This window comes from Bradyrhizobium sp. ERR14, assembly GCF_014198235.1.
GTDB lineage: Bacteria > Pseudomonadota > Alphaproteobacteria > Rhizobiales > Xanthobacteraceae > Bradyrhizobium.
The window spans coordinates 213,057-270,727 of the sequence record NZ_JACIHD010000008.1 but is presented as its reverse complement, the minus strand read 5'-3'; the positions used below and the strand labels follow the sequence as shown (position 1 = coordinate 270,727).

General features: G+C 59.2%; 41 protein-coding genes. 31 read left to right on the top strand and 10 right to left on the bottom strand.

The genetic code is table 11. The annotated features are described in order from the left end of the window. Positions 1–83 precede the first annotated feature (83 nt). The 3 genes from GGD62_RS23540 to GGD62_RS23530 all read left to right on the top strand — a co-directional run bounded on the left by GGD62_RS23540 (position 84) and on the right by GGD62_RS23530 (position 2,691). Positions 84–305 (top strand): hypothetical protein, encoded by a 222-nt coding sequence (locus GGD62_RS23540; RefSeq protein ID WP_245283133.1) that lies wholly within the window; start codon positions 84–86, stop codon positions 303–305. A gap of 105 nt (positions 306–410) precedes the next feature. Continuing rightward, positions 411–1,628, top strand: coding sequence for a serine/threonine protein kinase (locus tag GGD62_RS23535; protein WP_183710430.1), 1,218 nt, complete (start codon positions 411–413; stop codon positions 1,626–1,628). Next, positions 1,615–2,691, top strand: a complete 1,077-nt coding sequence (locus GGD62_RS23530) for a nucleotidyltransferase family protein (RefSeq protein ID WP_246800256.1) — start codon at positions 1,615–1,617, stop codon at positions 2,689–2,691. The genes GGD62_RS23535 and GGD62_RS23530 overlap by 14 nt, the downstream gene beginning before the upstream one ends. A gap of 125 nt (positions 2,692–2,816) precedes the next feature. Here GGD62_RS23530 and GGD62_RS23525 read toward each other — a convergent pair whose 3' ends face one another. Beyond that, positions 2,817–3,200: an H-NS family nucleoid-associated regulatory protein gene (locus tag GGD62_RS23525; protein ID WP_018316113.1), complete on the bottom strand. Its 384-nt coding sequence runs from the start codon at positions 3,198–3,200 to the stop codon at positions 2,817–2,819. A 696-nt stretch (positions 3,201–3,896) separates the two neighbouring features. On the opposite strand from GGD62_RS23525, the gene GGD62_RS23520 reads away from it, so the two are divergent. After that, positions 3,897–4,265, top strand: coding sequence for an H-NS family nucleoid-associated regulatory protein (locus tag GGD62_RS23520; protein WP_018316114.1), 369 nt, complete (start codon positions 3,897–3,899; stop codon positions 4,263–4,265). 55 nt (positions 4,266–4,320) lie between these two features. Here the strand turns inward: GGD62_RS23520 and GGD62_RS23515 are convergent, their stop codons facing one another. The 3 genes from GGD62_RS23515 to GGD62_RS23505 all read right to left on the bottom strand — a co-directional run bounded on the left by GGD62_RS23515 (position 4,321) and on the right by GGD62_RS23505 (position 10,324). Continuing rightward, positions 4,321–5,790: an exopolysaccharide biosynthesis polyprenyl glycosylphosphotransferase gene (locus tag GGD62_RS23515; RefSeq protein ID WP_026201608.1), complete on the bottom strand. Its 1,470-nt coding sequence runs from the start codon at positions 5,788–5,790 to the stop codon at positions 4,321–4,323. A gap of 108 nt (positions 5,791–5,898) precedes the next feature. Further along, complete coding sequence (locus tag GGD62_RS23510) at positions 5,899–7,911, bottom strand: hypothetical protein (RefSeq protein ID WP_183710428.1); 2,013 nt, start codon at positions 7,909–7,911, stop codon at positions 5,899–5,901. 73 nt (positions 7,912–7,984) lie between these two features. Continuing rightward, the gene (locus tag GGD62_RS23505; RefSeq protein WP_183236130.1) at positions 7,985–10,324 is read right to left on the bottom strand and encodes an AAA family ATPase; all 2,340 of its coding nucleotides are present in this window, start codon (positions 10,322–10,324) and stop codon (positions 7,985–7,987) included. A 349-nt stretch (positions 10,325–10,673) separates the two neighbouring features. On the opposite strand from GGD62_RS23505, the gene rfbC reads away from it, so the two are divergent. The 9 genes from rfbC (at position 10,674) to GGD62_RS23460 (ending at position 26,258) form a co-directional block, all read left to right on the top strand. Next, positions 10,674–11,231 (top strand): dTDP-4-dehydrorhamnose 3,5-epimerase, encoded by a 558-nt coding sequence (rfbC, locus tag GGD62_RS23500; RefSeq protein ID WP_018316118.1) that lies wholly within the window; start codon positions 10,674–10,676, stop codon positions 11,229–11,231. A 14-nt stretch (positions 11,232–11,245) separates the two neighbouring features. Further along, on the top strand, positions 11,246–12,304 hold the full coding sequence (gene rfbB, locus GGD62_RS23495; protein ID WP_183235978.1) for a dTDP-glucose 4,6-dehydratase: 1,059 nt from the start codon (positions 11,246–11,248) through the stop codon (positions 12,302–12,304). 7 nt (positions 12,305–12,311) lie between these two features. After that, the gene (gene rfbD, locus GGD62_RS23490; RefSeq protein WP_183235977.1) at positions 12,312–13,301 is read left to right on the top strand and encodes a dTDP-4-dehydrorhamnose reductase; all 990 of its coding nucleotides are present in this window, start codon (positions 12,312–12,314) and stop codon (positions 13,299–13,301) included. Then, complete coding sequence (rfbA, locus tag GGD62_RS23485) at positions 13,210–14,097, top strand: glucose-1-phosphate thymidylyltransferase RfbA (protein WP_183235976.1); 888 nt, start codon at positions 13,210–13,212, stop codon at positions 14,095–14,097. The genes rfbD and rfbA overlap by 92 nt, the downstream gene beginning before the upstream one ends. A gap of 612 nt (positions 14,098–14,709) precedes the next feature. Further along, positions 14,710–21,108 carry a DUF4082 domain-containing protein gene (locus GGD62_RS23480; protein ID WP_312014281.1) on the top strand — a complete coding sequence of 2,133 codons (6,399 nt, stop codon included), beginning with the start codon at positions 14,710–14,712 and terminating at the stop codon, positions 21,106–21,108. An 11-nt stretch (positions 21,109–21,119) separates the two neighbouring features. Beyond that, positions 21,120–21,440 (top strand): hypothetical protein, encoded by a 321-nt coding sequence (locus GGD62_RS23475; protein ID WP_183710426.1) that lies wholly within the window; start codon positions 21,120–21,122, stop codon positions 21,438–21,440. A gap of 1 nt (position 21,441) precedes the next feature. Continuing rightward, on the top strand, positions 21,442–23,637 hold the full coding sequence (locus GGD62_RS23470; RefSeq protein ID WP_409333961.1) for a peptidase domain-containing ABC transporter: 2,196 nt from the start codon (positions 21,442–21,444) through the stop codon (positions 23,635–23,637). Continuing rightward, positions 23,634–25,061: an HlyD family type I secretion periplasmic adaptor subunit gene (locus GGD62_RS23465; protein WP_246800254.1), complete on the top strand. Its 1,428-nt coding sequence runs from the start codon at positions 23,634–23,636 to the stop codon at positions 25,059–25,061. Before GGD62_RS23470 ends, GGD62_RS23465 begins: the two co-directional genes overlap by 4 nt. 18 nt (positions 25,062–25,079) lie before the next feature. Then, complete coding sequence (locus GGD62_RS23460; protein WP_246800252.1) at positions 25,080–26,258, top strand: hypothetical protein; 1,179 nt, start codon at positions 25,080–25,082, stop codon at positions 26,256–26,258. Positions 26,259–26,274: 16 nt separating this feature from the next. On the opposite strand, the gene GGD62_RS23455 is transcribed toward GGD62_RS23460, so the two are convergent. Then, a complete protein-coding gene (locus tag GGD62_RS23455; RefSeq protein WP_183235975.1) occupies positions 26,275–27,162 on the bottom strand; it encodes a glycosyltransferase family 2 protein in 888 nt (295 codons plus the stop codon). A gap of 194 nt (positions 27,163–27,356) precedes the next feature. Here GGD62_RS23455 and GGD62_RS23450 point away from each other — a divergent pair, with 194 nt between their 5' ends. The 11 genes from GGD62_RS23450 (at position 27,357) to GGD62_RS23400 (ending at position 39,370) form a co-directional block, all read left to right on the top strand. After that, the gene (locus tag GGD62_RS23450; protein WP_179731110.1) at positions 27,357–28,151 is read left to right on the top strand and encodes a WecB/TagA/CpsF family glycosyltransferase; all 795 of its coding nucleotides are present in this window, start codon (positions 27,357–27,359) and stop codon (positions 28,149–28,151) included. A gap of 3 nt (positions 28,152–28,154) precedes the next feature. Beyond that, positions 28,155–29,279 carry a non-hydrolyzing UDP-N-acetylglucosamine 2-epimerase gene (gene wecB / locus GGD62_RS23445; RefSeq protein ID WP_183235973.1) on the top strand — a complete coding sequence of 375 codons (1,125 nt, stop codon included), beginning with the start codon at positions 28,155–28,157 and terminating at the stop codon, positions 29,277–29,279. After that, complete coding sequence (wecC, locus tag GGD62_RS23440; RefSeq protein WP_038948907.1) at positions 29,272–30,534, top strand: UDP-N-acetyl-D-mannosamine dehydrogenase; 1,263 nt, start codon at positions 29,272–29,274, stop codon at positions 30,532–30,534. The genes wecB and wecC overlap by 8 nt, the downstream gene beginning before the upstream one ends. Before the next feature lie 40 nt (positions 30,535–30,574). Beyond that, positions 30,575–31,639, top strand: coding sequence for a Gfo/Idh/MocA family protein (locus GGD62_RS23435; protein ID WP_183710523.1), 1,065 nt, complete (start codon positions 30,575–30,577; stop codon positions 31,637–31,639). Between the two features lie 52 nt (positions 31,640–31,691). Beyond that, positions 31,692–33,167, top strand: a complete 1,476-nt coding sequence (locus tag GGD62_RS23430; RefSeq protein ID WP_183710424.1) for an oligosaccharide flippase family protein — start codon at positions 31,692–31,694, stop codon at positions 33,165–33,167. 35 nt (positions 33,168–33,202) lie between these two features. After that, complete coding sequence (locus GGD62_RS23425) at positions 33,203–33,697, top strand: acyltransferase (RefSeq protein ID WP_179731103.1); 495 nt, start codon at positions 33,203–33,205, stop codon at positions 33,695–33,697. Positions 33,698–33,818: 121 nt separating this feature from the next. After that, the gene (locus GGD62_RS23420) at positions 33,819–34,997 is read left to right on the top strand and encodes a DegT/DnrJ/EryC1/StrS aminotransferase family protein (RefSeq protein WP_183710422.1); all 1,179 of its coding nucleotides are present in this window, start codon (positions 33,819–33,821) and stop codon (positions 34,995–34,997) included. After that, a complete protein-coding gene (locus tag GGD62_RS23415; protein WP_083859315.1) occupies positions 34,994–35,995 on the top strand; it encodes an NAD-dependent epimerase/dehydratase family protein in 1,002 nt (333 codons plus the stop codon). The genes GGD62_RS23420 and GGD62_RS23415 overlap by 4 nt, the downstream gene beginning before the upstream one ends. Next, complete coding sequence (locus GGD62_RS23410) at positions 35,935–37,131, top strand: DegT/DnrJ/EryC1/StrS aminotransferase family protein (protein WP_210286305.1); 1,197 nt, start codon at positions 35,935–35,937, stop codon at positions 37,129–37,131. Before GGD62_RS23415 ends, GGD62_RS23410 begins: the two co-directional genes overlap by 61 nt. After that, entirely contained in the window at positions 37,128–38,618 is a 1,491-nt protein-coding gene (locus GGD62_RS23405) for a bifunctional 2-polyprenyl-6-hydroxyphenol methylase/3-demethylubiquinol 3-O-methyltransferase UbiG (protein ID WP_179731095.1), read from the top strand. Before GGD62_RS23410 ends, GGD62_RS23405 begins: the two co-directional genes overlap by 4 nt. After that, positions 38,615–39,370, top strand: coding sequence for a bifunctional 2-polyprenyl-6-hydroxyphenol methylase/3-demethylubiquinol 3-O-methyltransferase UbiG (locus tag GGD62_RS23400; protein WP_246783308.1), 756 nt, complete (start codon positions 38,615–38,617; stop codon positions 39,368–39,370). Before GGD62_RS23405 ends, GGD62_RS23400 begins: the two co-directional genes overlap by 4 nt. Positions 39,371–39,426: 56 nt before the next feature. Here GGD62_RS23400 and GGD62_RS23395 read toward each other — a convergent pair whose 3' ends face one another. Continuing rightward, positions 39,427–40,722, bottom strand: coding sequence for a glycosyltransferase family 4 protein (locus tag GGD62_RS23395; protein WP_246783307.1), 1,296 nt, complete (start codon positions 40,720–40,722; stop codon positions 39,427–39,429). Positions 40,723–41,156: 434 nt separating this feature from the next. Here GGD62_RS23395 and GGD62_RS23390 point away from each other — a divergent pair, with 434 nt between their 5' ends. Then, the gene (locus tag GGD62_RS23390) at positions 41,157–42,134 is read left to right on the top strand and encodes a glycosyltransferase (protein ID WP_183710420.1); all 978 of its coding nucleotides are present in this window, start codon (positions 41,157–41,159) and stop codon (positions 42,132–42,134) included. Positions 42,135–42,210: 76 nt separating this feature from the next. Here the strand turns inward: GGD62_RS23390 and GGD62_RS23385 are convergent, their stop codons facing one another. Together GGD62_RS23385 and GGD62_RS23380 are read right to left on the bottom strand one after the other, a co-directional pair. Further along, the gene (locus tag GGD62_RS23385; protein WP_183710418.1) at positions 42,211–43,482 is read right to left on the bottom strand and encodes a hypothetical protein; all 1,272 of its coding nucleotides are present in this window, start codon (positions 43,480–43,482) and stop codon (positions 42,211–42,213) included. Beyond that, positions 43,479–44,270, bottom strand: a complete 792-nt coding sequence (locus tag GGD62_RS23380; protein ID WP_183710416.1) for an FkbM family methyltransferase — start codon at positions 44,268–44,270, stop codon at positions 43,479–43,481. Before GGD62_RS23380 ends, GGD62_RS23385 begins: the two co-directional genes overlap by 4 nt. Before the next feature lie 133 nt (positions 44,271–44,403). Here GGD62_RS23380 and GGD62_RS23375 point away from each other — a divergent pair, with 133 nt between their 5' ends. Then, positions 44,404–45,477, top strand: a complete 1,074-nt coding sequence (locus tag GGD62_RS23375) for a glycosyltransferase family 2 protein (protein ID WP_183710413.1) — start codon at positions 44,404–44,406, stop codon at positions 45,475–45,477. Between the two features lie 21 nt (positions 45,478–45,498). Beyond that, complete coding sequence (locus tag GGD62_RS23370) at positions 45,499–46,326, top strand: hypothetical protein (protein WP_183710411.1); 828 nt, start codon at positions 45,499–45,501, stop codon at positions 46,324–46,326. Positions 46,327–46,352: 26 nt separating this feature from the next. Here the strand turns inward: GGD62_RS23370 and GGD62_RS23365 are convergent, their stop codons facing one another. After that, on the bottom strand, positions 46,353–47,315 hold the full coding sequence (locus tag GGD62_RS23365; RefSeq protein WP_038948887.1) for a class I SAM-dependent methyltransferase: 963 nt from the start codon (positions 47,313–47,315) through the stop codon (positions 46,353–46,355). A 702-nt stretch (positions 47,316–48,017) separates the two neighbouring features. On the opposite strand from GGD62_RS23365, the gene GGD62_RS23360 reads away from it, so the two are divergent. From GGD62_RS23360 to GGD62_RS23345, 4 genes are all read left to right on the top strand, one after another. Then, a complete protein-coding gene (locus GGD62_RS23360) occupies positions 48,018–50,552 on the top strand; it encodes an Ig-like domain-containing protein (protein WP_246800251.1) in 2,535 nt (844 codons plus the stop codon). A gap of 270 nt (positions 50,553–50,822) precedes the next feature. Next, the gene (locus GGD62_RS23355) at positions 50,823–52,580 is read left to right on the top strand and encodes a type I secretion system permease/ATPase (protein ID WP_179731453.1); all 1,758 of its coding nucleotides are present in this window, start codon (positions 50,823–50,825) and stop codon (positions 52,578–52,580) included. Beyond that, the gene (locus GGD62_RS23350; protein WP_018322876.1) at positions 52,577–53,893 is read left to right on the top strand and encodes an HlyD family type I secretion periplasmic adaptor subunit; all 1,317 of its coding nucleotides are present in this window, start codon (positions 52,577–52,579) and stop codon (positions 53,891–53,893) included. The genes GGD62_RS23355 and GGD62_RS23350 overlap by 4 nt, the downstream gene beginning before the upstream one ends. 846 nt (positions 53,894–54,739) lie before the next feature. Next, positions 54,740–55,354: a transglutaminase-like cysteine peptidase gene (locus GGD62_RS23345; protein ID WP_183710409.1), complete on the top strand. Its 615-nt coding sequence runs from the start codon at positions 54,740–54,742 to the stop codon at positions 55,352–55,354. Positions 55,355–55,498: 144 nt separating this feature from the next. Here GGD62_RS23345 and GGD62_RS23340 read toward each other — a convergent pair. Then, the coding region (locus tag GGD62_RS23340) for a Calx-beta domain-containing protein (RefSeq protein WP_183710407.1) at positions 55,499–57,671 on the bottom strand (2,173 nt) is incomplete at its 5' end.

Genomic DNA, 57,671 nt, shown 5'->3' with positions numbered 1-57,671 from the left:
TGGCACTGTTGTAAATATCATTGTTAATTGCTGCCGATCACGTAAGCTAAGCTCGTCCAGGTTTCGTTCGGCTGGAGGAGACAATGTGGGATTTAACTCTTAGCGAGTACGATTTCGCCCCCGATGCGCCGCAGTTGGCCCAGATGCGCGCGGATTTGATAGGCATTGGCGAGAAGGAGCGCATTCTGCGAGAACGCAGTGCCGATCGCGAAGCCTATCGGTACCTCCTGGATGCTCATCGGTTGAGCGCGAGCGCACTTTCTTTGAGAGCAGGTGTTGAACATTTCTCCGGAGGGAGGGGGTAGGGCAGCCAGCTGTGGCATGACGGACCGGATTGTGGCTTCGAAACGAGGCCGATTGGGTCGCTTGTGCCCGGCAGACGGGAATTGCTGCGCCGCGGACGGTTCGGATTGACTTCGTGGGCTGTCGAGGCCGCGACGATAGCATCCCAGGCGCTGTCGTCGCTTCGTCGGTACAGCGAGGCAGATGTCTTCACATTGGTTGGAGCCGTGCTGGAAAGATCGTCGGCAGAGATGGTGTTGAGACCGGCTTCGGACGCAGTGTTCGCGCTGCTGGACGGTCGATCAGTGCTCTTCAGCGGAGCAGGGCAGAAGATCTTTGAACTGGACCGAATAGGGGCATTCATCTGGTGTAAGCTGGCGCAAGGCGCCTCTCTGGAAGACGCCTGTAAGGGGCTTGGGACGCTAGGCGTTGACGAGCACACGGCGCGCCAGTTCACGCGACAGGTCGTAGATGCCTGGATCGATCGAGCGTTGCTCGAGGTCGACTGGCAAATGCGGACCGATTGTGCCTTCTCAGCGGTACTGGGCCGGCACCGAATAGGGGTCCGAGCTGCAAATCGGGACCTGTTGGGGCGGCTGTGTTCGCTGTTTTGTGTTTCAGACCAAAGCGCCGGCGGCGATGACGACATTGCGATCGAGGCAATGATGCTGGACGAGCAAGTGATCTTGCGCGGAGAGGATTCCAGCACCTCCAGATGTCAAGTCGAGGCTCTGGCCCCAACGATCAAAGCTCACATCACCGAGCGGCTTATTCGAAGCGATCGCTGGACCTTCTCCCTTCATGCCGCTTCTCTTGTGAAGGACGGTATGGGCCTGTTGTTGTGCGGCCAACCGGGAGCTGGAAAGTCTACCCTCTCATTGCAGCTGGTAGATGCCGGACTTCGGTACGCCGGCGATGACGTTGCGCTGGTTGGCGCGGACGGAGCGATCTGCGGCATCCCGTTTGCACTCACCCTCAAGGAGGGATCGTGGGATTCGCTCTCGCGACTACATGGCGGCCGGTACGATGCGACGCATTGCCGCTCCGACGGCGTTCTGGTGCGATACGTACCCATTGCGGATGCGTACCGCCAGAGCTTTTCCGCAAGCTGGATTATCTTCTTGAACCGTGTCGCGAGCGGTCCGGCCGAACTAACCGCGATAGATCGACTGGATTCGATGAAGCGGCTCATCGATAACGCGTTTGCTGCTGACGGAAGACTTTCGCAGGCCGGATTTTTCGCCTTGAAGCGGATCATCACGGGCGCGCGCTCGCTTCAACTCACCTATTGCGAGGCCGTGGAGGCTCGGCGCGTGCTTATGGATCTATGCAATGGCAAGGCATAGCGCGGCGCTGACGAGCCTCTGCAATTGCCTGCGAGGCATGCCACCTGTCGATGTCGAGTGGACGTCCGTAATCGCGCTCGCAAATCAGACACTGACGACGCCGGCGCTCATCGATTTTGTCGACAAATTTGCACCGATCCTTTCGGAGGACGTCTGCGGATATATTCGCCAGATCTACCGCCGGAACGTGCTGCGGAACAATCGGCTCGTCGCTCAACTCGAAGAAGCCGTCATTGCGATGAACGACCTGGGAATTACGCCAATCATGCTCAAGGGGGCATCGACACTGGTGACCGCGCCCGAGGAGCGACGAGGCGTTCGGCTAATGTCTGACCTGGATATTATGGTTATGCCGGACGACGCCAGATTGGCGGTCTCCGCCCTATGCGCAATTGGCTACGATGTAGACTATGAGACCCCTCCTGAAAGCCCTAGATGGCATGTCGAGCTAAATCGCTCGCAGGATGTCGGGACCATCGACCTGCAGCGGGCAGCTCCAGGTCCTGCGTACCTCTACCAGAGCTTCGGGCACCCGCTGAACCATTGTGTGCCGGCGCCGCTGGGGCGCGGACGCGTGTATATCCCCGCGCCCACCTACCGGGCGCTCATGTTGATCATCCATGATCAATTTCAAGACTACGGTTATTGGCTGGGCGATCTCGATCTGCGGCACCTTGTGGAATTGCGCGATATGAGCAATTCTGCTGAGGGCCTGGATTGGAAAGAGCTTGCCTCTCTTGTGTCAGGCGAATTGATGAAGAACGCGGTTGAAACTCAGCTGTTCGCTCTTTCTGAGTTGCTTGGCGTCGAGATTCCGCAAGAGTTGCGTTCTCGGCTGATTCCCCGTCTGCAGTTCATGCGACAGTTGATGCAAGCACGATTTCCGGCCACACGCGTGCCCTTCCTCGCAATGATGATGCTGGATCTCGGAAACTACCGGAAGATGGCTAATGACACCATCCAACCCACTGCGCGCCGGCGTGGATTGTGGTCTCTGCCGAGGATGGGAACCCTGCAGTTTCTGTTGAAGGCGGCCGTCGCGGTGCGCGCAGGGAAGGCCTAAAATCACAAGCTTCTCCGTAAAGGCGGCAGCTCCGAAGCGAACGCTTTCAATTGGCGTTCCGAGCGGCTGCCAGCTTCCGTGGATCAAACGATTTCGCGCATGCGGGATTTGCAGTGGCAGGGCAATCAATGCCCCTGACCACCAGCATTCTGGTCGGAGGCTTCACCGTTCTCGTGAATCCTGAACTCCTCCAATGTGTGCCCTGATTGTAGTGCGGCGACCAGCCAGCGCGGCTGTTTGCCACGTCCAGACCAAGTCTCTGTCGGTTTGAGAGGGTTGAAGTACTTCGGTACGACCTTTGGGTATTTGCGGCGGGGAGGCTGGCCTAGGCCCATCTCTGCCGCCCCGCTCTCGGGCTCACCGACCTGTTCCGGTTGATTGAGTTGCGCCAGGCGCTTCTCCAACTCGCGCTTTTCGGCCGTGATTTTTTCAGCAAGAATCTTTGTTAGCTCCTCGTGGAGGAGCCAAAGTTCCTCAAAATCCATGGTTTCGAGATCTTGCCTGCGCATACGATTCTGGTCACCGTTCGACCCACGCCCCGACTATCTTGTCATCTCCACGCCGAGTATCGTTTCCGAGCGCCAAATCTGGGGATAGATCCAAGGCTGGTTTTTCAAATTAGCGTGACGATAAATAAATAATATATTATTTAATATTTATTGCGAGGATTATTTTCGTTATTTTTAATGCCCCGGAGAAAGGGGTCGGATGTTATCGATTGCCCTCTGGGCGCTTTCAGGAGGCCATCAGCCGGTTCATCGCGCCCGCGGCTGAATAGACTGATAGCCAGGCTTTGAAGCCACAAATCCAGCTGCGACGGCTCGCCCTCAGGCGTATTGCAGTCCCTCAGCATCCCGGATGCCGCGGGTCCATGGTCGCATTTCAGTAAGAGCGAAGCAGCGCGGCCCGCGTGACGGATATGTTTTTCGAGGGCGCGGCATGGGAGGTCGATCCCACGCCCGACCCAACGTTTCATTCTTCACTTGAGTCGAGACGTCGGTGCACGCAAGGCGCGTAATGTTACTTCGGCCGCTATTAAATTCAGCGGATAAGTTCATTTTTTTGTCTTGATCAGAACCGGCGGCGCAGTTATGTGGAGCACGAACCTGCCGTTCGGTTCCACATATTTTTGAATAAGCTGACCACTTGGTTCTTGATTACCCGGCCGGGACAATATTAAATGGGCGCAACTACAGGATGCTAGCATGTCGACCAAGAAGCTCGAACTAGAAGCGATGTCTCTCGACGATCTATGGTCGCTTCATGAGGAAATTAGCGGCATTTTGTCGGATCGGATTAAGGCCGAGAAGCAGGAACTCGAGAAACGCCTGGCGGTTCTCGGCGGGGGGATGGCTGTGTTGGCCGAAGCAGGTGGGCCGGGCGTCTCGCCGACCGGCAAGCAGAGGCGCAAATATCCGCGCGTGCTGCCGAAATATCGTAACCCCCAGACTTCCGAAACCTGGTCAGGGCGTGGCAAGCGGCCGCGGTGGTTGGTTGCTGCCATGAAATCCGGCCGTCGGATCGAAGAGTTTCGCATAGGGGCAGCGGCTCCGAAGCTCCGGCAGCGGGCGTGAAACCTCGCTGCGCCAGCGGGGTTGCGGAGTCTGGGGCTTTGGGCGGGGATCAACCCTAGTAGGCGTTGCGGCCCCGCAAGACCTCCATCGGAGTTTGCAACACGATTGCGAGATCCAGCCGAAGACTCCAATTGTCGATGTACCAGAGATCGTACTGTACACGTGCTTCGATCATGGACGCTGTGGGTGTTGCACCGCGGCAGCCGTGGATCTGGGCCCATCCAGTCAATCCTGGCCTGACCCTGCGGCGAAACGCGTAGTTTCGCACGAGCTTGTCAAATTCCCCGTCGTGGGCCAAGGCATGGGGACGCGGACCCACCAGCGACATGCTGCCGTCAAGAACATTTAGCAGCTGTGGCAGTTCATCGAAGCTTGACCGCCGTAGCCATTTGCCGACGCGGGTGACACGTCGATCGGCGTGGTGGGCCTGAAGGATCACGGGCCCGTCCTCGAGCACATGCATGGTCCGGAACTTGCGGATCAAGAAGGTCCGGCCGTTGAAGCCACAGCGCTTCTGCCGAAAGAATACAGGGCCCGGAGAATCCAGTTTGATCGCGACCGCGGCCAACGCAAGCAGCGGCGCAAGTATCGCCAGCGCGAGTCCCGCGCCAATAATATCAATCATCCGCTTCGTCGCGCATTCCAGCGGTGTGAGGGGGCCGGGCTGAAGTTCTACACAAACGGCGCTTCCAAGACTTCGCGTATGATGTCGAAGCAATTCGGATGGTGTGCCGACCGGCACAAACATGATTGGGAACGGCAATACCCGTAAATCGGCAATGAGGGCCCGAAGTTCGTGCCATCGTTCCGGCTTAGCTTCCACCACCACCTGCTCAAGCTGGCAACTGCGAATGTAATCGATCACGCGGGCGGTGAGCCGCCTTCGACAGACAGGACCAAAGCCCATTGGAGGCAAGCTGAACCGTCCCTTGACGCAATAACCGTGCATGGCGAGCGCTTCAGACAGCCCCGCGTTCTTCGATAGTGGTTGATCGCTGATCAGAACAATATTTGTCTCGGCGAACTTTCTGCCGCTGAGTCCCCTTCCGAGAAGCGCCTTGACCCCCCACCGCTCGGCCATAAGCAAGCCGAGGCCCAAGACGGCGAAAAGCGGGGCTGCTTGCTGAGAAGACTCCGGGCGAACCGCAAAGCCGGACACGGCCCAGATGAAGAGCAACAACGACGTCCAAGCCATACAGACGACGCGTATTTGGTTTCGGAGGGCGAGGAGCTCAACTGGCTGATAAAGGCCCTGGGTCTTCAGCACGCAAACGAGATAAGCCGCGCTTACTAGCGCCAAGCCAGTTGCAGCGCCCAAGTCGCCTGCGGCTTGTCCATTTTTAGCCTGATGCAGCAATGTGGAAGCGACGCTCGCAAACAAAATGGTCGCAATATCCGCGCAGAGCGCCACGTATTCAACCGAGTCATAACGGAGGGGCCATTTGTGCTGGCGGGACACAGCCGGCCCGGGACTGACACGATCCGTAACCTCCCGATCGGGAAAATGTCGGTTCACGAAGTTCATTTCTCGGGCACCAGCGAGTTAATATTTAATATATTATTAATTAACTGAATTTATCAAGAAAAAAAATACCGACCTTGGCTATCTAGCATTCCGTGCCGCCCGGAGGGTTTACCGAGATCCCTGTCGGGAGTTCCGCGCGTGTATCTTGTCGAGGTACGACGGATCCAGCTCCGAAATCAGGCTCTCAAGATAGACCTTTCCGTCGGCCGAAGCCGACCGGTATGCGGCCGCAAGCACCGGGCTCACGATAGGCTGATGCGTAACGACGATGCTGACGTCTCGTTTGATCAAGTCACGGAACTCGAAGTCCCGTAGCACTGCATCTGTAGCGAGTGCGATGGACAGCCTCAACGGAAGCAGATCCAACTCGTTGGGCGCGGTGTACCACGACATCTTGAGCATCGCTGCCGTGCTAGACTCAGCCAAATTGTGCTTCGATGCCGCCGCGAGCAAGAGCCAAATGTCGCCGCGGAGGGGCGAAGAGCGCAATGCACGAGCAAACGCTTTTGAAGCCGCCGGAGAATCTGTCTTTTGCTCGTCCGCAGCTGGTGCCGAATCCCAGCCGGATCTCGCTTCTCCTCGGAGAGATAAGTCTTCACGTGCTGCCGCAACTGAAACCGGTTTCGAGATCCCGTACGGCCATGGCGCTATTGTCGATAGGGCTGTCGACAAAGAAGATTGACCACCGAGATACCACTCCGGAGGGACCGTCCATACTGCCTGCATGATCAGCGCGATTCCAAGCAGCATCAGGGCAGCGCGGGGCCAAATCGCGTTCAATGACGACGCGAACTTTGGAAGCGGCGCCGGGGCCGGACCGGCCATCCGCTCCGAAGGCGCCTTCCATTCCGCGGATATGGCGTCTCGGCCCGCGCCGGGGAGGCTTTGAGCGAACGCCAGTCCAAAAAGCGCAGCGACCAAAAGCGACGCGCCCAAACCCAGAATTCCGTGATCGGCAAAGGCTAGTATCGTTAGCGCTATCGAAGCGCCCGCGCCCAGGGCCGGGTACACGTAATCGTAAGCTCGAGAAAGGGAACGCCTGACCAGAATACAGGCGCCGAGCATCGCTATAATTACGAGGCCGCAAAGGAAGGCCCAGCCCATATCTATGACAATGGCTGCGGCGGCGGTTGGTCTTTCTCGTGTCGCGTCGGTTCCAACGTCGCGATAAATCGGCAAGAGGACCGCCGAAGCGCCCGCACCGGATCCTGCCGGCGCGACGTCTTGCAGCATCCGTTCTGTCGCGATCTGGCTGCTCGTTGACAAGGCGATCGTCAGATCGGTGTTCGTTTTGAACGGAATGACCGTGACGCTGGCAATAGAGAATATCGCGGCTGTTGCGAAAATGCCGGCGGTACCCCACAAGCCCAAGAACCACCTGCGAATAGCGAATACCGATAGCAAGATTCCTGATCCGAGGAGGGCAGAAACGATGGCGGTGGAGTTGGCCCGGCTGAGCAGCGCGGCCAGGCAGACGATCATTGCGATGATCGCCGCGAACAGAGCCGGGAGCGGGGCTGGCGCGATTGTTCCGGGCCGACTGTGCCGTCGTAGCTGATCGAGCGCTCGTATTGCCGTCGCACAGGAAAGCAAAACGCCGAGCACAGCGACGGTTGAGCCATCGGGCCCGGCAATACCAGTTGTTTCCTTACGGAACCACATAGCAGTGGCGATCGTGGCTATCGACAGGAGAATATGAAGGACTTGCGCCGCGCGGTATCGATCAAGCGCGATGACCGCGGTGAGGAGGGCCGCGGCGAGCACTGCACAATACTGCGAGAGCGAGACCATAGTCGCCCTGGTATCGACCGTGACTATTTCGGCGAGCGACTCGTTCAGGGCGGCCGATGCAGTGGCCCAAATGGGATTGCCGAATGTGCCCATGGGCATCGGCACTGCCTGTAACGCCATCCAGAGCGCCGGAGCCACGAGTACAGCGACGAGACCGGGCCGGAGCAGCTTGGAGAGCCCGAGGGAGGTGGACGATGGAAAGATCGCTACGACCAGCGCGGCCGTTGCAAGTACGAAGGATGCCAACACCCAGCTTTGCAGGCTTTCCGGCATCGCGAGCGCCGCGGTAATCGCCACGAACTCGGCCAACATGACAAGGCGGATAATCATGTGAACCTCATCGTGGTGCGGCCACTCCGCCGATCCACCGGCCGGAGAACGCGGAGGCCGCTACGAGACAGCCTCAAGAGCCGGAAAGTCCATAACGGATGTAGTGGCTGTCATGATAATAGTAGCTCCGATGACCGTCATATCGAGCCATTGCCTTGGTATCGGTTTTGCTGAGCACTGCCCCAATGAGCGACTCGTGAATGTTGGGTGCTGTGTGCAGCGCGTGCTGCACGACATCTATTTTGGTACGGCCCCATTCAACAACCAGAATGTAGCAGTCGATGAGAGATGAAGTGGCTCGGACATCAACCAACGGGGTCAGGGGAGGAAGGTCGACGATGACGTAGTCATAGTCAGCTCGCAAACGGTCGAACAGCTTGCTTATCGCGTCCGCGCAAAGAATTTCGCTGGTGTGAAGCAGGGGTCCCCGCCGCACGGCGGGCAAGAATGCAAGGTTGGTTGTCGGATCCCGCCAAATGGCGTCCGCCAGAGACCGGGTGCCGTTTGCAACTTCGATGATTCCGCTGACAGCCTTGGGCGCAAAGATAGCTGTTAGTGAGGGATTCCTGAGGTCGCAGTCGACGATGATGGCTCTCTTGCCGGTGTGCCCGATCAATTGCGCGAGCGAGGCCGCAATCGTGGTCTTCCCCTCATTCGGCAGGGCCGAGGTAATGCCGATGACCTGGGAGGAGATTTTCGCCGGATTGTGGTCGATGGCCAGCTTGATAGAACGAATTGCCTCCGTATATCGAGATAGCGGCATCCCGACCACGGTTCGGTGAATTGCGGTTGGAGACGAAACTATCCGCTGCTGGTTATCATCATCGGTTTTCAGGAGCCGAACTGACGGCTTCGGAGACTTGCGGGCGGGTAACAACGGGACCATAGATAGGCAAGGCAATTCCAACACAGTTTCCAGTTGGGAGGAGGTACGAAAGACGCGGTCCATGAGGTCTCTGAGGAGCGCCAAGCCGATGCCCACTCCAAGACCGCCAAGGATGCCCAGCGCCAGTACCAGCCTTGTCTTTGGCTTGCTCTTGCTGGGCGGTGGCGAAGCGGGAAAAAGGACCCGTGTTTCTGAGACAGGAAATGTCTCCTGCTGTGCGGAGCCCATGTAACGCTGCAAGAAGGTCTCGTACAGGCTGCGCAAGCCCTTCGCCCGGCTATCTAGATCCTTGATAGTCAACTCGGCAGAATTGACTGAACGAGACTGCGAAACGGACTTGGACAGTTGCTTTTCGACTTCTTCCTGGCGCTGTTTGGCGAGTTCGAACTCGCTTCGGCTGACTTCGGCAAGTCTTCTGACTTCGTCGAAAATGGAGACACGAAATTCTCGCGCGCGATTCCGGACATTGACGACTGCCAGGTGGTCGCGACCGACCCTGGCGGACAACTCGGCCTCGCGTCTCATGAGTTCTAGATACTGCTGGCGCAGCCCCGTGATGATCTGACTGTTCAGCGCATCGGCCCCGACGGCATCCAGATTGGCCATCGAGGCCGGATTTTTCGGATCGGACGAGGTAAGGAGAGTTTGATAGCGAGCCAATTTGGCCGTGGCTTCAGAGGTCTGGGCGCGTGCGGCAGCCAATCGATTGTTGATCTCCGTGATCTGCTGCTCGTCGATGGGCTTTCCATCCAGAGAAACAATATTGTTCTGGGCCTTGTAGACGTCGACGGCCCGTTGTGCAGTGAGGGCCTGGTCACCAAGGTCGCGCAGCCTCTCCTGCAGCCAGCTTGTTGCCCTGCGATTTGCGTCGAACTTTGCGTTGAGCTGGTCCGCAACATAGGCCTTGGCTACGGCGTTGACGATCTCCGCGGCTCGAACCGCGTTGCTCGAACTGAAACTGATCTCAATGATGTTGCTGTACCCGATACGTCCCGCTGAAAGTCGGCCGAGAAATGCGTCTACCATAGCGTCCGATGGTTCGCCCTGCGTATCCGAGGGCGCTTCCTTCTTCGGTCCATTCGAGGCAAATGACCGGATTCGCTGCCAGAGCGACTGTAGAGATGGCCCCGACGCCTTAAAGTCCGGATCGTCCGTCAGTTTCAACTGATCGATCACCGCAACCGCAATTGCCCTTGATCTCAGGAGCTGAAGCTGGGTCTCGATCTGACCGAGATCGTATGCCGGCTCGGCGACGAGCGATTGCTGCTGGACAAACTGGGGTCTTGGATTGGCTAACAGGATCTGAACCTGCGCCGTATAGGTTGGAGATACCAGCCGGAGATAGAGCACGCTGGCCGCAGTGATGAGTCCAGCAGTGACAAGGATCACGAGATATTGGCGTCGCAGAAGCCCGATCGCGAAATTGATGACGTCGTTGATCCCACCGCTGTCTGCCTGGACGGGTTGAGCAAGCCCGTTCACCGCCAGCCGTAGTTTATCCGTGTGTTGAAGATTGTTCTGGAGCATCACGTACCTATCCGACTGAGCCACGTTGAGGCCGCCCGCCCGCAGACCAGCGTTCAAGAAGGACGTACCAAGCGGCGAGGGATTATATACCTTATAAAAATCTGCTTGCCAAATTAAATGAATCATCTATTAATTGAAACGAGATCGAAAATCAATGAGCGCGTCATTTTGGGCCAAATCGTGGGAAAATAGTATTGTATTTCCGTCACTTAAGGTCTATGCAGTGTTTTTATCAAAAATAATGCGATGGTTAGGGGCCGGTTTGGCCTGGCAAAGAATTAATTCCATCGGGGATTATGCCCTCCGCATGGAAACCCGATTCTGAAGTGAGGGCCGGCAGGAGTACCTAATGCTGGAACTGCGATCCTTGGCGATCCCTGATGTCAAAGTAGTTCGAACAGATCGGTTTGCCGACGGCCGCGGCTACTTCTGTGAGACCTTCCAGCGATCGGCCTTTGCCGAAAAGGGTATCCTCCACGACTTCCTGCAGGACAATCAGTCCAGCTCAGACCGCATCGGCACGGTACGTGGCCTGCACTTCCAGCGACCGCCCTTCGCCCAGGCGAAACTCATACGGGTGTTGAACGGGGCCATTCTCGATATTGCCGTCGATCTCCGGCGGTCATCGCCCAACTTCGGCAAGCATATCGCCATCCAGCTGGATAGCGAAAGTGGTGAGCAGGTGTTCATTCCGAAGGGGTTCGCGCATGGCTTCTGTACGCTGCAACCCAAGACCGTCGTCTTGTACAAGGTCGACCAGGTCTATGCCCCGAGCCACGACGGCGGCGTCTATTGGGCTGATCCGACGCTAGCGATCAAGTGGCCCGTGACGATCTCTCAGGCTCAGGTGTCACCAAAGGACCAAACCCTTCCTGCGTTCAACCAGCTTGGTTTCGTTTTTGAGTAGTGGAGACGAGTAGAATGCGTATCCTGGTGACCGGCGGAGCGGGCTTTATCGGTTCTGCGGTGTGTCGCCGTCTGGTGCTGCAGACTGGTGCCGCAGTCATCAACATCGACAAGTTGACATACGCAGCCAACCCAGTTGCGCTGGCGAGCATCGAGACGCGGAAATCTTATGCGTTCCTGCAGTCCGACATCTGCGATCGCGAGGTTATGGATCTCGCATTCGCCGATTACGAGCCGGATGCGGTCATACATCTGGCCGCAGAAAGCCACGTCGACCGTTCGATCACCCGGCCCGACGCCTTCGTCAACACCAATATAGTTGGCACCTACACGCTGTTGGAGGCCGCCAGGACCTACTATGAGCACCTGCCGCTTCTGAGACGCAAGAAATTCCGCTTCATCCATGTATCGACGGACGAAGTCTACGGTTCATTAGGGCCCGACGACTTGTTTCGCGAAGACACGCCCTACAGGCCGAGTTCGCCGTATTCGGCCAGCAAGGCCGCCTCGGATCACCTCGCGCTCGCGTGGTTTCGAACCTACGGTCTGCCGGTCATCGTATCGAATTGCTCGAACAATTATGGGCCGTACCAGTTCCCGGAAAAGCTCATTCCGCTGACAATCCTCAATGCGATCGATCGGAAGCCTCTACCAGTCTATGGCGACGGCAGAAATATTCGCGACTGGCTTCACGTCGATGATCATGCCACCGGCTTGATAAGACTGCTCTACGATGGGAAACCGGGCGAGAAGTACAATCTTGGAGGAGACAGCCAGCGATCCAACTTGGAGGTCGTCACCCAGATTTGCGACGTGCTGGATCGATTGTCCCCGGGCGCGGGAGCGAGACGATCTCTGGTTACGTTCGTGCCGGATCGTCCGGGGCACGATGCGCGCTATGCGATCGACGCGTCGAAGGCACATCGCGAACTTGGCTGGGGACCGACGAGAACCTTTGAAGAGGGCTTGGCCGAAACCGTCGGATGGTATCTCAAGAATCGCGCATGGTGGGAGCGTGCTCGCTGCGGTGTCTATGACGGCACGCGTCTGGGTCTCCTGGCTGCCCAAAACTGAGGTGAAGATGACAGATCGCCCCATCCTCATTGCCGGACGGAATGGTCAGCTGGCAAGGTGTCTTCTTGATCTCGGTGCAATGCGCGGTCTGCCTGTGGTGGCCCTCGGGCGTCGAGAGCTCGATCTGGAGGACCGCGAGGGGATCGACAAGCTCATCGCGTCGGTCGCGCCGGCTGCGATCATCAATACGGCAGCCTACACCGCGGTAGATCAGGCCGAATCCGAAGCAGCGAAAGCCTTCAGCATCAACCGCGATGGCGCGGCGGCGCTGGCAGATGTCGCGTGGCAGATGAACATTCCACTCATCCATCTCTCGACCGACTATGTGTTCGACGGTGCGAAACCGGATGCCTACGACGAAAGTGACATTCCTGCGCCGTTGAATGTCTACGGTGCCTCGAAGCTCGCCGGCGAAGCTGCTGTTTTGGCCGCGCACCCGCTCGCGACCGTGATCAGGAGCTCGTGGATTTACTCTCCCTATGGCAGCAACTTCGTTCGAACGATGCTGCGGCTATGTGAGAGCCAGCCCATTGTGAGGGTTGTTCGGGACCAACATGGAAATCCGACCTGTGCATTCGACCTCGCGGAGGCCGTGCTTCGGATCGCAGAACGGTCAGTAACGGACGATCGCAGGGCGACGGCCGGCATCTTTCACCTTGCTGGCGGAGGCGAGACGAACTGGTACGACTTTGCGCAGGCGATCTTCGACGCGCGCTCCCGTCGCGGAGAGCGGATTCCGGCGCTCGAGGCGATCACGACGGAAGAGTTTCCGACCGCTGCGCGTCGGCCTCGAAACTCGCGCCTCGACTCATCCAAGGCCGAACGCGTGTTCGGGATTCGACTGGCGCCCTGGCGCCATTCGCTCAAAGCCTGTCTCGATCAGTTAGCGGGAGAAGGAGAAACCAATGCTGAAGGGAATCGTGCTGGCTGGCGGCAGCGGAACGCGCCTCTATCCGATCACGCGCGTCGTCAGCAAGCAGTTGCTCCCGATCTATGACAAGCCCATGATCTATTATCCCCTGTCGACGTTGATGTTGGCAGGGATCCGCGAAATTCTGATTATTACCACGCCGTCCGATCGGTGTCAGTTCGAGCGGTTGCTGGGCGACGGGAGCCAATGGGGCATTCGGCTCAGCTACGCCGAACAAGCCCGTCCCGCCGGTCTCGCGGACGCCTTCATCGTTGGTGCCGATTTCATCGGAAACGATCGTGTAGCGATGGTTCTTGGGGACAATATCTTCTTCGGGGATGGCCTGAGTGAACTGCTTGCCAAGGCGGCGGGACGTGAGGAAGGCGCCACGGTTTTCGCTTATCACGTGCGAGACCCAGAACGATATGGCGTGGTCGCGTTTGATGAGGCGGACCGCCCTGTATCGATCGAGGAGAAACCCAACCGACCGCCTTCGAACTGGGCAATTACGGGGCTCTATTTTTTCGACAACCGGGTTGTACGCTACGCTCGTCGCGTCGAGCCATCGCCCCGCGGAGAGCTCGAGATTACCGATCTTCAGATGCGCTACCTCTCGGCCAGCGCGCTGCACGTCGAGCGCATGGGACGGGGGTTTGCCTGGCTGGATACCGGCACGTTCGAGTCTCTCGTCGACGCAGGGATGTTCGTGCAAACCCTAGAAAAGCGGCAGGGAATGAAGATTGCTTGCCTTGAGGAGGTCGCCTTCAGACTCGGCTTCATCAATCGTGATCAGGTGCGCGCGCTCGCGCAGCCGCTGGAGAAGAGCGGTTATGGCAAATATCTGAACGAAATCACTCGGCTGCCGCATCACGCTTCGCAATAATAGCGGTACCAAGCCGATAATTATAAATCACCTGAATGATGTGCACCATTGAATTGACGGACGGTTTAAAATAGAATTAAATCGATAAGGCTCGTTTAATTAATCGGTTTAGCCATGCTTGTGCAAAAGGCGAACGTCTTTGGTCGGGGAGCCCGGGCCGTTTTCCCAGGGGAACTTTCCCCCGCCTTTTGGCCAGAATCGGCGTTCTGGAATGCGTTCGATGGCCCCGATCCATCCGTCCTCTGGAGCCAACCGTTTGCTGATCCCTCGGCGAGCGAGGATTCGCGTCTGCCGCTTCCAGCTGGGGACGCCGGTTTCGCCCGCGCGTCGTCTGGGCCCCGCTCGGGCGATCTGCCAGACTCGCGCGGCGCCTTGCCCCGTCTCTTCCCATCTTTCCAGTCGCGATTGTCTGCTCTGCTGTCTTCGACGTCTTTGACGAGCCGCCATCAGGGCTTGGTCCCGACGATCTCAACTGTAGCAAACGAGCGGACGCCGCCGACATCATCATCGGTTTCGACCCCGAGCTCCACCCACTGGACCAATTCGAGCGACGGGGTCTGGAATGTCGCTACGAACTGGAGCGCCGGCGTCCCAGGGATCATTGACTCCGCGGTGCTCGATGCGGCGGGAGCGTATGTCGTCACCAGCACTGCCCGTGTTGATATTGGGAGCCTGGTCGTTGATGCAGGCGCGACGCTTTCGATCGGTGCCGGGTCGCCCTTTGTCGTCGAAGGCGATGTACTGAACAACGGGACTGTCGAAGTTGGGGCGTTCCTTGGTAATCGCATTGCTACAGGGGACTTTAAGGGCGACGTCAAAGGCACGGGATCTTTCGAAATTGCAGACAAGGCGATCCTGGAGATCGGAGCTTCGGTTTCGGGGCAGTTCTTGAATGGATCGTTCTCCGGCATAACCGTGTCGTTCGACACGGAAGCTGGCACGCTGGTCCTCGATCAGTCGGCCAGATTCCACGGGTTGATCGCAGGTTCGTCCCCGGGCGCGCCGCTTTCGCCGGGGAACCTCATCGACCTGAAGGATCTACCCTTCACATCCTCGATGTCGGCAACCGTCCACTACGACAACAGTTCGAATATCAGCGTGGTCGATTTCAGCAACGGTGCCGCAAGTGCCACTTTGCTGTTTTCGGGGATGGACCTGAATTGGAATTTCAAGAGCGATGGGCAGGGAGGCACTATTGTCTCCGATCCACCCACGAATCCCACCGTACTGGAAAACCAGAAGCCAGGCACGCCGAGAAGTGTCTGGGAGATCCAGCCGGGCGACAATTCGACCCTGACCCAGGGATTTGCGACAGCAATCAGCACCAATGTCGGCGGGACGGTCCAATTCAAGATCAACAATCTGACGGGCAACCCGAACTATCACGTCGATGTTTACCGGCTAGGCTATTACGGCGGCGATGGTGCCCGGCTGGTTACGAGCCTGCAGCATCAGGCCGGAGCCGCGGTCGTCCAACCCGCTGCACTACGTGATCCGTCGACCGGTCTCGTCGATGCCGGCAACTGGAGCGTAACCGATTCCTGGAGCGTGCCAACCGATGCGGCCTCGGGCGTCTACATCGCCAACGTCATCAACGGCACCGAGATTTTCCAGATCCCGTTCATCATACGGAACGACGCGTCGCACAGCGATATCGTTCTGCAGACGAGTGATGAGGACTGGCAAGCCTACAACGGTTGGGGAGGGGCCAACCTTTATTTCGGAAACGGACCGGGCGTCAACGGATCGGCCTACGCGGTCAGTTACAATCGCCCGCTGGTGACGCGTGACGGCACTGGAACCTTCTCCGAGGGGGGAGACTCTCCGTTCACGGCTGAGATTGCGGCCATCTATTGGCTCGAGCAGAACGGTTACGATGTTTCTTACATTTCCGGAATCGATGCTGCGACAAACGGCTCGTTGTTGCTCAATCACAAAGTCTTCATGGACGCGGGGCATGACGAGTACTGGACCGAAGCGCAGCGCGCCAACGTAGAGGCCGCAGCGCACGCTGGTGTGAACCTTGCGTTTCTCACAGCCAACGAAATTTTCTGGAAAACAAGATTGGCACCCAGCATCGATGGCAGTGGAACAGCCAACCGCACGCTCATCAGCTACAAGGATACGCACGCAAATGCGCTGATTGATCCATCAGGACAGGCGACCGGCAACTACTCTGACCCGCGGTTTGGTGCCCCTCTTCCCTCGAATGAATTGACCGGTACATTGTTTGCGGTCAACGCATTCCGGTACGATACGATCACGATACCGTACTCGATGACCCAGTTGCGCTTCTGGCGCAATACGGCCGTCGCGCAAACCTCACCCGGACAGACCGCCTCGCTCGTACCCGGCCTATTGGGCGTTGAATGGGACGTCGCGCCGGACAACGGATTCCGTCCGGCGGGGTTGGTCAGTGTCTCGTCTTCGACAGTCAATGTGGACGGAAAGTATCTGCTTGATTACGGCAACACGTTCGGAGCAGGCACGGCGACCCACAATCTCGTGCTGCATCGAGATCCCGTTAGTGGCGCACTGATATTCTCAGCCGGTTCAATCAACTGGCCGTGGGCGCTTGCCAGTGACCACGACGGACCTGCGACTCCAGTGGACCCAAATGTCCAGCAGGCGATGGTCAACCTCTTCGCCGACATGGGGGTTCAGCCGGCGACGCTGCAGGCGAACCTGGTCGCCGCGATCCGGTCCACAGACACTACGGCGCCGACCTCTGCGATCAGCAATCTCTCGGCTACCAGCGTTGTCGAAGGGCAATCGATCACGGTGACGGGTACGGCTGCTGACGCGGCGGGAAAGATCGCCGGCGTCGAAATCTCCACGGATGGTGGAACAACCTGGCATCCAACCAACAGCAACGTCGGCGCGGCGAACGTGACGTGGTCATATACGTTCATCACAGGCGCCCAGGGGACATATAGTCTCAAGACCAGGGCGATCGACGACAGCCTGAACCTGCAAACACCTGGTACGGGCACGACCTACACGGTCACGCCGTCTTCCAGCCTGTCGCTCTTCAGTCCGACCGACACGCCTGCGGTGATTTCAAACGGCGATTCCGGCGCAGTTGAAGTCGGCCTCAAATTCGTCCCTACCGCGTCGGGCAAGATCACCGGCATTCGCTTCTACAAGGCGCCTGATAATACCGGCACCCACATCGGCGATCTCTGGACCACCAACGGCACGCTACTCGCGAGCGCCACCTTTAGCAACGAAACAGCGAGCGGCTGGCAGCAGGTTGATTTCGCGACGCCTGTCAATGTTCAAGCGGGCGTCACGTATGTCGCCTCCTATCACACCAACACCGGCCACTATTCCTCGACGGACTTCTATTTCATCGACTATGACGGCATTACGAAAGGTGCGCTCACCGCGCCCGGTAGCAGCCTCAACGGCGTCTATGCCTACGGCAGTAACCCGACTTTCCCCAGCAACGCGTCCTCGATCGACGCCGCGAATTACTGGGTGGACGTCGTCTTCAGCGATTCAGGCCAGACGTCGCCGCAAGCTCGTGACGACGGTGGTTTCACGGTCAGCCAGAATGGTGTGCTGAACATTGCGGCATCAACGCTGCTCGCGAACGACACCAACCCGTCCGGGCTGACTTTCTCGATTTCCAGCGTCGGTAACGCGGCCAACGGAAGCGTAAGCTACAATTCGCAGAACCAGACCGTGACCTTCACGCCCACCGCTGGTTATGCCGGGGCGGGGAGTTTCACCTACACGATCACGGACACGAGCGGCCAAACCGGCACCGGCCAGGTGTCGCTCAAGGTTAATTATCCGGCCTCGGCGCAGAGCCTGTTTGGCACCAATGATGCGCCGAGCGTCCCCAATGGCGGCGATACCAGTCCCATCGAAGTCGGCGTCAAGTTTACCGCATCCGTGAACGGGACGATCACCGGCCTGCGCTTCTACAAGGGATCGTCGAATACGGGTCCCCATATTGCTGATCTCTGGAGCTCGACCGGAACCCTGCTTGCAACCGCCACGTTCACGGGCGAGACCGCCAGCGGCTGGCAGCAGGTCAACTTCTCCACCCCCGTCGCGATCACGGCAGGCACCACCTACGTCGCGTCCTATCACACCAACGGCAATTATTCCGGTACCCAGAACTATTTCACGACATCGCTTGCCAACGGCCAGTTGACGGCTCCGGCCGGCAGCAACGGGGTCTATGCCTACGGATCCGGAAGCACGTTCCCGACAAATACCTTCAAATCCTCGAACTATTGGGTCGATGTCGTCTTCAACGGCTCCGCCGCAACCAGCGCGCCGCAAGCGAATGCCGACAGCGGCTTCACGGTTAGCCAAAATGGCGTGCTGAATATTGCGGCATCGACGCTGCTCGCGAACGATACCAACGCGTCCGGATTGGCTTTCTCGCTCACCAGCGTCAGCAACGCGGCCAATGGAAGCGTAAGCTACAATTCCCAGAACCAGACCGTGACCTTCACGCCCACCGCCGGCTATGCCGGGACGGCGAGTTTCAGCTACACGATCACGGACACGAGCGGCCAAAGCGGGTCCGGCCAGGTGTCGCTCAAGGTCAATTATCCGGCCTCCGCGCAGAGCCTGTTCGGCACGAGCGATGCGCCGAGCGTTCCCAATTCCGGTGATAGCAGCCCGGTCGAAGTCGGCGTCAAGTTTACCGCATCGGTGAACGGGACGATCACGGGCCTGCGCTTCTACAAGGGATCGCTCAATACCGGTTCCCATATTGCGGATCTCTGGAGCTCGACCGGAACGCTGCTTGCAACCGCCACGTTTGCGGGCGAGACCGCCAGCGGCTGGCAACAGGTCAACTTCTCCTCCCCTGTGGCGATCACGGCAGGCACCACCTACGTCGCGTCCTACCACACCAACGGCAACTATTCCGGTACCCAGAACTATTTCGCGACGTCGCTTACCAACGGCCAGTTGACGGCACCGGCCGGCAGCAACGGAGTCTATATTTACGGAGCCGGAAGCGCGTTCCCGACGAACAGCTTCAAATCTTCCAACTATTGGGTCGATGTTGTCTTCAACGGCTCCACCGCCGCCAATAATACGCCGCCAACCGCGGTTGCTGACGGCGCGGATGCGACCGAGAAGGGCGGCGCGAACAACAGCACTGGCGGTTCGCCCGCCATCGGCAACGTGCTGACCAACGATATCGATCCCGATTCCGGCGACACCAAGACCGTCACTGCATTCAGCTTCGGCTCGACCAACGGGATATTCAATACCCCTCTCGCGGGCGCACACGGCACGCTCTTGCTCAGTGCCTCAGGTGCCTTCACCTATACGGTGAGCGAGAACGATGCGGCCGTGCAGGCCCTGCGGCAGTCGAGCAATACGCTGAGCGATGTCTTCAACTATACGATGCGGGACGCCGCCGGCGTCGCATCGTCGACCACCCTTACTGTCACCATTCACGGCGCCAACGACGCGCCGGTGCTGGCGATCCAGACCGGAAGCCAGGCTGCGACCGTGGGCTCCGTGTTCTCTCTGACGCTGCCCGTCGGCACTTTCACCGATGTCGATGCCGGCGACACGCTCACCTACGCCGTAACTTCGGCCCTTCCCGCCTGGCTCACGTTCAATGCTCAGACCCGTACCTTTAGCGGCACGCCGACGTCTGCGAACGTTGGCACGCTCAGCGTTACGGTCTCTGCTGCCGATCTGGGCAATCTCACGAGCAGTGAGACATTCAATATCGCAGTGTCGGCAGTTCCGTCAACGGTGAGCCTGTTCTCGAGTTCGGACACCCCCGCACTGCGATCCAATGGGGACACATCTCAGGTCAATCTCGGCGTGCAATTCTCATCCTCCGTGGCAGGCACGATTACCGGCATCAAGTACTTCAAGAGTGCAAATGACCTCGGCACTCATACGGGATCGTTGTGGAGCAGCACCGGCGCGCTGCTGGCGACCGCGACTTTCACGAACGAGGGCAGCAGCGGCTGGCAGACCGTCACGTTCAGCAGTCCCGTAACCATCACGGCCGGCGCCACCTATGTCGCAAGCTATCACAGCAACGGCCACTATGCCTCCACCACCAGCTACTTCACCACCGCCCGCACCAACGGTCCGCTCACGGCTCCTGCGAGCGTCAATGGCCTCTACACTTACGGAACAAGCAATCTGATGCCGACCAGCAGCTATAGCGCAAGCAACTACTGGGTCGATGTGGTGTTCAACAGCTCGAGCGGCGGCGCCAACCAGTCGCCCGTCGCTGCGAACGACAGCGGCTTGGACGCCACGCAGAACGTCCCCTTTGCGATTCCGGCCTCGGTACTGCTTGCCAACGACACCGATCCGGACGGCAATACGCTCACGATCACGGGTGCGAGCGGCGGTACGAACGGGGTCGCCAGCTTCAACGCCCAAAGCAACAGCGTGATCTTCACTCCTACGGCCGGCTACACGGGACCGGCGTCCTTCAACTACAGCATCTCCGACGGCCATAGTGGTACCGCCAGCGCACTCGTCTCTCTCGATGTGAACGCTGCGTCTTCGACGACTGTGCGCCTGTTCAGCGCAAGTGATGAGCCCAGCATTGTGGCGGCCAATGATCCAAAGTCGGTGGAACTTGGCGTCAAGTTTCAGACGTCCACCCCGGGCGATATTGTCGGCATTCGCTTTTACAAGGGTCCATCCAACACGGGCAGCCACGTCGCGGATCTCTGGAGCAGCACCGGGACTTTGCTGGCAACGGCGACCTTTACCAGCGAAACGGCCGACGGCTGGCAACAGGTCAATTTTGCCACGCCCGTGACGATCATGCCGGGAACGACCTACGTCGCGTCCTATCACACCTCCGGGAATTACGCGGCCGATCCGGGCCTGCTCGCAAACGCGATTACCAACGGACCGCTGACGGCCCCATCGTCGTCATCGATCGGCGGCAACGGTGTGTTTGCGTACGGGACGGACAGCCTATTCCCGACCAACACCTACAACTCAACGAGCTATGGCGTTGACGTAGTTTTCAGGCCGCAGCTGGCAGCATAGGAGACGTAAAGATGCACGCCGAACTTTATACCGATGGAATCGAAGAAATTACCGTCAGCGGCACCATCGTCCGTGTCGATCTGGTCAGTCTTTCACCGACGGAGCGCGACGCAAACAATGCCCCCAAGCGAGTGTTTTCGCAGCGATTGATTTTTTCGGTCGAATCCTTCGCCAATTCGGTCGATGTGATGCAGAAGGCGCTTCAGGGCCTAGTTGACGCGGGCGTGGTCCGGAAGAATCCGTCAGTTCAGTCGCACAACGGTGGGTCGGGAATACATGATGCGCTGGAGCCCAACACACGGTCTCTGAATGTCTCTTCGAATTTCCGCTGAAATGGACGTCGCTGGCGGCGCGAAAGACCAGGTTGCGGATACGCCCGCGCCCGGATTGTCAATGCAGACGGCATTGGAATGCCTGTCCAAGGTCTCCGGTCACCATGGCATAGATCTGCCAGTCGAGCGCTTAAAGCGTGCCTACGCGGTAGCCGCCCCGATCTCGTTGAATCTTCTGTTGCGCATGGCGAAGGATGCGGGCTTGCGCGCGAGAAGCACGGACCTGGATTGGGGTGCGCTGACTCGTCTCGGAGAAGCCTATCCGGCGCTGGCGAGGCTCGCCAATGGCAACTGGATCGTTGTCCTTGGCGCGGGACGGCGAGCTGACGGCGCCGAGGTCGTCAGCATCTTCGACCCCCTAGCCGACCGCAAGCACGAGGTCTTGGTTGTTGATCGCGACCGCTTCTGTGCCCAGTGGGCTGGCGACACGATCCTGATCAAGCGCGAGCCGTTGACACAAGATGGTCGGAGGAGTTTCGGCCTCCGGTGGTTCGTACCGGAATTGCTTCTTCAATGGCGACTGTTCAGGGACGTCGCCATTGCCGCCATCCTGCTCTACGCGTTGGGCCTCGTCGTCCCGATCTTTTTCCAGCTCGTCATCGACAAGGTTCTGGTTCACGAGAGCTTCACCACTCTTTATGTACTCGCGGCAGGAGCAGGCGTAGCGCTCGTCTTCGACGCCATATTCGGCTTTCTGCGGCGCTACTTGCTGCTGTATGCGACCAACAGGGTCGACATTCGCGTTGCGACGAAGACGTTCGGTCATCTCCTCGGGCTGCCAGTCACCTTCTTCGAACACATGGCCGCGGGGGTACTGGTCAAGCACATGCAACAAGCGGCGCGGATCCGCGAGTTTCTGACCGGGCGACTATTCTTGACGACCCTCGACGCGCTCTCGTTGTTCGTCTTCCTGCCGGTCCTTGCGCTCTACAGTGTCAAATTGACCTTGATGGTCCTGGCCTTCACCGCCGCGAGCGGCGCTGTTGTCGGCCTGCTCATGGGCCCTTTCCGGCGACGTCTTTACGATCTCTACCAGGCGGAAGGTGCGCGGCAGGCTCTCCTCGTCGAAACAGTCCATGGTATGCGCACGGTGAAGACGCTGGGCATGGAGCCAGCGCAGAGCAGGGTTTGGGATAGCCGATGTGCGCAGTCCGTGACCATGCGATTCGGTGTCGAGAAGATTTCCGCAGGCGCCCAGGCGCTCACCGGATTTCTCGAGAAGATCATGACGCTTGGAATCATCTCTGTCGGAGCACTCGATGTCTTCGCCGGAGAAATGACAATCGGCGCGCTGGTCGCTTTCAACATGTTGGCCGGCAGGGTCTCCGGACCACTGGTCCAGCTCGTGACCATGGTGCACGAATACCAGGAAGTGGCGCTTGCCGTGAAAATGCTCGGCGAGGTCATGAATCAGAAGCCTGAACGTGACGGTCGGAAAGATGGGCTGCGGCCCGACCTCGCCGGCAAAATCGAGTTCGACAGTGTCTCTTTCCGCTACGGAGCCGAGGGAGCGCCGGCGCTTGACGATGTCTCCTTCACCATCGAGCCAGGCTCGATCTTCGGGATCGTGGGCCGAAGCGGCTCCGGCAAGACGACGCTCACAAGGCTGATTTCGGGCATGTATCCGGTGCAGCAGGGGCTGCTACGTATCGACGGATATGATTCGAGAGAGCTCGACCTGGCCCACCTGCGCCGAAACCTCGGAATCGTCTTGCAGGATAATTTCCTGTTTCGCGGGACGGTTCGCGACAATATCGCCTGCGTGAAACGTGACGCGACCTTTGCCGAGGTCGTCGCCGCAGCGCAGCTCGCTGGCGCCGATGAATTCATCGAGAGGTTGCCCCGTGGCTTCGACACCATGCTCGAGGAAGACGCCTCGAACCTGTCCGGCGGGCAGAAGCAGCGACTCGCGATCGCGAGGGCTCTGATTGTCAATCCACGAATCTTGATTTTCGATGAAGCGACGAGTGCCCTCGACTCCGAAAGCGAAATGATCATCCGGCGCAATCTCCGCCGTTTGGCGGCAGGGCGTACCGTCATCATCGTCTCGCATCGGCTGTCGATGCTGACCGAGGCAAGTCAGATCCTGGTGATGGACCGCGGCCGAATCGTCGACGTGGATCGCCACGACTATCTCCTGTCGAAATGCACCATCTACAGACACTTGTGGAACCAACAGATGAAGCAGATTGCATGAAGGAGACGAGGCCATCACGCGCAGATGCGAAGCCGATCGGCCTGGTTCCGGCCAGACCGGTCGAGCGACGGCGAAAGCTATTCAGGTCATCGCCGAGGCGAGCGCCAGTCATCGCCGAATTCCAGTCCGATGCCACCGAGGTCGAGCAGCAAGCGCCGCCGCGGCTCGCGCGTCTCACCCTCTACGGCATACTTGCGCTGATCGTCTTCGCGATCACTTGGGCATCCGTTTCGCAAGTGGAGATGATCGTCACGGCGCAGGGAAAATTGACGACGACACGTCCCAACCTGGTTGTGCAGCCGCTGGAAACGTCGGTCATACGCGAGATCCATGTCAAGGCCGGTGACCGCGTCAACCGCGGCGACGTTCTGGCGACCCTCGATCCGACGTTCTCGCAAGCGGATTTCGATCAATTGCGCGGCAGAGTGGCCGGTTTCGATGCCTCGATCGATCGGCTGGGCGCCGAATTGAATGGAGCCGAGTACGCCGTCAAGGAGCTCGCGAACGCGGACCAGGTCCTGCAGGGCAAGTTGTTCTTGCAGAGGAGGGCCGCTTACGAAGCGCAGATCCAGAATTACGACGCGCAGATCGCTTCCGCTCAAGCCAATCTCAAGACAGCACAGAACGAAGAGGCGGTTCTCCTTCAGCGTCTTGACACGATGCGTTCAATTGAAGCCATGCGCACCACACTGATGGACAAGGAAGTCGGTTCGAGGCTGAACTTCCTATTGTCTCGCGAGGCACGGCTCGAGGTCGAGAGCAATTTGGCGCGTGTTCGTGGCAGTATCGCCGACACGACGCATCGGCTGGACAAGGCCCGCGCCGACCAGAAGGTCTTCGCCGAGGAGTTTCGTCGTACCACTTATCAGGAATTGGTGGAGACGGTGCCGAAGCGTAACGGCGCAGCAGAGGAATTGAAGAAGGCCGAGCTTCGTCGACAGTTGATCGTCTTGCAGGCGCCGGCAGATGCCGTGGTGCTGGATATCGCGAACCGGACAGTCGGCTCGGTGGTTCGCGAAGCGGAAACGCTGTTTGTCCTGGTTCCGCGTGACGTGCCTCTTCAGGCGGAGGTCAACGTCGAGGGGCGGGATATCGGTCAGGTGGCGCTTGGACAAGCGGTTCGGATCAAGTTCGAAGCGTTTCCTTTTCAGAAGTATGGAACTGCGACGGGAGAAGTCCGCGTCATCAGTCAGGACACGTTCTCGCCGGATACGAAGGCCGAAGGTGCGCGCCGTGCGCCAGCTCCCTATTACCGCGTACTGGTCGATTTGTCGGACACGCACCTTCGGCTTCCTCCTGAGCGTATTCAACTGATTCCGGGGATGGCGGTGACGGCCGAACTGAAAGTCGGCAAGCGCACCGTGATTTCCTATTTCCTCTATCCATTGCTGCGCGGATTGGATGAGAGCATCCGGGAATATTGACCCGGCTAGGGATGGTAAATGACCATGATCATTAGTCCAAATTTTGGGGTGAAGCTCCTGGTGCCCACGGCTTCGAGTAAGCTCTCGCACAATTCACCGCTGGTGAACTATGCGCTCAATGGGCTGGAACGTTGTTGGTTACCTGAACATCGCCGGTGGTCGCACATTTTCCATCTCGATGGACGTCCTTCGCCAAACGAGTCGGTACCGAACAGCGACGTATTCTATACGCTCAATGTCTTACTCGGGATGTCGCGCGTCGCTGGAATTCCGAGTGGTCTTGATCTGCCCGAAATATTCAGCCGCAACGCTTCGCTACTCACGAGGCTTCCGGTGCGCAAGTACGCCTTCGGTATGGCGCTGTGGAGCGCCGCCGAGCTCGGCCTCGAAACGCCCGAGCCGGTCAAACGCGAGCTGACGGCCATTCTCGCCGACGAGTCCAGGTGGAAGAGCTTTCGTGCGCAGGATATTGGCATGCTGCTCACGGGAGTCGTGGCTCAGGCGAGGGCAGGCGAGAACGAGTGGTGGCGCTACGCCGGGCCGCTTTTTCGTTTCCTGAAGGAACGCTTCCACAGCGAATCGGGATTGTTCTTCGATGCACCGTTCGGGTTTCGCCGCCGCTTCTCGTCATTTGCGACGCAAACTTATCTCTCGATCGCCTGCTATCAATATGGCGAATTTGCCGGAGACGCGTCCGCGCTTGTCATGGCCGATACTTGCGTGCGCAATCTGATAGCGCTTCAAGGCCCACAAGGTGAATGGCCCTGGTTTCTCGACACGATGAGCGGCCGCGTCCTTGATTTCTATGAGGTCTATTCGGTTCATCAGTATGGAATGGCCCCGGCGCTGCTGGAATGCGCGGAGCGCTTTGGGCAGAAGGGATCGCGGGACGCCCTGGTCAAGGGATTCAACTGGGTACTTGGCCAGAACCAGCTGGGCCGGGCCATGCTCGTGCCTGAACTGAGCCTGACCCTCCGCTCGCAGGTTCGCAAAGGCGAATTGACAACGAAGGCGCCGCGCGCATTGCGCGCAGTCAAGAACGCCTGGCTCGGAAACGGGCAGCGACTGATCGACGGCACTGACGTGGAAGTTCGGCTTGAGTGCCGTAGCTACGAGCTCGGCTGGATTCTGTGGTCATTCGGCCGGCGCACCGACTTGCCGGGGCTGACCAACAACTGTGCCTTCGGCGGCGCCTGACAGAATTGCCTTCGCACTAACGATTCCAAGCGACTGCTCGCCGGCCCCGCAGGTGCGAGATCATCGTCATGGCGCGGTGCGCCCGGACGGCACACAATACGGCAATAGCTTTGAGGCGGACGCCGCTACCATGGAGGCGGTCGCTGGTCAGCACAGTCACAGCGTTTGGCGCGAGAGATGCGAAGACCAGCAACGCCTGCGCGAGCCAGCGCAATTGCCAAACAGGCTTGCCTTCCGCCATGTTGCGGTAGTGCGCGATGTGTCGATCCCATTTGGCGTAGAGCTCCCGAAGGGAGCTCCGGGCGGGATGGAAGACGATCATCTCGGGAGTGTATCGAAATCGAAGTCCCGCGCGCAGCGCACGCTCTCCCCACTCCATGTCTTCGGCGATCTCAATGCCGGCAAAAGGGCCGACGCGATCGAAATCGCGGCGAAACACCGCCATATTGCCGGTGCCGGAATAACCGTGGCGCTCGATATAGAGCTTGAAGCGATAAGCGAAGACGCTCTCGTATGCCGCAATGGCGTCGAGCTCCGCATTTTCCGGGTGCCAAATGCGAACGTCGCCCCCGAGAACTGTGCCAGCCGGCGACAAGTTGAACCATTTCATTACGCTGCTCAACCAATCCGGATGGGCCCTGCAATCGGCATCGATGAAAGCGAGGATCTCGCCGTTGGCCGCAGCGACACCCGCATTTCGCGCCGGACCGGGACCCGGATGCGGTTCGTGCTGCAGCCGTACACGAGGATGGCCGCCAACGATGTCTGTTGGGGGCGTTGCCGAGCCGTTGTCCACCACGATGATCTCGAACGCGTGCCGAGGCAGGGTCTGCGCGTCCAGGCTTCGCAAGCAGGATTCCAGCGCGTCAGGCTGGTTGAGATGCGGAATAATGACCGAAATCATTAGTTAAATCCTCTATTTAATTGACTTTGGATCTGCTGCCCGCCTCTTGCGTGTAGGCCCTGATATTCCGCTGTCAGGCGCCAAATTCTATCCTATTTAAACCTTGCTATTAAATATCCGGTGCGTATTATCTAGATAATAATCTTAAATGCAAACTTAAACAGACCGTATTTGTTTCTGGGAGGTAGGTTCCAATGCGCGCCTCATTTCTGGGATGTCCCGTTGACCTGCTGACAATGGCAGAAACCGTCGATCTGGCGCGCGGGGCTATGCACAGCCGGCGAAGGCTGCAACATGTGGCGCTGAACGTCGCCAAATTCGTCAATATGAGGTCTGATGCCGTGCTCGCGGCCGATGTCGCCAACAGCGATGTCGTCGGCCTCGACGGCATGGGGATCGTTTGGGGCGCTCGAGCGCTGGGACTTCCGGCCACGTCGCGCGTCGCGGGCGTGGATCTCCTCGCCGAGTTGCTCGCGGTATGCGCGCATGAAGGCTTCAAGCCTTATTTCCTGGGAGCGACCCCCGGCGTGCTGCACCAGGCGATGCAGAGCGCGCGCGAGAGGCATCCCTCGCTTGTCTTTGCGGGCTGGCACGACGGCTACTTCAAGCGCGAGCAGGAGAAAGACGTCGTACGAGACATCCAGTCCAGCGGGGCCGATTGCCTCTTCATCGGCATGCCGACGCCCCGGAAGGAGCGCTTTCTCGCCGCTCACCGCGATGATCTCGGTGTGCCTTTTATCATGGGTGTGGGTGGTGCATTCGATGTTCTGGCAGGTACCGTTCGGCGCGCGCCAGTACGGCTTCAGAAGCTCGGCCTCGAGTGGCTGTACCGCATCTATCAGGAGCCCGGGCGGATGTGGTGGCGATACGCCAAGACGAACGCGCTGTTTGCGGGCGTGCTGGCGCAAGCGCTCTTCAGGCAGGCGCTTCGGCACCCGCTCGGTGCGCCCGGCGCCGTTCCCCCTGGTCCGAGCCGGATCGGGGGTTGAAGCGTGGGCAAGCATTTTTTCATCCTTCTGGGAACCCGGCCGGAAGCAATCAAGCTGTTTCCGGTCATCAACCGACTCAAGGCTGAGAATCGCAAGGACATCGCCGTAACGATATGTGCGACCGCACAGCACCGGCAGCTGCTTGATCAGGTCCTCAAATTGGCCAACGTGGTCCCGGATTTTGATCTCAACGTCATGACGACAAACCAGACGCTGGATCATCTGACCGCCCGGCTGCTCGGACAAATCGGCGAGCTCCTCGAAAAGGTGAAGCCCACCAGGGTGATTGTCCAGGGCGATACGGCGACTGCCATGACGGGTGCACTGGCATCCTATTATCACCGTATACCGGTCTCGCACATCGAGGCCGGACTGCGCAGCGGCGACATCTTCGCTCCGTGGCCCGAGGAGGTGAACCGCAAGATCGTCGGCTCGATCGCCGATCAACATTTTGCCCCGACGGAGCGCGCGGCCCGCGCGTTGCGTTCTGAAAACGTGGCTGATGACCGCATTCACGTGACCGGAAACACGGTGGTGGACGCTCTCATCCTCGCGAAAGCCATGGTCGAGTCCGATCCGGGACTGGCGTGTCGCTGGGACGGCATCAAGAAGCGTCACGGCAATCGGCGCATCATCCTGGTGACTTGCCATCGCAGGGAGAATTTCGGTGGCGGCGTCACCAACATCGTGAACGCGCTTGAGACCATCCTGCAGCGGGAAGATGTCGCCGTGGTGCTCCCTGTGCACCCGAATCCGAATGTCCGCGACCTGTTTGCGTCTCGGTTGTCGGATCACCCGCGGGTCGTCCTCATTTCTCCTCAGGAATACACGGATTTCGTCAGCCTGCTCTCGATGTCGTATCTGGTCCTGACAGATTCAGGCGGCGTCCAGGAGGAGGCCCCCACTTTCGGGAAGCCGGTCCTGGTAATGCGCGATACGACCGAGCGTCCCGAAGGCGTGGAAGCCGGAACGGCGCGCCTGGTTGGCGCCAACTACGACAGGATCGTTGGCGAGACGTTTCGCCTGCTCGACGATGACGAGACTTATGCTGCCATGGCGCGTTCGCACAATCCGTTCGGTGACGGGCACGCGAGCGAGCGTATCGTGAAGGTGCTTCTCGATGCCTGAATTCCAAAAGATAAACGTCATTGGGCTTGGCTATATCGGGCTGCCGACCGCGGCGTTGATTGCGAGCCGTGGGCTGCAGGTGGTCGGCATCGATACAAACGAACGCATCGTCGACACCGTTGCATCCGGCAAAATTCACATCGCCGAGCCCGATCTGGACGGTCTCGTCTCCAAGGTCGTGTCGAGCGGTGCGCTCACGACGTCGAGGAAGCCGCAGCCGGCGGACGTGTTCATCATCGCGGTGCCGACCCCGATCGACCACGATAACCGTCCAGACCTGGCAAGCGTTCACGCCGCGGTCGACAACATCGTGGACCTTCTCGCGCCAGGCAATCTTGTCATTCTTGAATCGACATCGCCGATCGGGACAACCGAAGCCATCGCAAAGCGCATCGTTGAACGCAGGCCGGAGCTGCACATTGGCGTCAACGGCCGGGAGGATGGAGCGATCTACGTCGCATACTGTCCCGAACGCGTGTTGCCAGGGCGGATCTTGACCGAGCTTATCAACAATGACAGGTGTATCGGCGGGATTACGCCAACCTGCACGCGGCGTGCCCAACGCTTCTACAAGATGTTTGTTCGCGGCGCCTGCGTCGGCACTACGGCGCGCGCGGCCGAGTTGGTCAAGCTGACGGAAAACGCCTTCCGCGACACCAACATAGCGTTTGCCAACGAACTCTCGCTGATCTGCGACAGGTTCGATATCAACGTCTGGGAGGTGATCGATATCGCCAACCGTCACCCTCGCGTAAACGTACTGCGGCCGGGGCCGGGCGTGGGCGGGCACTGCATTGCGGTCGACCCCTGGTTCATCATCGACTCTGCGCCCGATCTCGCGCGAGTGATGCGAACAAGCCGCGAGGTGAATAACGCCAAGACCCGGAAGATCATCGAGAACGCAGAGGCGCTGATCGACGATCATCCCTATGCGAACGTTGCCTGTTGCGGATTGACGTTCAAGGCGAACGTCGACGACGTGCGTGAAAGCCCCGCCTTGGAGATTGCCACGCATCTCGCGGCCAAATACGGCGAACGGATCAAGGTCGTCGAACCGAATCTGCGCCGTCTGCCGTCTCAGTTGGCCGATTATCGCGTCGCGTTCGTGACCATCGATGAGGCCCTCCGGAGCTGCGAAATTGCGGTTCTTCTCGTCGATCATGACGAATTCAAAATGGTGCCGTTGGCGGAGCGCCGGCACCTCGACGTCATCGATACGCGAGGCATATGGCAGGATATGCCGGCGCGAACCTAACGTGCAGAATCGTAGTTTCCCCGAATGGATCGAGGTCAGTATGCGAGATAGTCAGCTGGGAATCGGGGTCGTGGGATACGGCTATTGGGGGCCCAATCTCGTTCGCAATTTCTCGATCAATCCCGCCGCCCGCATCGTCAGCGTGAGCGACCTTGATCCAGGCAGGCTTGCCGCCATCATGCAGCAGTACCCGGGGGTCGCGACCACCGCGCGATATGACGACCTGCTGAAGGACGCCTCGATCGATGCAATCGCCATCGCCACGCCGGTGCACACGCATTACGAGCTGGCAATGGCGGCGTTGAGAGCTGGCAAGCACGTGTTGGTCGAAAAGCCCCTTGCGCCGAGTTCAGAGCAGGTGATGCGCCTGATCGACGAGGCGGATCGGCGCGGACTGATTTTGATGGTCGATCATACCTTTCTCTATACCCCGGCGGTTCAGAAGATTCGTGAGCTGTTGCTGAAGAGCGAGCTCGGAGACGTCTACTACTACGATAGCACACGCTCGAGCCTCGGATTGTTCCAGAAAGACGTAAATGTGATCTGGGATCTGGCAGTGCATGACATCTCGATCATTCATCACATCTTCGATGAGGAGCCGATTGCGGTATCGGCAACGGGATCGTGCCATGTCGTCGGTTCGCCGGAAAACATGGCGCATATCACATTGTTCTTTGCCAACGCATGTGTGGCCCATGTCAGCGTCAACTGGCTCTCGCCTGTCAAAGTCCGTCAGACTTTCATTGGCGGCAGCAAGAAGATGATCGTCTATGACGATCTCGAACCGACCGAAAAGATCAAGGTCTATGACAAGGGAATTACGCTCGACAGGCCTCCCGAGAGTGCCCATCAATTCCGGATTGGATATCGCGCTGGTGACATGTGGGCTCCGCATATCTCGCCTAAGGAGGCACTGCAAACGGAGGTCGAGCACTTTATCGACTGTGTGCGCACCGGGACGCGGCCGATCTCCAGCGGCATGTCCGGGCTGCGGGTGATCGAGGTGCTCGAGGCAGCTTCTCGATCAATCGCGAAGCAGGGCAAACCAATCCCGATAAGGCAACTGCCGCGGATGCTACCGGAGCGGGCCCGGGCGACGGCTTGATGGGCGGCTTGGCCGTGGCTGTTGGCCAGATCAGCCTCGGGACGGAGTCTCGATGAATTCAGTGCATCGTTCAGTCCTGTTTTCCGGGGTGGACCGCTATGCCGCCCTTGTGCTGTTCCTTGTCTCGACCGCAGTTCTGTCGCGTCTGCTGACGCCGGGCGAGTTCGGGGTCTTTGCGGTCGTCAATGCACTTACCGCCGTGATCGCCGCCGCCTTTCAGGAGTTTGGAGGGGCAAACTATCTGATTCAGAAGCATGAGTTGTCGCGCGGCACCATTCGCACGGCGTTTACTATCACCTGTATCATCTCGCTGGCAGTTGCGCTAATCCTGTCAGCTGGGGCCGACGTCGTATCGCAACTCTTTGGGCGGGACAGCCTAAGGCAAGGTATCCAGGTTTCTGCGCTGAACCTCCTCCTTCTACCGGTCTCAGGAACGTTGGCTGCCCTGTTTCGTCGTGACATGCAGTTTGGGACGCTCGCGATCTGCAATCTTGCAAGCAACATGACGGTCGCGCTGGTTTCGATCGGGCTGGCACTCCTGAACTTCAGCTACATGGCTCCGATCTGGGGTGGTGTGGCAGGGAGCATGGTTCTTACGGCCTTGCTGCTGAGTTCGTACCGGGATTTCGGCGTGTTGCGCCCTTCGCTGTCCGAATACCGCGAGGTCCTCAGATTCGGTCTCTATTCCAGCGGTGTCAGCGTCATCAATATCTTCTACAACCTCGCACCCCAGCTCTTTCTCGCGAAGATTCTCGATTTTACGGCTGTGGGTCTCTATAGCCGGGCGATCAACCTGACTCAGGTATTCGACAGGCTCGTCACGCAGGTGCTGAACCCCATCATCATGCCGGCGATCGTGTCGAGGCGTGCAGCCGGGGCAGATCTAAAGGGCGTGTATCTGGACGCGGTCCAACTGCTTTCCGCGGTGCAGTGGCCATTTCTCACCTTCGTAGCGATCATGGCAAAGCCGATCGTCTTGATCTGGCTTGGCGGAGCCTGGTTGGAGGTCGTGCCGTTGGTGCGGATTCTCTGCCTTGCAAATCTGGCGCTATTTGCTGCGTGCCTGACATATCCCGTGTTCCTGGCGGTTGGACGCGTGCGCGACGCGCTTGTCTCGTCCTTCATCTCGTTGCCACCGTCGCTCCTTGCCCTTTTGGGCGCATCCTTTTTGGGCGTGGAGGCGGTCGCAGCGTGCGCATTGCTGACGTTGCCGTTCCAGGCGGTAGTGGCGATATACTATCTCAGTCGGCATCTTGCGCTGCGGCCAAGCGAGTTTGGCCGTGCCGTTCTCAAGAGCGGTGTCGTCACGATGGCGACCGCCGCCGGCGTAGGCGCCTGCGCGCTGTTGATCGAGGCAGGAATTCTCAATTTCGTTGTAGGCCTTATATCGGCGTTTGTGGTCGCCGCCTTCTGCTGGTGGTGGGGATTGATCGTAACAGGGCATCCTCTGCTGCAGCACCTTCGTCAAGCTGCGACGGGTCTCGTCGAGATAGCGCCCAAGCTGCGCCCGTCACGCTTGGTACTGTAGTGGTTTTGCTGGATTGTAGAGACAGGGAAACTAACATGCCAATAAAGGATACCCAGCTTGGTCGCGATGTTCGCATCCTGCATCCAGACCTGGTCAACCTGTATGGCTGCACCGTCGGCGACGAGAGCAGAATCGGAACTTTCGTCGAGATCCAGGCGGGGGCAGAGATAGGTGCGCGTTGCAAGATATCGTCGCACAGCTTCATTTGCGAGGGCGTCACGATCGAGGATGAGGTGTTCGTCGGTCATGGCGTGATGTTCACGAACGACAAATATCCGAAGGCAACAACCGCGGACGGTCGTCCTCAGCAGGCTTCGGACTGGACGCTGCAGCGCACGCGGGTCGGTCGGGGGGCTTCGATCGGCTCGAATGCCACCATCCTGTGCGGTGTGACGATCGGAGAGGGCGCCTCCGTAGGTGCGGGTGCGGTGGTCACTAAGGATGTTCCGCCCGGCGCTATCGTCGCGGGAGTGCCCGCTCGGGTCCTATCCGCAGCTGAAAATACGCTCCTGAGCGATCGTCGCTCGTAAGAACTGCTCCATAAACCATTTTTAGCGCGATATATATGCGTCGCAATTTAATGCTTGATTTAATATGATTATGAGAGTTAATATTTTATTATAATGTTTGGTCCAACCAAGGTCTTGAATCTTGATACCCTTCCTGGATCTGAAAGCCCAATATAGCCAGATCAAGCCGGAAATCGACGCCGCGGTGGCGAGAGTCATCGGGAGCGGGCACTTTGTGCTCGGGCCGGAGGTGACCGCCTTCGAGGGGCGCTTTGCGGGTTATTGCCGGACTGCCCATTGCCGCGCGGTGAACACCGGCACTTCGGCGCTTCACCTTGCCTTGCTTACGGCAGGTGTCGGACCCGGTGACGAGGTCATCACCGTATCCATGACGTTCGTCGCGACCACCGCGGCCATTATCTACAGCGGTGCCAAGCCGGTGTTTGTCGACGTTGACCCTGTAACGTGGACGATGGATCCCGGCTTGATTGAAGCTGCGATAACACCACGAACCAAGGCGATCCTTCCGGTTCACCTCCACGGGTTGATGGCCGACATGGATCCGATCATGGCCATCGCGCGTCGTCACGGCCTGGTCGTCATCGAGGACGCCGCGCAGGCGCATGGCGCCGAATACCGGGGACGTCGAGCAGGCTCGATTGGCGATCTAGGATGCTTCAGCTTTTACCCTGGCAAGAATCTGGGGGCGTTCGGCGAGGGTGGAGCCGTCGTAACTCATAGGCCTGAATTCGCGCACCGCGTGTCACTGCTGCGAGATTGGGGGCAGGAGGCGAAGTACGACCACGCCATCCCCGGATATAACTATCGTATGGACGAAATTCAGAGCGCGATATTGAACGTCAAGCTGGACTACATTGAGAGTTGGACGGAAGCGCGCCGGTCGGCGGCTGAGCAATACAATGCACTGCTGTCTGAGCTCCCATTCGCGCGTCCCCAGCCGCCAGGGCACGCCCGTCACGTGTATCACGTCTATGCGGTCAGATTGGAGGAGCGCGATCACGCACTGTCGCTGTTGCGTGATGCCGGAATAGGCGCCGGGATTCACTATCCCGTTCCGGTGCATCTGCAAAGAGCCTACGCAGAACTCGGCTACCGCGCCGGCGATCTCCCCGTCACCGAGATGCTGGCGAACGACTTCCTCTCTCTTCCCATTTATCCGGAGCTGCTGCCGGAACAGGCGGCCGAAGTTGTCGCCACATTGAGGAACGCAGCGATGCTGCGGCCCAGTGAAGCGGTTGGCGCCCGAGCGGAGCATCCACAAAGCGTCATGACATGGTCCCACAACAGGAGAGCGTCTTGATTGATCTCAAGGGAAAGCGCGTTCTGGTCACCGGCGGCGCAGGCTTCATCGGGTCCCACATCGTTGATCTGCTCTGCGACGAGGGCTGCATTGAAATTGTTGCTCTCGACAACATGGTCAGAGGCCGACCGGAAAATCTTCGGCGCGCGCTCGGGCGCGGACCGGTGAGATTGGTTCACGGCGACATACGCGATCGCAAGCTGATGGAAGCATTGGTCAAGGCGGCCGATATCGTCTTCCACCAGGCCGCACTTCGCATCACTCATTGTGCGGCCGAACCACGCCTCGCCAAGGAGGTTATGGTCGACGCCACCTACGACCTGCTGGAGCTGTGCATCAAGCACGACATTCAGAAGATCATCGCGGCGTCTTCGGCATCGGTATATGGCATGGCCGAGGAATTTCCGACGACGGAGCGGCAGAATCCGTACAACAACCGAACTCTCTATGGAGCCGCCAAGGCGTTTAACGAAGGCCTTCTGCGGGCCTTCAACGATGTATGCGGCCTCGACTATGTGGCGTTCCGGTATTTCAACGTCTACGGCAGCCGGATGGACATCCACGGACGGTACACCGAGGTCTTGATCCGCTGGATGGAGCGGCTGGAGGCCGGATTGCCTCCCGTTATCTTTGGTGACGGCCGTCAGTCTATGGATTTCGTTCACGTCCGCGACATCGCGCGCGCCAACATCCTTGCGGCCAGGTCAAAGATCACCGATGAGGTCTTTAACGTTGGAAGCGGCACCGAAACTAGCCTGACGGAGCTGGCTACGGCGCTTGCGTCCGTGATGGGACGCCGGGGCCTGACGCCTGAATTCGCGCCGGAGCGCTCGGTCAATCCGGTGCCGCGCCGACTGGCATCGACGGGCAAGGCGGAGCGTCTGCTGGGTTTCCGCACCACGGTTTCGTTGGAGCAGGGGCTCGCCGACCTCGTGAAATGGTGGCGATCCGAACGCGAGCTTGCTTCGGACCACCAGCGGCAGGCGGCAGCATCGTGATTCCGATCGCTTTGCCGCTGCTAGCGGACGAAGAGGCTGACGCGGCGCGCGCAGTCGTGCTGTCGGGCTGGGTATCGCAAGGTCCGCAGGTGGCCGCATTCGAGCGCGAGTTCGCTGCACTTGTCGGCGCACCGCACGCCTGTGCCGTCTCGAATTGCACGACCGCGCTCCAGCTCGCCTTGGCGGCGCTGGACATCGGCATCGGCGACGAGGTGATCACGGTCAGCCATTCCTTCATCGCGACTGCAAACGTCATCCGACATCAGGGAGCCACTCCGGTTTTCGTCGATATCGAGCCGGAGACATATAATCTTGATTGCGCCCGGTTGGCCGAAGCCATCACCGAGCGCACGCGTGCGATCATCGTCGTCCATCAGATGGGCATGCCGTGCGATATGGCCGCTCTTCTGGCCATAGCGCGCCGCCACGGGATCGCCGTGATCGAGGACGCGGCCTGTGCTGCCGGATCGCAGATCCGGATGAACGGGGAATGGGAGTCGATCGGCAGGCCGCATGGCGACATTGCCTGCTTCTCCTTCCATCCGCGAAAGGTGATCACGACGGGTGAGGGGGGAATGCTCACCACCGCGAATGCCGAGCTTGATCGCAAATTCAAGCTCCTGCGCCAGCACGGCATGAGCGTTCCCGACACCGTGCGGCACAATTCGTCGTCCGTGATCTTCGAGGAATACGTCGTTGTGGGCTACAACTACCGAATGACGGACATGCAGGCCGCCATTGGGCGCAAACAGCTCGAGCGGCTCCCGGAACTGATTGCGCGCCGGCGAGCCGTCGCCGCAAATTATGCCGAACAGCTCGGCAATTTGGAAGGGTTGCGGTTACCGACTGAACCAGCGTGGGCCAGATCCAACTGGCAGAGTTATTGCGTACGTCTTCCAGACCGCCTCGACCAGCGCATCGTTATGCAACATCTCCTCGATAAGGGCATCGCGACCCGCCGCGGTATCATGTGCGCCCATCGTGAGCAGCCTTATTCGGCCCTTGTCCAGACACAGGATCTGCGTCAATCCGAGCTCGCCCAGGATCGGTCGATCTTGCTGCCCATCTATGCACAGATGAGCGCCGAGGAGACCTCGAGGGTGAGTGCTGCGGTGCGGGCAGAGTTGGAACGATGATCCCGGGGATCGCCGACCAAAAGGCATTGCGACTTTTGGTCGTGATCGCGAGCTATGGGACTGCCAATAATGCCCACCTGGATCGAGTGATCAAGGAATACCGGTCCATGTCGTTCGACGTGGATATCGTCATCATCTCCAACATCGACAAGAAGCCGGCTGCAGACATCGAGTGTGTCGTTGGCCTTCCCAACAAGAATCCCTGGTCGCTTCCCTTCGCGCACAAAGAGTTGTTTGCAGCGCGGGCTGATCAGTATGATATGTTCATTTATTCCGAAGACGATATCCTGATCACTGAAAGAAATATTCGAGCGTTTCTCGAAGTGACCTCAGTGTTGAATGAGGGTGAGGTTGCCGGATGGATGCTCGTCGAGAGAGCGTCGAACAGCGAATTGAATTATCCGCAGGCCCACGGTTCCTTCCACTGGGATTGTACGTCGGTCAAGACCAGGGGAAATTACCATCTTGCTCATTTTACCAACGAGCATGCTGCCAGCTATATGCTCACCCGGCAGCAGCTTGCCAGAGCAATTGCGTCCGGCGGCTTTTTGGTCGGGCCTCACGAAGGCAAGTACGACCTGCCTTGCACCGCTGCAACCGATCCATTCACCCAGTGTGGCTTCCGGAAGCTGATACCAATTTCCCATATCGACGATTTCTCGGCGCACCATTTACCGAATAAATATATCAACCGGCTCGGCGTCGATCGCCGGCAATTGGACGCACAACTATCCGTCCTGATGCAGATCGCGCGTGAGGGAAACGATGCCGTTCCGCTATTCAGCGCCGAGACCAGGCTCTGGCACGGCATGTATTCGAAAGACTACTACGAGCCGGCCAGGGACGAGGTGTTGTCCGCTGTACCGCAAAGCGCGGCCGTATTGTCGATCGGGTCCTGCTCGGCTGCAAACGAACGCCGATTGCTGGAGAGAGGAAACCGAGTGGTGACTATTCCCCTCGACCCCGTTGTGGGTAGCGGCTTGGCCCAGCTTGGGGCTGAGGTGGTGTTAGGGGACGTCATAACGGCGAGATCAAAAATTGCAGCGGAGCGGTTTGACCGACTGCTGTTCGTTGATGTCTTGCAATTCATTCGTGATCCGGCGCATCTCCTCAAGCTGTTTGCCGATCTCCTGGCTCCGGACGGGCGAGTGATCATTTGCGCGCCAAACCGCCCCTCTCTTCGGTATGCCTGGGAATGCGCGAAATCCAGCAGCGTCTTTCGACGCTGGGGGAGCTTCGATGCTGTGGGGATCCACGACACGACGAGCGGTAAAATTCAGAGGTGGTGTGCGCAAGCCGGTCTGGCGATCGAGAAGATTGAGAGGCGCGCTCCGCATCGCGCCGGTCTGAGGTTGAAATTCCTGTCTTCTGTGCTTGCACCCGACCTTGTTGCGACCGCCACCAGGCGTGAATCGCTAAGGCCGTTCCTTCGCAAGGATCACGGCATTGAGCAAATGGAGGTTTCCAGAAGGAGCGTCGTTCAATGAGCTTGGAGGCTGCCAGAAGAATCCAGATCGACGACATGCAGGGACGCGCCGGTGCTGCGCAGGACACGGCTGCGCAAAGCTACTACATCCGCTCTCGCCGCGAGATACGGTCGTTACTGCCCAGCCGCGCCTCCCGGATCCTCGAAGTGGGACCTGGCGCAGGCTTCACTCTTGCCTGGCTCAAGTCGATCTACTCTGCCGCCACGACATTCGGAGTCGAGCTCAATCAAGAACTTGAAGCCGACCTCAAACTGAACGCCGATGTCGCGATGATCGGAGACATCGACGATTTGATATTGCGAGTCGGTAGCAAGTTTGACCTGATCTTGTTGCTTGATATCCTTGAACATGTTCCGGATCCAACGCGAACTCTTCAGGCCATCACCAGAAACCTTCTCATGGATGGTGGGCGCGTAATCGTTTCTGTTCCGAACATCGCGCATCTGAGCGTGACGCTTCCGCTGCTCTTCCAGCGTCGATTTGAATACACAGATTCGGGGATTCTTGACCGCACCCATTTGAAGTTCTTTGTCGAAGGCACCGCCGTCAGGCTTCTGAACGATTCGGGCCTGGTCGTTAAGGATGGTCTGGTCACGGGCATTGAGGGTCCAAGATCGAAGATGTTGGACAGACTTACCTTCGGCGGCCTGACCCATCACCTGGCAAAGCAATATATTATGGCGGGTGAGCTCACCACTGCATCGACCGCGCAGCCGAAAATCAACTGGAAGAAGAACCGGCTGATCAGCTAGCAGCGATAGCCGTCAGGCGGACCGCTCCAATTCCCGAAGAGGCGCACTCGGGCGCGTCAACTACGAGCGGGACAATCCGCAAATTCACCTTCGAGCATAGAACGTGAAATCGCCCCAAGCAGGACCTCGGCATGCCGTTTGGAGCATATGACGGGATCAAAGCGGCCTTTTGAATCTGCCGACAGTTGTTCGCGCACCCTGGACCAATAGTCGCGATGAGCGACGACTGACTTCATGGCGGAGACGAGTTCATCCATATTCTTCTGCGGCCGAAATCGCATAAGGCTCGAACTATGCCAATTTGCGCTTTCGGGATCGCCAACCGGGTTCGCCACAACGAAGCCTCGGCTACCGTCCAGACCGATCTGCTCACGCGCGCCGCCGACATCACTCACGATTGTAGGTAATCCCGCGCTTAGCGCTTCCATGGAGGCCAATGACCATCCCTCAAAAAATGAGTTCAGAACAAAGCAATCGGCGGCGGCCAGCAGGATGGATGGATCTGGAAACGAATGCCGCAGGTGGATCCGGTCCTTGCAAGGCATCTTGTCGCGAAGCGTACGGACTTGACGCGTGTACACAGCATCGTCCAGGCGGCCGGCGATCAGCAGATGGACCTTGTGATCATCTTCTGCGACTTCTGAGAATGCCCGCACCAAGCCGTATGCATTCTTCTGGACCGTGTGACGACCGAGCGAGAGAAAGAGAAACTCGTCATTGAGGCCCAGCCAGGCCCGGGCCTTCGACCGGTTCACCGACGGGCGATGTGTCTGGTTGAATGCATTGGGGATGGTGATGACCGCACGAGCGGAATAGGCCGGATTGCCCGACAGGTACTGACGCCGCACGAGCTCGCTTACCGCGACAAAGCAGGTGACGAGTTCCGATCTCTGACGCTCCTCCATCCAATTGGTGCTTATGGGGGTCGGAATGCCGTGGAGCGTCTCCACGACCGGAACGCGGGCATCTTTGGCCGCCTTCAAGAGCCAACCCGGCGGATCGTGCGCGCTGATAACGTCAGGACGGTTCGTTTTCATCCAGAGACAAGCGTCGCCTGGCGAGGCGGCAACAACCGCCGTGCCTTCCCTCTGCAAGATCGTGAACAATTGTCCGACGGGCGCCGACGATGAATGTGCGCACATAACCGTCACACGAAGCCCGAAATGGGGGAGGCGTCGCGCAAGAAAGGCGACAAATTCATCTAGCCCGCCGGCGTCGAGCACCGGAGTGACGATGAGGCAATGGACACTTCCCGGCGACACGAGAAAATCGTCCAGATTCGACACGCTGCTGGTCGGAATAGAGGCGGGCGCCGCCGGGGCATGCGGCGCGACCATGGCATCATATGGCATGAGCGGCTTCGACCAGTCGTCAACGAGACTGTCGTCTCCGGACGCCAACCGGCTGCCAATGAACAGTTTCTTCCCGATACGTCGCACGCTTCGCGGCAGGCGCCAAGAGTTTCGTTGTGCCCAAAGCGTCGCACGCCCTCGCAAGGAAAGGTCGTTCTGCCTGAAACCCGTCATGAGTTCAAATGCCGTCGGTCTCGATTTCGTGATACCGATATACAGCGTGCAAATTAAATATTAAACACATATTGCGGCGGGATAAAAATCCAATTAAACAGGTGGCATTATTCTTGCGGCCGTATTCAGGATGTACGATCACATATGTCGCCTGGTGATTTGATGAACAGCCGGTCTGGATTGTGGGCAACCAATATTGGGAATGCGGGCTCAAAAATCATGGAAGGCGCGCGGAGGCCTTTGGCAGGAATGGATGCGCCGTGAGTTCCATTGATGCGATCATACCCTGTTATCAGTATGGGCATTTCCTTAGAGAATGCGCCGACAGCATATTGAGGCAGTGCGGACCCGAGTTGCGGCTGCTGATTATTGATGATGCCTCGACGGACAATACAGCCCAGGTTGCGCAGGAACTGGTTCGTGCAGATCCTCGGGTCGAGTTTCGCAGGCATTCTGTCAATCACGGCCACATCGCCACCTTCAACGAGGGGATCGACTGGGCCACTGCGGACTACATGATTCTGCTCTCTGCAGACGATTACCTGATGCCCGGTGCGATCGAGAGGGCTGCGAGGTTGATGGATGAGAATCCCTCCGTCGGCCTCACGTTTGGAGGCGCAGTCGCGCTTTGCCAGGAGCGCGAGGAGGTTGTGCCGCTGCCGCCGGAACTTGGACCTGGTACGAAGATACTGGCCGGCAGCGATTTCATCAAAATGGGGGGGTGCAGAAACATAGTCCTGGCGCCAAGCGTGATGGTGCGAACCAGCCTGCAGAAGAAGGTGGGGGGATATTTACCGGATTTGACGCACAGCGGCGATATGGAGATGTGGCTGCGGTTCGCCGCGCATGGACCCGTCGGCTTCATCGATGCGATCCAGGCCGTGTACCGGCGACATTCAACCAACATGTCAGGCGGATATTCGGCCGAGCAGGATTTCGTTCAACGCAAGCTGGCGTTGGAGCATTTCCTGGATAGCTGCGCTGGCGTGCTTCCGGACGTCGACGATCTCAGGTCCTGGTTGACAAGCCATCTGGCGCTCGACACGATCAGTTGTGCGAGCCGAGCTTTCAATGACGGAGACGTTGGGTTATCGGAGCGCCTTTCGGCGATAGCGGCAAAGCTGGACCCGGCGGTCACGAGATCGCGTCGTTGGTGGCTTCTCGCCAGCAAACGGCAGTTGGGATCGCGCGGGTGGCAATTGCTGCGACCTGCTATCGAGCGGCTGAAGATGTTGTAATCGGCTCCGAGGCTCACGGGCTGCCACGCTGCAAGCCGCGTTTCGGCCCGACGGCGTGTTCCACCGCTGGATCGGGCTAGACCGGATACATCGCGGACTCCCGCAGCGATGCCCTGATGCCGATGCATACTCCCCAGAAGATCCAGAGGTAGTTCCAGTAGTGGACCGTCAGCCCGGTAAACATGAGCATGACGACTGCGACGGTGAATGCGATGCGCAGGCCCGACGCGCTGGGATCCTCCATGACGCCCTTGAAGCGCTTTTTTACCGGTAGAATGCTCGCAATGTTCGTCAGGATGAGCAGGAAAATCATAGGAAGTCCGAACCGTAGCGCGAACACCAGCCACACCGAGTCGATCGTAGTATCGAGAATGTCGTGATTGAGCAGGGCGAATGCGTATCCGGTGAAGGGAGAATACATGATCTTCTGTGTCGCTGCGTCCCAGATCAGCATCCGAAAGTAACCCGAAACCGGATCGAAGGTGAGGTGGGAGATGATCCAGCCTAGCGGGTGATTGGCCACGGCCAGGATCACGAGAACGATCGTAGCCAGACACACTTGCAGCGCGCGCCATCGTCCAGAAGTTTGCTTCAGTGCCGTATTATAGAGGTAAAGCATCAGGACGAGGAGACACGACAACAACGGCGCGGAGGACAACGACAGCAGGCAACCGAAAACGCACAAACCTCCCCAAAGCATCCTCGACAGTGGCCGTTGCTCCGAAAACAGCAGGATGGCGCAAGCGACGGTGCAATAGGTGCCCAACAGAATTGGGTGGTCGAACGTCGAGGCGGCTCTTACCCAATACAGCCTGTAGTCGGGCGAGAGCGGCGCATAGCTGCCGAAGGCGGCAGAAAACATCTGCTGAACAATGAGCCGGCCAGAAAGATTATCGAAAAGGGCCAGCAGGACGATGTAGGCAGTCACGATCTTAAAGGGTTGAATGAAGCTTTGAATTGCCGCCGGCCCGAAGAAAAATCCGCGGGCGACGATGTAGCCGCCCAGAAACTCGAGGCTCTCGGCGGCGGTCGATGAGATCGCACTCGACCCGCTGGTGTAGGTGGCGGCTGCGAACATCCAGGCTGCGACGGCACATGCAAGATAGTCCGAGGCGAGGATGTGACGACCGGTCCTGAGCAGTCTTGCCGCTGCAGGTATTATGAGCAGCAGGATGCCGATCCGCCCGACCGTGAGTTTCGCATCGGCGAGATAAAGCTGGACTTGCGCCGCCGGCAGGATGAGCCCCATCAGCAGCAGCCAGGCCGGCAGCTTGCTGCACCGCTCAGCGGCTTGCGGCAAAGCCGTACTTGTCAGGCCGAATTCGCCGCCCGCAACCGTGACGCTCATGAGAGAGCCGCCTTGCCCGGTGATCCCGCTTCGATTTGAACGCGGCGGCTGTTGTCGTCAGTCAAGTACCAAGTGAACGTGACCGAACGCGGCGCCAGTCCGCTCATGAAATGTCCATTCTGAAAGACGTACGGCCGATAGCCGATGTCGGAAACGAATTCCGAGATCTCGTCCGATGCGAAGGCGCACATCAGTGCCGGCTTGTGCCGTCTCAGCGTGTGCTCCGACCCTCGCAAGATCTCCAGCTCGGCGCCCTGAGCGTGCACCTTGATCAGGGAGGGCGACATTGCAAAGGAATCGAGCGTGTGGCACTCGATCCTGTGTTCCTCCACGCTCAACTTGGACTGATCGAAACGGTACATGCGGCCGCCATCGTTCAGCCACTCGGTCGCCGCCTCCCGGGAGGTCGCGGCCATGCCATCGCAAGCCCACCGACCGTAAGAGGGGACGAAGAACGTAATGGTGCCCGGCTTGGCTCCGAGAGCGCAGGGGAAGATCGAGACGGACCGATCTCCGGAGAAACGGAGTTTGAGCCGCTCGGCCGAGAGCGGTTCGGGCTCAAAGGCCACGATGCTCGATTGCGGCCTGAACCTCTTGAACGCCTGGATGCTTTGTCCGCGATTGGCCCCGATGTCGACGATCAGGCCATTGGCGCTGGAGGTCCAAGTCGCGCCCCTGTACTCGGGTTTTGCGAGGTAGGAGGCCGCCGCGTCCTTGAATGCGAATCGCGCCGCGGCAACGCCGGGGATGTTCGCATATGCGAAACGGGCAAAAGGCTTCAAGTTCATGACGATAGGACCTTGCCCAAGCGCATGCAGCGGCTATTAATCGCATATTAAACAAAATAAATGTGATTGCAATATCCGTCATTTAAATATAGGGAATCTAGATAATTTATTAAATCGTGCAGCGAAAGTTCCCATGGCGACCGCGTTGAAGGTTGGCGAAACCGATGCTTCGTATGGGCTGGCGGAGAGCCTCGTTTCCGAGGTCGCGGTGCTCATCGTCGGTTACCGGAACTCGGAGGACGTCGTTGATTGCCTGTTGGCATTGTCGCGTGCGACCACGTCGCCCACTTTCGACATCTTCATTTGCGAGAATGGCGGTCGTGATGCCTATCACCACCTTGTAAGCGTCCTGATCAGCGAAGAAGGGCCCTGCCGGCGGGGCCAATCGTTTGGAATCGCCCTAGATGACAACACCAGCCGGTTTACGAACGTTCAGCGCCTGTCTCTGCGCGGAAGATCGTCAAATGTCTGGGTGGGGTGCGCCTACGACAATTTGGGCTATGCCGGCGGGATTAACGCGTGGTTGCGTCCCCTCTCTGCGATACCCACTTGGTGCGCCATCTGGATCCTGAATCCCGATACTCAGCCGACCGAATCTGCCTTGGCGGCGCTGCACGAACGGGCACAATCCGGCCGAAAGGCGATGGTGGGCAGCACCATTCTGGACAGCCTCGACGCAGATCACGTGAGATTTCGCGGCGGGCTTTCCTGGCAGAGGCTGGCGGCGAGAGACGTTGCCATAGGCCTGGGAGAGCTTATTGACATGTCCTGCAACATCGCCGCCGTTGAAGACGCGATGGATAGCCCTTCGGGGGCATCGATGTACGTGACCCGTTGGTGCATCGAGCGGATCGGCCTCATGGATGAAAGCTATTTTCTGTTTTACGAGGACATGGATTGGGGGCTTCGCGCAAGGCACTTGGGGCTCGGTTATGCGGCCGATTCGATCGTCATTCACAAGCGAGGTACGACGACGGGATCGGGCAGAGCTTCGGTGCTCTCCGTCTATCTCCAGCACCGCAATTGCGTTCGCTTCGTGCGACGGCATTTTCCGTGGTCGCTGCCTCTGCGAGTTGCGGTTTCGCTCATGTACGCATTCAGGTTCTTGCTGCAGGGCGCGCCAAGCAACAGTCGCGCAGCGGTCGAAGGACTTGTCGCGGGACTGAAGGGTGAGATGGGCCAGCCGAAGGAGCGGATGGCCCAATAGCGAAGCCGGGGGCGCCTCCAGATGCGGCAGCCGATCCTTGTTCAGGCGCTTCTATTGCTTGCGGTAGCGAGCCTCGAAGCCGGTGGAGTTGCTGCACGCGCGGCCGAGCGCAACAGGTCCGAGTGGCCCAACGAAACGAATACGGGAGTGCGGCCGGACGCGAAGCTGACGCCGTCTGGCGACGTCGTGGCGGATCAGGCCGGCGCGACCTTCTCAGGCCTCGACATTGCAGGCCGCGTCTACATCAAGGCGCCGAACGTGACGTTGACGGACTCCCGAGTGACTTCCGCGTCGTTTTACATCGTGAGAATCGAGCCGGGTGTAACGGGCACGGTGATCCGGAATTGCGAGATCAACGGCGTCGGCTCCGGCAACGATGGTTCGTACGGCATCGTTGGCCAGGGTACGTTTGTCGGAAACAACATCTATAATGTCGAGAACGGAATTGGCGTGTCCGGGTCCGATACGCTCATCCAGGATAACTACATTCACGATCTCCTTGCGTCCGGTTCTCCGCATTACGATGGCATCTCGATCGATGGCGGCAATTCCAACGTGGTCATCAGGCACAACACGGTCATCAATGCGCACACGCAGACCTCGGCGGTCATGATCGACAATTATTTCGGACCGATCTCGAATATTGAAGTCGACGGCAACCTGCTGATAGGCGGCGGTTACACGGTCTACAGCTCGGCGCAATTCAATGGCGGGGCGGTCGACGGGGTTTCTTTTACGAACAACCGGATGGGCAGAGGCAAGTGGGGCTATAGCTCGATTGTGAAGAACGTCCCGGTCTGGCGAGAAAATGTCGATGACGCGACAGGCCGCCGTGCCGGCCCGAGGTAATCAGTGCTTGGCTTCGGGCCTCCTGCCTATGCCACCCGCCGGAACCAGAACGAACCGGGCTGGCGCGAGGGTTCGCGCATCAGAACCGGACATGCGTCGTTCAGCCTGTCTCTGTGGGAACGGGCGAGCCAATTGACCGCGCCAATGATCTCGAAATGCGGGTTGAAGCTCAGGAACGCCTCGAGTAGATACTGTTCATTCCACAGCCAGCGGTCGCGAAGTATCCATTGAGCGGGATAGTCGTGCGGCGTGAAGACGTCGTGGACATGGATGATCACATTGGGGCGAAGCAGGCCGAGCACGTGCAGGTATTCGTGCAGCACGTCACCCTGCGGCCGGATCATGTGGGATGAGTCGATAAAGAGAATGTCATTCTCGTCCAGCGTCTCGAACAGGCTGTCGGGACAGCACTCGACCTTTTTTCTCAAAACCGTCACGCCAGTCGATTCGAGCCACGGCTGCTCAAACGGCTCAATGCAGATCTGCTCACAATGATATCGTGGATCGTCCTTCCTGTTCGCCGCTATCGCGAGGCGGGCCATGAGGGTCGAATTTCCACTGCCGACCTCGATGATGCGTTTGGGTCGGAAGTAACGGATCATATTATAAAGAAATTCGGCATCTCCAGGCTCGAAGGAGCCGTTGTGGTAGCCAAATTCGCCCGGGCCTTTTTGATGGACCGGAATTGCGAGTAGTTCGTCCCGGTAGTTGAATTGCGCGATCAGAGCGAGCTGTGCCGCTTCGTTCAGGTTCAGTCCGGCTATTTGCCTCGGCAGATCGAGATCGCGCTTCAGGTCTGCCGGAAAAACGATGGGCTCGTAGTAGTGATGCCGCACGATGGCGAACTGAAATCTGTCGCAGACAGACCTCGACAAGGGGGCTCGATCACGAAGGCGACTCACGAGGATTGCAAGCGGAGCAAAAAGCAGGATGAACGGCGCCAAAACCAGATCAAGTATTCTGTAAACAGACTTCCGGAAATAGTGCATGGATCACTTCCGATCTGAACGAAGAAAACGAGGGCAATCAGCGGTCCGATAACGCTCCATCTCGATGCACGAGAATATTGTGGCCCATTGGCATTCCACCGTCCAGACCACGGCCATCCCTCCAGTTCGTCCGGGCCGTAAAAACACGGGGCCGCCTGGGCTCTTTGCCTGCCGGAAAGGGCATCTTCAGCGTAGCTTTGGCAACAACGCAGCGAGCCTGGCGTGAGCGGCGGTCGATTGCGGGATAACTCCGCGCGCGATTCAACATCAGGCCCTCCAAGCGGCTCCTTCGAACGCCACATCTCTCGTGAGGTGTGGCCAGGAGCGTCTTGCCAGTAATCCTTTGCTGAAGGCAGGGATTATATATCGCCAATTAAATTGGAAAATGCCGAGCGCCCCGTGCTGGTGGATGAGCACGACCCTCTCTGCCGGCGCTGACGAAGATTGAAGTGAAAAAGTTCGCAGTGTGCTCTTGTGGCAACGCGCGAACACTCGCAATCTGGTGCAGCTTATATGGCGGAGTTGCTTCGGTTTTTTTTAATCCCGCTGAATTAAGTCGAGCGTTGGACCCAAAAAATGACCCTAGTCGCGCCGCCGTCTTGTCCCAAAAAAGCCCCCGCCGATGGAGCATGACACGGCCCGTGGCGCGCCTTTGGGGATGATGCGCCCACGTTCGATTTAACTGCGAAGGAGAAATTTATCTTGGCAACGACGACTGCGTGGCCTGATGCTACGAACACTGGAGTGTCGGCGGGCGTGACCCTCACTCCTTACTACGGGGATCTCGTAATCAACACAGCGGGCGCCGTGATCAGCGGCCTCGACATCCATGGATCGGTCTTCATCAACGCTCCGAACGTCACGTTGGAGAACTGCAAGGTTACGACCGACGCGTTCTACGCCGTGAGGGTTGCGACGGGTGTGACCGGGGCGGTGATCCAGCACAATGAGATCAATGGCGTCGGCTCGGGCAACGACGGCGACTATGGAATCATGGGTCAAGGGACGTTCATCGCCAACAACATCTACAACGTCGAGAACGGGATCGGAGTGGATGGAGGGAATACCCTCATCAAGGACAACTATATCCACGATATGATCGCGTCGGGATCTCCGCACTACGACGGTATCTCGATCGACGGGAATAACTCCAACATCACGATCAGCCATAACACGGTCATCAATGACCATACCCAAACGGCTGCGATCATGATCGACAACTACTTCGGGCCCGTCTCGGACGTCACTGTCGACAACAACCTGCTGTACGGTGGTGGCTACAACATCTACAGCTCGGCCCAGTTCAACGGCGGATCGGTCACGGGAGTGGTCGTCACGAACAATCATATGGGCGGGGGTTATTGGGGCCCGACGGCATTCACCGGCAACTCCCCGGTTTACACCGGCAACGTCGATGACAGCGGGACCCTTGTCGCGACGCTCAACACGTCTGCGAACAGCGGCTCGGGCTCAACAGCCCCGTCTGCCCCGACTGTACCATCCGCTCCCGTCATCGCGTCGTTCTCGACCGATAGCGGCACCGCTGGCGACAAGATCACCAACGACAACACGATCGAGCTCAAGGGGTCCGCTGCTGCCGGCAGCACGGTCAAGTTCTACGATGGTACGACCCAGATTGGTTCGACGACCGCGGATTCGAGCGGCAATTGGGACTACATCACGAAGGTCCTGACTGACGCCAAGCACACGCTGACCGCAACGGCGACTACCACATCGGGTCAGACCAGCGCGGCGTCGTCTGCGTTGGCAATCACCGTCGATACCAAAGCGCCGACCGCGCCGACCATGGCCAGCCATACGGTGAACAGTGCCAATCAGGTGGTGTTGTCGGGCACGGCGGAAGCGAGCAGCGTCGTCAAGGTATTCGACGGCACGACCCAGATCGGGACCGTCACGGCCGACAGCAGTGGCGCGTGGGGCTACACCAGCGCTGCCCTAGCAGCCGGTTCGCACAGCCTCACCGCCAAGGCAACGGACGCGGCAGGCAACACCGGCACGGCGTCCACCGCGTTCGCGGCGAGCATCAGCAACTCGGCCCCGACGTCACCGTCGTCGCCGACCGCGCCCACGTCGCCAACTGCCGGTACGGTCGTCGAGTCGGCCGGCTCGATAACTCTCGTTGAGAGCAGCGGCAAATTTTACCTCAACGGCAGCACCGGATCGGGCCCCACGCTGAAGGATGACGGTGTGGCGTTTGTGAAGGGGTCGGATGGCACCTGGGCACCGATTGGTGCGGAAAAGACTGCGACGGGCTATGAGGTTGTCTGGAAGGAGGCCAGCACCGGTCAGTACACGGCGTGGAACACCGACAACAACGGCAACTACGTTTCCCATGTCGACAGCCTGACCGGGTCAACGTGGGGGGGCTCCGTGTCGGGTACGGACTCCGGCCTGAAATCGCTGGAGGCCACCTTCCATCAGGATCTGAACGGTGACGGTCAGATCGGTACTTCCACAGCAACCGCACCGACGTCGCCAGCGCAGACAACTGGCAAGGTCGTCGAGTCGGCTGGTGTGACAAGTCTCGTTGGGAGTGGCGGCAAATTCTACCTTAACGGCAGCAGCGGAACGGGCCCTTCGCTGAAGGATGGCGGTGCCGATTTCGTGAGCGGGTCGGATGGCACCTGGACTCCCATTGGTGCGGAGAAGACGGCGACGGGCTATCAGGTTGCCTGGAAAGAGGCGAGCACCGGTCAATACACGGCGTGGAACACCGACAATGACGGCAACTACGTCTCCCATGTCAGCACCCTGACCGGCTCCACCTCGGGCGGCTCGGTGTCGGGTACGGACTCTGGCCTCAAGTCGCTTGAGACAAGCTTCCATCAGGATCTCAACGGTGATGGGCAGGTCGGTACTTCGAGCCTGGCTACGTCGTCCACGAGCACCACGCAGACCATTGCTACTTCGAGCTCAACGACCAGCAATACACAGACGAGCACTTCAGGCAATGACGTGTTCGTTGGCACCAGCAAGGCCGACACTTTCTCGTTTGCCGCGAATTTCGGCAACGATGTCATCAAGGGCTTCGTTGCCAGCGGACCTGCTCACGACACGATCGAGTTCAGTAAGAGCGTGTTCGACAGTTTTGCCAGTGTTCTCTCCCACGCGACCCAATCAGGCGGCGACGTCGTCATCGCGACGGGGGACGACACGCTCACGCTGAAGAACATGAAGGTCGGTTCGTTGACCAGCCAGGACTTCCACTTCGCGTAAGGTGTGGGCATCCACACCGAGTAGTACTCAACAACTGCCTTGGGGATCTCTTGGGGGATCTTCCGTCAAAGGCATGGTTCAAGGGCGACTACCATGATTGACTTTGGACGGCGGGGGGTATTCCCCCCGCCCGCGAATCTCATTCGGATTCCACTTCTTCACATATCAGAGCTCTGGGCGTCCGGACGACAGTGGGCGGATGACGCCGAACTGCGGCCCACGCGACTGATCGGCTTGGCGAGGCGGCCAGTCGAGGCCCTGCGGCAACGGATGTTCGCTGGTCGGTCCGGACCGGCGGAGCCCTATGAGGAACCGCAGTCGGAGATGTCGGCTTTCCTGCGGTCTTGCCGCCGTATTTTCTGGGCTCTCGCGGCCTTCAGCGGAATGAGCAATCTCCTCATGCTCACCGGCTCGTTTTTCATGCTGCAAGTCTACGACCGCGTGCTGCCCGGACGCAGCATACCGACGCTGGTCGCCTTGATGGTTCTGGCCACGGTCCTCTACGTGTTTCAGGGGGGGCTCGACTTCGTCAGAAGCAGGATCAGCGCGCGGGTCGGGCGGTATTTGGATGAAAGGCTCGGCGTTCGCATATTCGACGCGCTTGTTCGTCTGCCTTTGAAGACCAGGGCCGATGGCGACGGCCTGCAGCCGGTGCGGGATCTGGATCAGGTCCGCAGCTTTCTGTCGAGCGGCGGGCCGACTGCGCTCTTCGATCTACCCTGGATGCCGATCTATCTCGGCGTTTGCTTCCTCTTTCACTTCTGGATTGGCGTCACTGCGCTGGCCGGCGCGTTGGTGTTGATCGGCATTACCATGCTCACGGAAACCCGGACGCGCGGGCCGGCAAAGGCGTCCTCGCGTCTCGCAGTCTCGCGAGCGGCACTGGCGCTCGAGGGACGGCGAAATGCCGAGGTTCTGCAGGCCATGGGCATGCGGCAGCAGGCGGCGTTGCGTTGGCGGGATGTCAATGCGAAGTACCTCGCTGCACATGAGCGGGCCAGCGACGTCGCTAACGGGCTCGGAGGCGTCTCCAAGCTCTTTCGAGCGATCTTGCAATCGCTGGTTCTCGCCGTCGGCGCAGTCCTCGTCATCAACCAGGAATCGACGGCCGGGATCATCATTGCCGGATCAATCCTCACGGCGCGGGCGTTGGCGCCTGTCGAAATGGCCATTGCGAACTGGAAAGGGTTCGTTGCTGCCCGGCAATCCGGGGGGCGGCTCGATGCTTTGCTGAAACTTCTGCCCGGCGAGGAGGAGCGGCTGGCATTGCCTCCTCCTGTTGAAACTCTCACCGTCGAGCATCTCTATATCGGCGCTCCGAACTCGGAGCAGCCCACCGTCAATGACGTGTCGTTCCAGTTGCGGTGCGGGCAGGCGGTTGGAATCATTGGTCCGAGCGGATCCGGCAAATCGACGCTGGCACGTGCGCTGGTTGGGGTATGGCCGGGCATTCGAGGCCGGATACGGCTGGACAACGCCGCACTCGATCACTGGTCTTCTGACGCCCTCGGCAAGCACATCGGGTACCTGCCTCAGGACGTGGAGTTGTTCGACGGCAGCATCGCGATGAATATTGCGCGTTTCGATCCGCAGGCGACCGCCGCCGCTGTTCTGGAGGCCGCGCATGCCGCGGGCGCGCACGATCTCATCCTTTCGTTTCCGGATGGCTACGGCACGAAGATCGGCGAGGGAGGATTAGCACTGTCGGCGGGGCAGCGGCAGCGCATTGGGCTCGCTCGCGCCTTCTACGGCAAGCCGTTCCTGGTGGTGCTCGATGAACCCTCGTCCAATCTCGACGCCGAGGGCGAGGAGGCGCTGACCGAGGCGATCCTGAACGTGCGCCGTCGCGGCGGGATCGTCGTCGTGGTCGCCCATCGTCCGAAGGCGCTTGAAGGCGTCGATCATGTCTTGTGCCTCGGGGAAGGCAGGGTTCAGTCCTTCGGCAAGAGGGAGGAGGTCCTCAAGAAGGTCTTGCGAAATCCCGTGCCGCTCAAGGTGGTCGCGGAAGCTCAAGGAGGCAACCGATGAACGGCCAGGTGGTGGCGCCGGCATTGCAATCCATCCAGCGTTATATGATCGTCGGTATGATCCTGTTCGGTCTGGTGACATTTGGGATCGGCGGTTGGGCGACAACGAGCCAATTGTCGGGCGCGGTGATCGCCCAGGGCGTGGTCGTGGTGGATTCGAGCGTCAAGAAGGTTCAGCACTCCACGGGTGGGATCGTGGGTGAGTTGCGCGTGCGCCAGGGCGATCGGGTCAATGCAGGCGACGTTTTGATCCGCCTCGACGAGACTCAGACGCTCGCCAATGCGACGATCGTCACGAACAGCATCGATGAGCTGCTCGCGCGCCAGTCTCGTCTCGAGGCCGAGCGCGATGGTGCCGAGCAGGTCGTTTTTCCCAAGGTGTTGCTCGACCGAGCCAAGGAGAGCAACTCCGAGGCGAGCCGTGCAATCGCTGCGGAGCGGAAGCTGTTCGACCTCCGCCGTCAGGCAAGGAGCGGCCAAAAAGCGCAGTTGCAGGAGAGAAGCGCGCAGCTGGAGAACGAGATCAAGGGCTATACGGGGCAGACCGAGGCCAAGCAGAAGGAAGTCGAGTTCATCCGCCAGGAGCTCGAGGGCGTGCGCAGCCTCTGGCAGAAGAATCTGGTGCCGATCACGCGGCTCAATTCCCTCGAGCGCGACTCCGCACGCATCGAAGGCGAGCGCAGCCAGTTGGCCGGCATGATTGCGCAATCGAAAGGCAAGATCTCCGAAATCGGCCTCCAGAGCATTCAGATCGACCAGGACCTGCGGACGGAAGTCGGCAAGGACCTCATCGAAACGCGCTCAAAACTCTCCGAACTGGGCGAGCGCAAGACTGCGGCGGTCGATCAACTGCATCGGATCGATATCAGGGCGCCACAATCCGGCCGCGTCCACGAGCTCAGCGTCCACACGGTCGGCGGCATCATCTCACCCGGCGAGCAAATCATGCTGATCGTGCCTGACGCGGATTCGCTTGCCGTCGAGGTCAAGATCGCACCGAAGGACATCGACCAGGTCTATGTGGGGCAGACAGCGACGATGCGCTTCGCAGCGTTCAACCAGAAGACCACGCCCGAGATCGACGGCGAAGTGAGCATGGTCTCGGCAGACATCACGCAGGATCAACGTGCCGGCACGAGTTACTACACCGGTCGCATCCTGTTGAAGCCGGAGGAGCTGGCGAAGCTCGGTTCGGCCAAGCTGCTGCCAGGAATGCCGGTCGAGGTCTTCATCAAGACAGCTGGTCGGACCGCGCTGTCCTATCTGCTCAAGCCGCTGCACGATCAGGCGGAGCGTGCATTCAAGGAGCGCTGAGGCGTCGCGGAAGCAAGCAGCGCTCGACCGCATGCATTCGGCGCCGGCGCCCTATCCCTGGTCGCCGGCGTTGCGACCTGCCCCTGAAAGCGCGGCTGGGCGGCCGGACGCATCGGCGGCGGGCGTGCCCGGCCGACGAAAGCGCATCACGCGCCGGGACGGAGTCTGCGGTCTGATTTGAAAGCCCCGCCGCTGCGTTCTGGTGATGTCAGGCCGCCGCAGGATATTTAGCGCAGCGAACGTGGTGAAGTCACCCCACCGCCTGATCAACCTCAGTAAATCGCGCGGCTTTCGACGCATCGACCGTGACGGATGCCTGTTGCCCGTGGGCGAGACCAAGGATCGCTCGAACGAACGTCCGCTCAGTACGTCCATTCGCCTGGCGTACAGTGTCATCGCGGTCACGAAGGCAAGGATTATAGCTTCGGCCCCCAGAATGACGAGCAACTCATCTGGCATATGCAATCCTGTCCGGGAAAGTCCATTTTGAAGACTTGCCTCAGTGAATAATTAAATCAACAGATTTATTGTAATTTGACGTTGAGCTTTTGCTGCAGCTCCGTATCCGCGAGACGCACGGTGCGCGCTTCATGAGCCTTTCGATCGGACGACCCAGCCGATCAGGACTTCCCGCCCCACTCGTGCTTCCCCATTCTTCCTGGGGCACGAACCGCGGAGACCTGCTGCGACCTTCCCATGTCTATTTAATTACTATTAAAGCATTGAACGTTTATTTAAATTGAAATAGGATTAAATAATATAATCGACGCGTTTCCCACGACGGGGCGGCCGCGCTGTGCGGTGAGGATCCTGGCCTTAGTTCGGCGTTCGCAGGGGGATCGGCAGATGCAACCAACCTCGGGACCGATCATTGCGACAGCCTTGGCAGTCATGATCGGGAGCGTTCAGTGGGCGGGCGCGGCATTGTTGACCGCGCCAGGGGCTTCGCAAGCGGCCCTTGCGCATATCGAGCAGGGACGCCCGACCCTTCCGCCCCTCACTTATACGGTGTTTTGTCTGCGCTATCAGGCCGAGTGTCGCCCGCGGCGCTCATTCCGCGGCGGGCCGACCCGGTTGACGAAGGAACGGTGGGAGGAGCTGAAAGCAGTCAATCGCACCGTGAACCGCGCCATTGCTCCGCAGCCTAATGAACTCGGCCTTGCAGGTGAGGAGTGGATCGTTAACCCCGATCGTGGCGATTGCAACGACTACGCAGTGAGCAAGCGTCACGAACTGCTGCAACGCGGCTGGCCCGCGCGGGTCCTGCTATTGAGCGAAGTAGTCACCAGCTCTGGGGACCATCACCTTGTGCTGGTGGTGCGAGCCAGGAGCGGCGACCTGATCCTCGATAACCTCGTGCCCGAGATTAAGCTCTGGTCGCGGGTGCCGTATCGTTGGGTTCGCATGCAGATGCCGAGCGACAGCCGACTGTGGACGACGATTGGCCGTCCGGGAGCATGACTCCTGTCATGTGGCCGGAATCATGCGGAACTGCACCGGCGGGACGACTGTCTCAAAGCATGCAAGTGCGGTGAGGGCATCGGCTCTGGCGTGCCCCACTGACCTATACAAGTCTCACAAGTGGGGCTCCCGGCGCACTCGTCGTCATGACGCCGCGAGGCCCACGTTGCCGGCGGCCGAGGGGTCCACCCAACGCCGGATCGTGCCGTCATATATATCGGCACCATAGAGCCAGCCGTCGGGCCCCTTCTGCATGTCCACAATGCCTTGCACGTTGTCCACCAACTGGACGCTTGCGACCTGCCGGTTCGCATCGAGCGTCGCGGCGAAGATCGTTCCATTGTAGACGTCGTCGAAGAACATCGTGTTCTGATTGTAGAAATCTCCCGCGGTGATCACGTGGAAGTTGTCCGGTGCCCCGTGGCTCAGAGGCAGGATCGGGAACACGGCAGGCGGGTCGGACAAATTGTTGCGGTTGCCATTGTTGTAAAAGGTGATCGCCTGCGAGAGGTTCTGGTAGCTGGCGGTTTTGTTCGGACCTTCAAAGTAGGGCCATCCGAAATTCGAGCCCGCGGGCCCCGTATTGAGCTCTTCCCAGTTGTTCCAGCCCACGTCTCCGAGCACAGGCAGATTCGTGACGGGATCGAAGCTGAAGCGGTACGCGTTGCGGACGCCGTAGTAGAACACTTTCGACTGATTGCTGTTTGGATCGCCGGCCTGATAATACGGATTGCCCGGCGCTCCCTCGCCCGTGACAGGATCGATGCGCAAGAGCTTGCCCGAGAGGTTATGGATGTCCTGGACCCGCACTGCGCGGGGATCGACGAAGTTGTACGATGTGCCATCCCCGACCGTCATGTAGAGGTACCCGTCAGGGCCGAAATGAACGGCGCCGATCGAATGCGAATCGCTGTCGGTCGCAAGATAGTCGCGGATGTTCTGGTTCTGGATGCCGGCTCTGTCGGGATCGTTGTCCTGCGCTCCTGTCTCGATCTGGCTGGCGGGAGCCGTGATCGTGGTGCCGTTGACGATCCCGGAAGGAACGATGCTGGGATCACCGCCGCTGTTCGCGTCGGGACGGCTGGTATAGGCCCAGGTGCTGTTCTTGCCGACCAGCACCACTTCGCTGGCCGGATCGGCGATCATCGTGCTGGAGTCGACAGTGACCCTCACCAGACGACAAGGTCGGTTGCCGCCCTGATCGGCGGCCGCAAGGCCGCTCTGGCCCGCCGTCTCGGGCGGATCGTAGGTGTAGAGCAGGTAGACATAGTGGTTGGTTGCGAAATTCGGGTTCACCGCGATCCCCAGCAGCCCGCGATCACCGAAATCATTGATCTCGCTCGAAAGGTCGATGAGCGGAGTCGATCGCAATGTGCCGTTGTCCACCACCCGCACCACGCCGTCCTTCTGCGCGACCAACATGTAGCGGCCGTCGGGAGTCCAGTCCATCGCCGCAGGCTGGTTCAGCCCCGAGACGGCCGTCTCGCCCACGAGATTGCCGAGAGCGGGGTTGTCGTTGTCCAGGATCTTCACGGTCGTTGTCGCCTGAGCGCCAAGCGTGGCGCCCGTCGGATTGCTCAAGGTGATGGTGAAGGTCTCGTCGTTCTCCGGCGTCGCATCATTGATGATCGGCACCGAGATGGTCTGGCTCACCTGGCCGGCAGCAAAGGTCACCGTGCCGGATGTGGTCGTGTAGTCGGATCCTGCAAGTGCGCTGCCGCTGCTCGTCGTGAAGCCGGCCGTGGCTGCCTGACTGACGTTGCCGCTGCGGAGCAGCGTGATCGTCGCCGTCGGGCTGCTCTCCGCGACACTCACCACGACGTCCGCCATAGCGATCGAGGCGGGTGAGTCGTCGTCGACGATGGTTACGAGCACAGTGCGTGGAGCCCCGAGGGAGCCGGAGCCGGGATTTTGAAGGCCGATGGCGAACGTTTCGTTGCCTTCGATCAGTTGATCGTTGACGATCGGGATGGTGAAGCTCTTCGTGCTCTCGCCCGGCGCGAAGACGATCTGGCCGGTGTTCGCCCGACCGTTGAAGGTGGGCTGGATGAAGTCCGATCCTGCCGTCGCGCTTCCGCCGGTGCCGATTTCGTTCGTCGTGTACTCGACGGTGTTTTGCGACGAGAGGTCGCCGGAGCGTGTGACGGTGACGGTGGCCGTGCCGGCCGCTTCACTGGCATAGATCGTCGACGTGTTGAGGAGCGCGATGATGTTGGACGGGGCGAACACGACGTCGCGGAAGTAGTTTGCATTCTGATAGACGTTGGTCGGGAAGACGCCCTCGGTATAGTCGAAGACGCCGGCGCCGACCGGCGCG

Bases quoted from the DNA above. Each gene is read 5' to 3' on its own strand.
- GGD62_RS23540 (WP_245283133.1), top strand. From the start codon at position 84: ATGTGGGATTTAACTCTTAGCGAGTACGATTTCGCCCCCGATGCGCCG.
- GGD62_RS23395 (WP_246783307.1), bottom strand. From the start codon at position 40,722: ATGCCATATGATGCCATGGTCGCGCCGCATGCCCCGGCGGCGCCCGCC.
- rfbB (WP_183235978.1), top strand. From the start codon at position 11,246: ATGCGTATCCTGGTGACCGGCGGAGCGGGCTTTATCGGTTCTGCGGTG.
- GGD62_RS23475 (WP_183710426.1), top strand. From the start codon at position 21,120: ATGCACGCCGAACTTTATACCGATGGAATCGAAGAAATTACCGTCAGC.
- GGD62_RS23520 (WP_018316114.1), top strand. From the start codon at position 3,897: ATGTCGACCAAGAAGCTCGAACTAGAAGCGATGTCTCTCGACGATCTA.
- GGD62_RS23370 (WP_183710411.1), top strand. From the start codon at position 45,499: ATGCGGCAGCCGATCCTTGTTCAGGCGCTTCTATTGCTTGCGGTAGCG.
- GGD62_RS23455 (WP_183235975.1), bottom strand. From the start codon at position 27,162: ATGATTTCGGTCATTATTCCGCATCTCAACCAGCCTGACGCGCTGGAA.
- GGD62_RS23350 (WP_018322876.1), top strand. From the start codon at position 52,577: ATGAACGGCCAGGTGGTGGCGCCGGCATTGCAATCCATCCAGCGTTAT.
- GGD62_RS23355 (WP_179731453.1), top strand. From the start codon at position 50,823: ATGTTCGCTGGTCGGTCCGGACCGGCGGAGCCCTATGAGGAACCGCAG.
- GGD62_RS23400 (WP_246783308.1), top strand. From the start codon at position 38,615: ATGAGCTTGGAGGCTGCCAGAAGAATCCAGATCGACGACATGCAGGGA.
- GGD62_RS23460 (WP_246800252.1), top strand. From the start codon at position 25,080: ATGACCATGATCATTAGTCCAAATTTTGGGGTGAAGCTCCTGGTGCCC.
- GGD62_RS23505 (WP_183236130.1), bottom strand. From the start codon at position 10,324: ATGCTCCAGAACAATCTTCAACACACGGATAAACTACGGCTGGCGGTG.
- GGD62_RS23530 (WP_246800256.1), top strand. From the start codon at position 1,615: ATGGCAAGGCATAGCGCGGCGCTGACGAGCCTCTGCAATTGCCTGCGA.
- GGD62_RS23430 (WP_183710424.1), top strand. From the start codon at position 31,692: ATGAATTCAGTGCATCGTTCAGTCCTGTTTTCCGGGGTGGACCGCTAT.
- GGD62_RS23435 (WP_183710523.1), top strand. From the start codon at position 30,575: ATGCGAGATAGTCAGCTGGGAATCGGGGTCGTGGGATACGGCTATTGG.
- GGD62_RS23450 (WP_179731110.1), top strand. From the start codon at position 27,357: ATGCGCGCCTCATTTCTGGGATGTCCCGTTGACCTGCTGACAATGGCA.
- GGD62_RS23410 (WP_210286305.1), top strand. From the start codon at position 35,935: ATGGTGGCGATCCGAACGCGAGCTTGCTTCGGACCACCAGCGGCAGGC.
- GGD62_RS23465 (WP_246800254.1), top strand. From the start codon at position 23,634: ATGAAGGAGACGAGGCCATCACGCGCAGATGCGAAGCCGATCGGCCTG.
- GGD62_RS23525 (WP_018316113.1), bottom strand. From the start codon at position 3,200: ATGCGCAGGCAAGATCTCGAAACCATGGATTTTGAGGAACTTTGGCTC.
- wecC (WP_038948907.1), top strand. From the start codon at position 29,272: ATGCCTGAATTCCAAAAGATAAACGTCATTGGGCTTGGCTATATCGGG.
- GGD62_RS23380 (WP_183710416.1), bottom strand. From the start codon at position 44,270: ATGAACTTGAAGCCTTTTGCCCGTTTCGCATATGCGAACATCCCCGGC.
- GGD62_RS23470 (WP_409333961.1), top strand. From the start codon at position 21,442: ATGGACGTCGCTGGCGGCGCGAAAGACCAGGTTGCGGATACGCCCGCG.
- GGD62_RS23425 (WP_179731103.1), top strand. From the start codon at position 33,203: ATGCCAATAAAGGATACCCAGCTTGGTCGCGATGTTCGCATCCTGCAT.
- GGD62_RS23510 (WP_183710428.1), bottom strand. From the start codon at position 7,911: ATGATTATCCGCCTTGTCATGTTGGCCGAGTTCGTGGCGATTACCGCG.
- GGD62_RS23385 (WP_183710418.1), bottom strand. From the start codon at position 43,482: ATGAGCGTCACGGTTGCGGGCGGCGAATTCGGCCTGACAAGTACGGCT.
- GGD62_RS23365 (WP_038948887.1), bottom strand. From the start codon at position 47,315: ATGCACTATTTCCGGAAGTCTGTTTACAGAATACTTGATCTGGTTTTG.
- rfbA (WP_183235976.1), top strand. From the start codon at position 13,210: ATGCTGAAGGGAATCGTGCTGGCTGGCGGCAGCGGAACGCGCCTCTAT.
- rfbD (WP_183235977.1), top strand. From the start codon at position 12,312: ATGACAGATCGCCCCATCCTCATTGCCGGACGGAATGGTCAGCTGGCA.
- GGD62_RS23405 (WP_179731095.1), top strand. From the start codon at position 37,128: ATGATCCCGGGGATCGCCGACCAAAAGGCATTGCGACTTTTGGTCGTG.
- rfbC (WP_018316118.1), top strand. From the start codon at position 10,674: ATGCTGGAACTGCGATCCTTGGCGATCCCTGATGTCAAAGTAGTTCGA.
- GGD62_RS23375 (WP_183710413.1), top strand. From the start codon at position 44,404: ATGGCGACCGCGTTGAAGGTTGGCGAAACCGATGCTTCGTATGGGCTG.
- GGD62_RS23345 (WP_183710409.1), top strand. From the start codon at position 54,740: ATGCAACCAACCTCGGGACCGATCATTGCGACAGCCTTGGCAGTCATG.
- GGD62_RS23515 (WP_026201608.1), bottom strand. From the start codon at position 5,790: ATGAACTTCGTGAACCGACATTTTCCCGATCGGGAGGTTACGGATCGT.